The organism is Vitreimonas sp. (genome assembly GCF_036392335.1).
Classification (GTDB): domain Bacteria; phylum Pseudomonadota; class Alphaproteobacteria; order Caulobacterales; family Aquidulcibacteraceae; genus Vitreimonas.
Genome location: NZ_DASVYD010000021.1, coordinates 1 through 55,070, shown reverse-complemented (window position 1 = coordinate 55,070; position 55,070 = coordinate 1). Strand labels below are relative to the sequence as shown.

At 63.5% G+C, this 55,070-nt stretch carries 58 protein-coding genes and 1 pseudogene (1 of these 59 running past the window's edge); 26 read left to right on the top strand and 33 right to left on the bottom strand.

Going from position 1 to position 55,070, the window contains the following annotated elements; translation table 11 throughout:
• Positions 1-55, top strand: partial view of a VOC family protein gene (locus VF769_RS04635; protein ID WP_331007201.1) — the final stretch only. 575 nt of this gene lie to the left of the window's left edge; only the last 55 of its 630 coding nucleotides appear in the window; its start codon lies off the left edge, out of view; it ends in the stop codon at positions 53-55.
• A gap of 4 nt (positions 56-59) precedes the next feature.
• Here the strand turns inward: VF769_RS04635 and VF769_RS04630 are convergent, their stop codons facing one another.
• Together VF769_RS04630 and VF769_RS04625 are read right to left on the bottom strand one after the other, a co-directional pair.
• Positions 60-551, bottom strand: coding sequence for a hypothetical protein (locus tag VF769_RS04630; protein WP_331007200.1), 492 nt, complete (start codon positions 549-551; stop codon positions 60-62).
• 57 nt (positions 552-608) lie between these two features.
• Positions 609-1,784, bottom strand: a complete 1,176-nt coding sequence (locus tag VF769_RS04625) for a hypothetical protein (RefSeq protein WP_331007199.1) — start codon at positions 1,782-1,784, stop codon at positions 609-611.
• A gap of 109 nt (positions 1,785-1,893) precedes the next feature.
• Here VF769_RS04625 and VF769_RS04620 point away from each other — a divergent pair, with 109 nt between their 5' ends.
• The 3 genes from VF769_RS04620 to panD all read left to right on the top strand — a co-directional run bounded on the left by VF769_RS04620 (position 1,894) and on the right by panD (position 4,595).
• Complete coding sequence (locus tag VF769_RS04620) at positions 1,894-2,508, top strand: carbonic anhydrase (RefSeq protein WP_331007198.1); 615 nt, start codon at positions 1,894-1,896, stop codon at positions 2,506-2,508.
• Positions 2,509-2,600: 92 nt separating this feature from the next.
• Positions 2,601-4,244: a hypothetical protein gene (locus tag VF769_RS04615; protein WP_331007197.1), complete on the top strand. Its 1,644-nt coding sequence runs from the start codon at positions 2,601-2,603 to the stop codon at positions 4,242-4,244.
• Complete coding sequence (gene panD / locus VF769_RS04610; RefSeq protein WP_331007196.1) at positions 4,245-4,595, top strand: aspartate 1-decarboxylase; 351 nt, start codon at positions 4,245-4,247, stop codon at positions 4,593-4,595.
• Between the two features lie 11 nt (positions 4,596-4,606).
• Here the strand turns inward: panD and VF769_RS04605 are convergent, their stop codons facing one another.
• Positions 4,607-6,391: a VWA domain-containing protein gene (locus tag VF769_RS04605; protein WP_331007195.1), complete on the bottom strand. Its 1,785-nt coding sequence runs from the start codon at positions 6,389-6,391 to the stop codon at positions 4,607-4,609.
• 157 nt (positions 6,392-6,548) lie between these two features.
• On the opposite strand from VF769_RS04605, the gene VF769_RS04600 reads away from it, so the two are divergent.
• From VF769_RS04600 to VF769_RS04575, 6 genes are all read left to right on the top strand, one after another.
• On the top strand, positions 6,549-7,439 hold the full coding sequence (locus VF769_RS04600; protein ID WP_331007194.1) for an SPFH domain-containing protein: 891 nt from the start codon (positions 6,549-6,551) through the stop codon (positions 7,437-7,439).
• 157 nt (positions 7,440-7,596) lie between these two features.
• Positions 7,597-7,782, top strand: a complete 186-nt coding sequence (locus VF769_RS04595) for an Arc family DNA-binding protein (protein WP_331007193.1) — start codon at positions 7,597-7,599, stop codon at positions 7,780-7,782.
• Between the two features lie 3 nt (positions 7,783-7,785).
• Entirely contained in the window at positions 7,786-8,670 is an 885-nt protein-coding gene (locus tag VF769_RS04590; RefSeq protein WP_331007192.1) for a CPBP family intramembrane glutamic endopeptidase, read from the top strand.
• 56 nt (positions 8,671-8,726) lie between these two features.
• Complete coding sequence (gene carB, locus VF769_RS04585) at positions 8,727-12,020, top strand: carbamoyl-phosphate synthase large subunit (protein ID WP_331007191.1); 3,294 nt, start codon at positions 8,727-8,729, stop codon at positions 12,018-12,020.
• Positions 12,021-12,077: 57 nt separating this feature from the next.
• The gene (gene greA / locus VF769_RS04580) at positions 12,078-12,551 is read left to right on the top strand and encodes a transcription elongation factor GreA (RefSeq protein WP_331007190.1); all 474 of its coding nucleotides are present in this window, start codon (positions 12,078-12,080) and stop codon (positions 12,549-12,551) included.
• Between the two features lie 25 nt (positions 12,552-12,576).
• On the top strand, positions 12,577-13,584 hold the full coding sequence (locus VF769_RS04575; RefSeq protein WP_331007189.1) for a mitochondrial fission ELM1 family protein: 1,008 nt from the start codon (positions 12,577-12,579) through the stop codon (positions 13,582-13,584).
• Here VF769_RS04575 and arsB read toward each other — a convergent pair.
• The 5 genes from arsB to VF769_RS04550 form a co-directional block, all read right to left on the bottom strand.
• Positions 13,547-14,614, bottom strand: coding sequence for an ACR3 family arsenite efflux transporter (gene arsB, locus VF769_RS04570; protein ID WP_331007188.1), 1,068 nt, complete (start codon positions 14,612-14,614; stop codon positions 13,547-13,549). The genes VF769_RS04575 and arsB overlap by 38 nt on opposite strands.
• A 4-nt stretch (positions 14,615-14,618) precedes the next feature.
• Entirely contained in the window at positions 14,619-15,146 is a 528-nt protein-coding gene (locus VF769_RS04565; RefSeq protein WP_331007187.1) for an arsenate reductase ArsC, read from the bottom strand.
• Positions 15,143-15,604: an ArsI/CadI family heavy metal resistance metalloenzyme gene (locus VF769_RS04560; protein WP_331007186.1), complete on the bottom strand. Its 462-nt coding sequence runs from the start codon at positions 15,602-15,604 to the stop codon at positions 15,143-15,145. The genes VF769_RS04565 and VF769_RS04560 overlap by 4 nt, the downstream gene beginning before the upstream one ends.
• Positions 15,601-15,936, bottom strand: a complete 336-nt coding sequence (locus tag VF769_RS04555) for a metalloregulator ArsR/SmtB family transcription factor (protein ID WP_331007185.1) — start codon at positions 15,934-15,936, stop codon at positions 15,601-15,603. Before VF769_RS04555 ends, VF769_RS04560 begins: the two co-directional genes overlap by 4 nt.
• 78 nt (positions 15,937-16,014) lie before the next feature.
• A complete protein-coding gene (locus VF769_RS04550; protein WP_331007184.1) occupies positions 16,015-16,365 on the bottom strand; it encodes a response regulator in 351 nt (116 codons plus the stop codon).
• Positions 16,366-16,528: 163 nt separating this feature from the next.
• On the opposite strand from VF769_RS04550, the gene trxB reads away from it, so the two are divergent.
• The 4 genes from trxB to VF769_RS04530 all read left to right on the top strand — a co-directional run bounded on the left by trxB (position 16,529) and on the right by VF769_RS04530 (position 20,781).
• Positions 16,529-17,515, top strand: coding sequence for a thioredoxin-disulfide reductase (trxB, locus tag VF769_RS04545; protein WP_331007183.1), 987 nt, complete (start codon positions 16,529-16,531; stop codon positions 17,513-17,515).
• Between the two features lie 150 nt (positions 17,516-17,665).
• Positions 17,666-18,097, top strand: coding sequence for a DUF2141 domain-containing protein (locus VF769_RS04540; RefSeq protein ID WP_331007182.1), 432 nt, complete (start codon positions 17,666-17,668; stop codon positions 18,095-18,097).
• 3 nt (positions 18,098-18,100) lie between these two features.
• Complete coding sequence (locus VF769_RS04535) at positions 18,101-19,537, top strand: carotenoid oxygenase family protein (protein WP_331007181.1); 1,437 nt, start codon at positions 18,101-18,103, stop codon at positions 19,535-19,537.
• Between the two features lie 176 nt (positions 19,538-19,713).
• Positions 19,714-20,781 (top strand): methyl-accepting chemotaxis protein, encoded by a 1,068-nt coding sequence (locus VF769_RS04530; RefSeq protein WP_331007180.1) that lies wholly within the window; start codon positions 19,714-19,716, stop codon positions 20,779-20,781.
• On the opposite strand, the gene VF769_RS04525 is transcribed toward VF769_RS04530, so the two are convergent.
• Entirely contained in the window at positions 20,768-21,790 is a 1,023-nt protein-coding gene (locus VF769_RS04525; protein WP_331007179.1) for a mechanosensitive ion channel family protein, read from the bottom strand. The genes VF769_RS04530 and VF769_RS04525 overlap by 14 nt on opposite strands.
• Before the next feature lie 113 nt (positions 21,791-21,903).
• Between VF769_RS04525 and VF769_RS04520 the strand changes: the two genes are divergently transcribed.
• Positions 21,904-22,794, top strand: coding sequence for a LysR family transcriptional regulator (locus VF769_RS04520; protein ID WP_331007178.1), 891 nt, complete (start codon positions 21,904-21,906; stop codon positions 22,792-22,794).
• A gap of 48 nt (positions 22,795-22,842) precedes the next feature.
• On the opposite strand, the gene VF769_RS04515 is transcribed toward VF769_RS04520, so the two are convergent.
• The 8 genes from VF769_RS04515 to VF769_RS04480 form a co-directional block, all read right to left on the bottom strand.
• Complete coding sequence (locus tag VF769_RS04515) at positions 22,843-23,229, bottom strand: four helix bundle protein (RefSeq protein WP_331007177.1); 387 nt, start codon at positions 23,227-23,229, stop codon at positions 22,843-22,845.
• A 32-nt stretch (positions 23,230-23,261) separates the two neighbouring features.
• A complete protein-coding gene (gene ypfJ / locus VF769_RS04510; RefSeq protein ID WP_331007176.1) occupies positions 23,262-24,173 on the bottom strand; it encodes a KPN_02809 family neutral zinc metallopeptidase in 912 nt (303 codons plus the stop codon).
• A 64-nt stretch (positions 24,174-24,237) separates the two neighbouring features.
• Entirely contained in the window at positions 24,238-25,308 is a 1,071-nt protein-coding gene (locus VF769_RS04505) for a PA0069 family radical SAM protein (RefSeq protein ID WP_331007175.1), read from the bottom strand.
• Positions 25,309-25,365: 57 nt separating this feature from the next.
• Complete coding sequence (locus VF769_RS04500; RefSeq protein ID WP_331007174.1) at positions 25,366-25,497, bottom strand: hypothetical protein; 132 nt, start codon at positions 25,495-25,497, stop codon at positions 25,366-25,368.
• A gap of 680 nt (positions 25,498-26,177) precedes the next feature.
• Entirely contained in the window at positions 26,178-26,510 is a 333-nt protein-coding gene (locus VF769_RS04495; RefSeq protein ID WP_331007173.1) for an SMR family transporter, read from the bottom strand.
• On the bottom strand, positions 26,507-27,256 hold the full coding sequence (locus tag VF769_RS04490) for an SDR family oxidoreductase (protein ID WP_331007172.1): 750 nt from the start codon (positions 27,254-27,256) through the stop codon (positions 26,507-26,509). The genes VF769_RS04495 and VF769_RS04490 overlap by 4 nt, the downstream gene beginning before the upstream one ends.
• The gene (locus tag VF769_RS04485; RefSeq protein ID WP_331007171.1) at positions 27,253-27,618 is read right to left on the bottom strand and encodes a dihydroneopterin aldolase; all 366 of its coding nucleotides are present in this window, start codon (positions 27,616-27,618) and stop codon (positions 27,253-27,255) included. Before VF769_RS04485 ends, VF769_RS04490 begins: the two co-directional genes overlap by 4 nt.
• Before the next feature lie 13 nt (positions 27,619-27,631).
• Entirely contained in the window at positions 27,632-28,468 is an 837-nt protein-coding gene (locus VF769_RS04480; protein WP_331007170.1) for a DMT family transporter, read from the bottom strand.
• A gap of 85 nt (positions 28,469-28,553) precedes the next feature.
• On the opposite strand from VF769_RS04480, the gene VF769_RS04475 reads away from it, so the two are divergent.
• On the top strand, positions 28,554-29,771 hold the full coding sequence (locus VF769_RS04475; protein ID WP_331007169.1) for a saccharopine dehydrogenase family protein: 1,218 nt from the start codon (positions 28,554-28,556) through the stop codon (positions 29,769-29,771).
• A gap of 37 nt (positions 29,772-29,808) precedes the next feature.
• Here VF769_RS04475 and VF769_RS04470 read toward each other — a convergent pair whose 3' ends face one another.
• A complete protein-coding gene (locus VF769_RS04470) occupies positions 29,809-31,014 on the bottom strand; it encodes a pyridoxal phosphate-dependent aminotransferase (RefSeq protein ID WP_331007168.1) in 1,206 nt (401 codons plus the stop codon).
• 128 nt (positions 31,015-31,142) lie between these two features.
• On the opposite strand from VF769_RS04470, the gene VF769_RS04465 reads away from it, so the two are divergent.
• Positions 31,143-31,523, top strand: coding sequence for a zf-TFIIB domain-containing protein (locus tag VF769_RS04465; RefSeq protein ID WP_331007167.1), 381 nt, complete (start codon positions 31,143-31,145; stop codon positions 31,521-31,523).
• Between the two features lie 87 nt (positions 31,524-31,610).
• On the opposite strand, the gene rpoC is transcribed toward VF769_RS04465, so the two are convergent.
• The 7 genes from rpoC to VF769_RS04430 form a co-directional block, all read right to left on the bottom strand.
• Positions 31,611-35,789, bottom strand: coding sequence for a DNA-directed RNA polymerase subunit beta' (rpoC, locus tag VF769_RS04460; RefSeq protein WP_331007166.1), 4,179 nt, complete (start codon positions 35,787-35,789; stop codon positions 31,611-31,613).
• Positions 35,790-35,894: 105 nt separating this feature from the next.
• Positions 35,895-39,992, bottom strand: a complete 4,098-nt coding sequence (gene rpoB, locus VF769_RS04455; protein WP_331007165.1) for a DNA-directed RNA polymerase subunit beta — start codon at positions 39,990-39,992, stop codon at positions 35,895-35,897.
• Positions 39,993-40,224: 232 nt separating this feature from the next.
• Positions 40,225-40,602, bottom strand: a complete 378-nt coding sequence (gene rplL / locus VF769_RS04450; RefSeq protein WP_331007164.1) for a 50S ribosomal protein L7/L12 — start codon at positions 40,600-40,602, stop codon at positions 40,225-40,227.
• Between the two features lie 54 nt (positions 40,603-40,656).
• The gene (rplJ, locus tag VF769_RS04445) at positions 40,657-41,172 is read right to left on the bottom strand and encodes a 50S ribosomal protein L10 (RefSeq protein ID WP_331007163.1); all 516 of its coding nucleotides are present in this window, start codon (positions 41,170-41,172) and stop codon (positions 40,657-40,659) included.
• A gap of 429 nt (positions 41,173-41,601) precedes the next feature.
• The gene (locus VF769_RS04440) at positions 41,602-41,904 is read right to left on the bottom strand and encodes a transcriptional regulator (RefSeq protein ID WP_331007162.1); all 303 of its coding nucleotides are present in this window, start codon (positions 41,902-41,904) and stop codon (positions 41,602-41,604) included.
• A gap of 3 nt (positions 41,905-41,907) precedes the next feature.
• Positions 41,908-42,534 carry a hypothetical protein gene (locus VF769_RS04435; RefSeq protein ID WP_331007161.1) on the bottom strand — a complete coding sequence of 209 codons (627 nt, stop codon included), beginning with the start codon at positions 42,532-42,534 and terminating at the stop codon, positions 41,908-41,910.
• 59 nt (positions 42,535-42,593) lie between these two features.
• Positions 42,594-43,592, bottom strand: coding sequence for an NAD(P)H-binding protein (locus tag VF769_RS04430; RefSeq protein ID WP_331007160.1), 999 nt, complete (start codon positions 43,590-43,592; stop codon positions 42,594-42,596).
• An 86-nt stretch (positions 43,593-43,678) separates the two neighbouring features.
• Here VF769_RS04430 and VF769_RS04425 point away from each other — a divergent pair, with 86 nt between their 5' ends.
• The gene (locus VF769_RS04425) at positions 43,679-44,578 is read left to right on the top strand and encodes a LysR family transcriptional regulator (protein WP_331007159.1); all 900 of its coding nucleotides are present in this window, start codon (positions 43,679-43,681) and stop codon (positions 44,576-44,578) included.
• Here VF769_RS04425 and map read toward each other — a convergent pair.
• Entirely contained in the window at positions 44,575-45,321 is a 747-nt protein-coding gene (map, locus tag VF769_RS04420) for a type I methionyl aminopeptidase (protein WP_331007158.1), read from the bottom strand. The genes VF769_RS04425 and map overlap by 4 nt on opposite strands.
• Positions 45,322-45,366: 45 nt before the next feature.
• Here map and VF769_RS04415 point away from each other — a divergent pair, with 45 nt between their 5' ends.
• Positions 45,367-45,915: a glutathione peroxidase gene (locus VF769_RS04415; protein ID WP_331007157.1), complete on the top strand. Its 549-nt coding sequence runs from the start codon at positions 45,367-45,369 to the stop codon at positions 45,913-45,915.
• Positions 45,916-46,069: 154 nt separating this feature from the next.
• Positions 46,070-46,474, top strand: coding sequence for a helix-turn-helix transcriptional regulator (locus VF769_RS04410; RefSeq protein ID WP_331007156.1), 405 nt, complete (start codon positions 46,070-46,072; stop codon positions 46,472-46,474).
• Here VF769_RS04410 and VF769_RS04405 read toward each other — a convergent pair.
• The 4 genes from VF769_RS04405 to VF769_RS04390 are packed head-to-tail and all read right to left on the bottom strand — an operon-like array spanning position 46,471 to position 48,405.
• The gene (locus VF769_RS04405) at positions 46,471-46,713 is read right to left on the bottom strand and encodes a hypothetical protein (protein ID WP_331007155.1); all 243 of its coding nucleotides are present in this window, start codon (positions 46,711-46,713) and stop codon (positions 46,471-46,473) included. The two genes, VF769_RS04410 and VF769_RS04405, sit on opposite strands and share 4 nt — an antisense overlap.
• Complete coding sequence (locus VF769_RS04400) at positions 46,689-47,225, bottom strand: isochorismatase family protein (protein WP_331007154.1); 537 nt, start codon at positions 47,223-47,225, stop codon at positions 46,689-46,691. Before VF769_RS04400 ends, VF769_RS04405 begins: the two co-directional genes overlap by 25 nt.
• Complete coding sequence (locus VF769_RS04395) at positions 47,222-47,782, bottom strand: GNAT family N-acetyltransferase (RefSeq protein WP_331007153.1); 561 nt, start codon at positions 47,780-47,782, stop codon at positions 47,222-47,224. The genes VF769_RS04400 and VF769_RS04395 overlap by 4 nt, the downstream gene beginning before the upstream one ends.
• On the bottom strand, positions 47,782-48,405 hold the full coding sequence (locus VF769_RS04390) for a hypothetical protein (RefSeq protein ID WP_331007152.1): 624 nt from the start codon (positions 48,403-48,405) through the stop codon (positions 47,782-47,784). The genes VF769_RS04395 and VF769_RS04390 overlap by 1 nt, the downstream gene beginning before the upstream one ends.
• A 90-nt stretch (positions 48,406-48,495) precedes the next feature.
• On the opposite strand from VF769_RS04390, the gene VF769_RS04385 reads away from it, so the two are divergent.
• The 6 genes from VF769_RS04385 to VF769_RS04360 all read left to right on the top strand — a co-directional run bounded on the left by VF769_RS04385 (position 48,496) and on the right by VF769_RS04360 (position 53,853).
• On the top strand, positions 48,496-49,515 hold the full coding sequence (locus VF769_RS04385; RefSeq protein WP_331007151.1) for a LysR family transcriptional regulator: 1,020 nt from the start codon (positions 48,496-48,498) through the stop codon (positions 49,513-49,515).
• A 119-nt stretch (positions 49,516-49,634) separates the two neighbouring features.
• Positions 49,635-50,612, top strand: a complete 978-nt coding sequence (locus VF769_RS04380; RefSeq protein WP_331007150.1) for a nitronate monooxygenase family protein — start codon at positions 49,635-49,637, stop codon at positions 50,610-50,612.
• 3 nt (positions 50,613-50,615) lie between these two features.
• Entirely contained in the window at positions 50,616-51,470 is an 855-nt protein-coding gene (locus tag VF769_RS04375; RefSeq protein ID WP_331007149.1) for an enoyl-CoA hydratase-related protein, read from the top strand.
• Between the two features lie 47 nt (positions 51,471-51,517).
• Complete coding sequence (locus tag VF769_RS04370; RefSeq protein ID WP_331007148.1) at positions 51,518-52,255, top strand: SDR family oxidoreductase; 738 nt, start codon at positions 51,518-51,520, stop codon at positions 52,253-52,255.
• Between the two features lie 16 nt (positions 52,256-52,271).
• Positions 52,272-53,309 carry an alcohol dehydrogenase family protein gene (locus VF769_RS04365; RefSeq protein ID WP_331007147.1) on the top strand — a complete coding sequence of 346 codons (1,038 nt, stop codon included), beginning with the start codon at positions 52,272-52,274 and terminating at the stop codon, positions 53,307-53,309.
• A 118-nt stretch (positions 53,310-53,427) separates the two neighbouring features.
• Positions 53,428-53,853, top strand: a complete 426-nt coding sequence (locus VF769_RS04360) for a YciI family protein (protein WP_331007146.1) — start codon at positions 53,428-53,430, stop codon at positions 53,851-53,853.
• A gap of 26 nt (positions 53,854-53,879) precedes the next feature.
• Here VF769_RS04360 and VF769_RS04355 read toward each other — a convergent pair whose 3' ends face one another.
• The 3 genes and pseudogenes from VF769_RS04355 to VF769_RS04345 all read right to left on the bottom strand — a co-directional run.
• Positions 53,880-54,296: a hypothetical protein gene (locus VF769_RS04355; RefSeq protein WP_331007145.1), complete on the bottom strand. Its 417-nt coding sequence runs from the start codon at positions 54,294-54,296 to the stop codon at positions 53,880-53,882.
• Between the two features lie 85 nt (positions 54,297-54,381).
• A complete protein-coding gene (locus tag VF769_RS04350; RefSeq protein WP_331007144.1) occupies positions 54,382-54,846 on the bottom strand; it encodes a hypothetical protein in 465 nt (154 codons plus the stop codon).
• A gap of 92 nt (positions 54,847-54,938) precedes the next feature.
• Positions 54,939-55,070, bottom strand: a pseudogene (locus tag VF769_RS04345) (IS30 family transposase); the annotation flags it as partial.

The following is a 55,070-nucleotide window of genomic DNA, read 5'->3' as shown; positions in this document are numbered from 1 at the left end:
CGAAGACGCCATCCGCGCTTTCGCAGAGAGCGACCAAACCGAATTGGCCGTATAGCCGCTCACCAATCGTGCGGTCCGAGCCCTTCGAAGATCGCAGCAAAGCCAATCGTACCGATCAGCGCCATCACCGCCAGCATGGCGAGAATGCCAATCGACAACAGCACCACAGCTCCAATCCAAGCGATGCGCGACAACAGCAAGGCCGTGTCGTCGCGCTCGGCCTGCGCCTGCGAGGCGCCAATGCAGCCGAGCACGAACGCAGCGATCGTCGGCAACAGCGGGATCACGAAGCCCAGCACCAAACAGCCGACGCCGATCGCGCCCAGCACGAATGAACCCGAATAGGACCGCGCCGGGGTGGCCCCGCCCGCATAGGCGCCGGGCACGGCGAACACGGCGCGCGCTTCGCCATTCTCCTCGATGAAATCGACGATCTGGCCCGCCACCGGCGGCGTGGCGGAGCGCCATTCGCTCATCGGGAATTCAAGCCGCCGCTCATCGACCATCAGAACGCCGCGTCCGCCATGGACGCCGAGAATCGCGCCGCGCATCGCATCCCCTCTGTCAAACTTCGCCACATGATCCCACGCGTCGCCGCGGCGCTCAACCTAATCCGCGATCAGACGGCTTGGCGCACGGATGGAGTCTGGGGATTGATTGAGCGCCAAGATCTCGGCGATCAGCGACAACACGGAAGACGAGCGATCGCCCTCCTCGGCGCTGTCGCGGCAGACCCCCTCGCCCGTCTCCTCGCCACATGAGCGGCCAATCGCCGGCCCGGCCACATAGCGCGCCCCGCCATACGCGACTTCGGCCGCATAGATCGCATTGTCCGCTGCGCCGCGCGGCAAAATACGGAACAACGGCACGCCACGACCGCCGCCGCGCAGGCCGGCGGCGCGCACATTGACCTGCGCCGCGATCGCTTCTCCGGGGCGTGCATCCATCGCGCCCGCGCGCATCAACTCGCCGACATAATACACCATGTCATCGAGCGAACGCAGACGCAGCCGCACTAAGCTGGAACCCACCGGAAACACCGGGTCGCAATCGACGCCAGGGCTGGGGCCGACCGCACGCACGGGCGTAGCTGGATCATACGCCTCGATCAGTCCGCAGAGCGGCCGTCCGTTCGGCGCGAGGCGAGTAACCGGCGGGCCTTGCTCGGTCGCCCGCATGAAGGCGCGCACTTCGCGCACGAAATCGCAGCCGATCGAATCAATACCCGGCGCGCAATCGTCAAAGATCGTGTTGGCTTCGTTGGTGTACACGCGCGCGCGGCCTTCGCCGTCCGTCACTTCGAGCGCCTCCACCATCACCAGCATCAACAGATCGCGCGGCCAGCCGCTCTTCCAATAATGCGCAAAAATGTGCGGCGCAGTGGGCTCGAACGCGGTGCGCGTGAGCGTTTCGGCGCTGAAGGGTTGCACGGCGTAGCTGGGCCGCGTTTGCGTTTCGCGCGAGGCGCCGACATTGCCGATGCCCCAGGGCGCGGCGCCATCGCCAAGCGGAATGGAACCAATCCCGGCGCTGTGGCTGAAACTCCAGGACGGGCTGTCGGAAATGCCCGTCATGGCGAGATAATAGCGCGGCAGCCGATCGCGCGAGCGCAAGATGTTGAGCAGGATTTGCCCGGACACCGCTTGGCCATAAGCCTCGTTGAAGGCCACCGCATCGTCCGCGATCTGACGCGCCAGACGCTCGCGGCGCGAAGCGATCTCGGGCGCCGTCGCACAGGACGCCGCCACCACGCATGCCGCCAATGCAGCCCACCAACGCTTCATGATGTTCCCCTCCGAGGCGTAAGCCTCGCTGATGCGCTTGCAGGCGCCAAGCCTGTTCCCCCACCTGCAGACTTGCCATTGCCGGCTGGACTCGCTTCAAAGCGCCCCTATGAAATACCTAATCGAAGGCTATCGGGTTTATCGCGAGAAGCGCTGGCCCGAACTCCGCTCCCTGCATCGCGAGTTGGCCGAGCACGGACAATCGCCCAAAACGCTGGTCATTGCCTGCGCCGACAGCCGCGTCGATCCCGCGACGATCTTCAATGCGCGCCCGGGCGAACTCTTCGTCGTGCGCAACGTCGCCAATTTGGCCCCGCCGTTCGAACATGCGCCCGGCTCCTTTCACGGCGTCAGCGCCGCGATCGAGTTCGCTGTGCTGCAATTGAAGGTCGAAACCATCCTTGTGCTCGGCCACGCCCAATGCGGCGGCGTGATCGCCGCGCTCGATAAGCGCCCGCGCAATCCGCACTCCTTCCTCGACGGCTGGATCAGCCTACTCGACACCGCCAAGGCCCGCGTTGAAGAAGCCCATCACGAACACCCGGCCACGGCGCTGGAATACGAGTCCATCCGCGTCACGTTGGAGAACCTTGCCACCTTCCCGTTCGTGGCCGACGCCATCCGCGAGCGCGGGCTCAAATTGGCGGGCGCCCGCTATGGCGTCGCCGACGGGGGGCTAGAGCTCCTCGACCCGGCAACCGGCGCGTTCAATCCCGTTGTTTGACGCGATTTCACCGTAATCGCCGGCCATCTCCTGTATTGCATCGGGATGTTCCGTGCTAAGGGCGTCCCATGAGGGGGCGCGCGGGAGACGTCATGGCGGACGTACTCATTGTTTGTGTCCGGGAAGATGAGCCGCAAGCCAAGGCGCTTGCGGAAATGTTCGAGGCTGCCGGTTTCACCATTGGCGGCGCCCCGAACAATGACGGCGCGCTGCGCTCAAGCGGCGCCGGCGTCATCGTTTGGTCCCAAGCCTCAATCCGGTCGCGCCCTTTTCTCGACGCAGCCCAACGCGTCATCAATGCCGATAAGGCAATCGTCGCCAGCCTGATCGAACCGCCCCCGCCCTCAAGCATCGGCTCCTCGCCGGCGTTTGATCTTTCGCGCTGGAACGGCGACCCCAACGACCCCTCGCTCGACCCGCTCTTCTTTGCCGTCGACCGCATGGTCAACGCCGCCCGCGCTTCGGTCGGAGCCGGCGCGCCCGCGCAGCAAACTTTCGAGGAGCCGCCGCGTCTGGCTCCTGCGCCGCCGCCGCGTCCAGTGCCTGCGCCCCGCCCAGCGCAGGCGGCCGATCCGCTCGATTCAGAGGCCGAACATTGGCGCATGATCCGCGACAGCCGCGATCCAGCGGCGTTCATGGATTATCTGTCGCGCTACGGCCCGAACGGCACGTTCGCCGAAGTGGCCGAGTTGCGCTTGAAGCAACTCACGGCCGCCAAGGCCGCCCCGACGCCGCCGCGGCCGGCCCCCCGACCCAGCAGCGTGCGCCTTGATCCGCCGCCGCGTCGGGCCGAGGCGCTCCCGCCGACGCCGCCACGCCGACTCGATCCCCCGCCTGCACCGCCGCGGCGCGCCGAAGCGCCGCCGCCACGCCGCGCGGCGCCGCCGCCAGAGCGGCACTACGACCGCGACGATCTGCGTGAACCGCCGCGCAACCAAGGCGGCGCGCTGCGCGCATTCATTCTGGTCGCGCTTCTCGGCGGCGCGGCGCTGGCGGGCGGGCTCTATTTCGGCGGCGGCCTGAACAACCAAGCCGGTCCCCCGCCCATCGTCGAAGACGCACAGACGACGACCGACGTCGGCGCGCCGCCGGACGCCGAGAGCGCCTACGACACCGCCGACAATACCGCCTCCTTCTCCGAAGCACAGGACAATCGTCCTGCGCCGCCGCAGCAGCGCGCGACGCCAGAGCGCGAACAACCGCGTCAACGTGAGCGTGAAGCCGCGCGTCCGCCGGCTGAAGAGCCCGCGCCAGCGCCAACCAGCAATTTCGCCGCAAGCAGCGGCGGCCCGGTGTCGCTCTCGGCGAGCGCCTCGAACACCCAGCCGACCACCACCAACAGCGGGCCCGTGCCGCTCTCGTCGCCAACGCAGAGCGCGCCTCCACAGACCTTCGCGTCCAACACGCCGCCGCCCCAGGCCACGCCGCCGCAGCGCGCCGCGCCGGCCGGCACGGTGGTGTTCACGCAGCGGCCGAGCGCCAATCGGATCGCCCAACTCTATCCGCAAAGTGCGGCGCGCCAGGGCGTCGGCGGGCGCGTGCAGCTGAATTGCCAAGTGCAAGGCGATCTGTCGCTCATCTGCTCGATCGCGTCGGAGACACCAACTGGCCTCGGCTTCGGCCGCGCTGCGCTCTCAACCGTCAATTCCTATCGCTCACGCGCGACCCTTTCCGACGGCACAAGCGCCGTGGGCGCGACAACGCGCATAGCCATCAACTTCCAGGCGCCCCAATAAATGATCCTGACATTGCTGAAGGCAAAGCTGCATCGCGCACGCGTGACGCAGTGCGATCTGCACTATGAGGGCTCGATTTCGATCGACGCGGATCTGCTCGACCGCGCCGGCATTCTGCCGAACGAGCAAGTCGATGTGCTGAACATCAATAACGGCGCGCGCTTCACGACCTACGCGATCGAAGCGCCGCGCGGCTCGCGCATGTTCGGCATCAACGGCGCGGCCGCACGTCTGGCGCAATTGGGCGACCCGATCATTGTGATCGCCTATTGCCAAATGCCGGCCGCGGAAGCGCGCAACTACAAGCCCTCCGTCGTGCTCTTGAACGAGCACAACGAGGTGATCGGCTAGATCTCGGCGCTCTAGCGCGTGATCCGCAGATCACCAATGCCCGAGCCGATGGCGTCGAATGCGCTCTGCAATTCCTGGGCATTGGCGGCCTGATAGAAGTGATCGGGGCTGGTCGCGCAATTCATCAAACGCTCTTCGTTGTCCGCGCTCGAGTCGCGGAACTGGATCGTGTAGATGACGATACCGGTCGCCTTGATGGCCTCGCAGAGCGCCTCTTCACGATCATTGATGTGGGCGACCATGGAACTCGACCCGGTGATGCCCGTGCGGCGCCACACTGCGGGGATGCCCGGTTGGCCGGCGCTGGGCGTCGTGTCGTCCTGGTAGTCGGTCCAAACACGGCGGAATCCGTAGGACGAATAGTCGGACTGGAACGCGTCATTGTTGTTGTTGAGCGACGTATTCTCGCCGTCCGTCATCATCACGATGACTTTCCGAACAGGATCGTTGGGATCGTTATACGGGCGCCCTTCGGTAAAGGGCGCGGTCGGGGACAGCACGCGCCAGCCCCAAGCCAGACCCTCGGCCTGGTTGGTGCCGCCGCCGTTCCAGTGACGCATCGCGCGGATCGCATTGACCACCGTATCGCGATCGGTGGTCAGCGGCACGATGGGCGTTGGACAGCCGCGCTGGGGTCCGCGTTGGTTCGGCGACGAACTCGCGAGGCTCACGGTCGCATTCGACGTGTACTTGAACAACGCTGTCGTGCGCGCCGTGCTTTGCCATTCGATCGTACCCGAAGAGGTGTTGCCAAGCGCAAGCACACCCGACGTGTTGGACGCCTCTGTGAGCCAATTGTTGCTGTCAGTGTCGTTGCCGCCTTCATCGGCCGCGAAATACGGGACGAACAAGGTGGCGGGCGTCGCGGAATCCGGCGGTGTGTCGAGAATGTCGTGTGGCGGCGGCCGTGCTTCCACGCACCCCATCCAACCGCCCACCGAGGCGGGCAAGTTCCGATAGATATCGAACACGTTGATCTGCGAGGGATTGTACGCGTAGCACCAGCTGCCGCTTTGCACCCATCGGATCTGATAAGCGGAGCCGTCTGATTGTGTGGGCGCGTTGGCGACAGTGGTCGGAAAACGAGACGCGTTCGTGCACGCGCCATTGTAGGTGCTGCGACGCACAAGGTAGCGATCTTCCATGAATTCGCCATGGTGCGGATTGAGTCCGTCCGTATCCATCCAGCCGAGTTGTGTCGCGCCGTTGCCGATATTCACTTGGGCCACGAACGGCACGAGCGACACACTGACGGTGTCGCCGTCGATGCGCAGGAGGAAGTCCGCGAGATCCTCCGCCGCATCGCGTAACGTCTGCATGTCGGCCGACATCGAGCCCGTATTGTCGAGCACGAGCGCGACTTCGATCGGCGGACTGGCGCTCGCTTGCGCTTCGGAGGCGACGCGAATGTACCAATCCTCGTTTCGAATGAGCGCGGCCAGCGAGACTGGCATGGGCAGGCGCGCGTTGACGCGGTGACCGCCGTCGGCCAATTCCACCACGCCGAATTCGAGTTCGGAGGTCACCGGCCCGTCCATCTCGGCCAGAAAGAAGGCTAACGCGGCCTCCTCGCGCTGCGGCAGCGTGAGATTTGAACTGCGTTCCGCCACGAGTGCCGCGCCATCGGCAGCGTTCTGCATCTGCACCCGCAGCGCCTGCGCCCGCGTGAAATCGACCGTCAAGCCGACCAGCCCCACGAGCACGGCGCCCATGATGGCCCACAGCATCGCGACATTGCCTCGCCGGTCGCCCGAAAACGCGCGCAAACCCGAGGTGCTCACCAACCGCCCGAACATTTTTCTGGCCTCAAAACGGACCTTTAAGGACTGCCGAGCGTAGCGACGTGGCGTTAACACCCGCTTTGGGAACTTGGTGAACGCGTCGATTTGAGTTGCGCTCAAGGAACTTTTGCTATTATGATGATATCATATTGATGGCATGAGAGGGTATGTCATGGCCGCTACGGCGCTGTCCCACACGCAAGAACGCAAAGCCAACACGTCTAACGGCGGTATGATGTTACTCGCCACGTTGATCGTTCTGGTCGCGCTGATCTGGATGACCATCGAGCTGATCCGCTACGAAGACGGCGTCACCTTGCTGGGCGTCGTCGTCCTGACGACGATCTTCCTGCTGCAAATCTGCGGCTTCTATACGCTCCAGCCCAACGAGGGCGCGGCGATCACCCTGTTCGGCAATTACAAGGGCACCGACCGCACGCCGGGCCTGCGCTGGATGCTGCCCTGGTACACGCGCAAGAAGATCAGCCTGCGCGTGCGCAACGTCACCGGCGAAAAGCTCAAGGTAAACGACAAGCGCGGCAACCCGATCGAGATCGCGGCTGTTGTCGTCTGGCGCGTCACCGATACGGCGCAGGCACTGTTCGACGTCGATGATTACCAGACCTTCGTCGATATCCAGATCGAGACAGCGGTGCGCGAGATCGCGTCGCATTTCTCGTACGATCACGCCGAACATGACGAGCCCACCCTGCGCGGCGACGCCGATCAGGTCTCGACGCTGCTGCGTGAGAAGCTGCAAGAACGCGTCGCCGTGGCCGGCGTCGTCATCGACGAAACCAAACTCAGCCACCTCGCCTACGCGCCGGAAATCGCTAGCGCCATGTTGCGGCGTCAGCAGGCCGAAGCCGTACTCGCGGCCCGCCGCTTCATCGTGCAAGGCGCGGTCGAAATGGTGCAGCACGCTTTGGAGCAATTGAGCGAACGCGACATCGTCCGACTCGACGACGAGCGCCGCGCAACCATGGTGTCGAACCTTCTGGTCGTGCTCTGCGGCGACCGCGATGCGCAGCCGGTAGTCAATGCCGGCTCGCTCTACCAATAATGAGCCGCGCCCAGACTCCTCCCCCGTTTTCTGCGGGGGAGCTGTCGGCGACGCCGGCTGAGGGGGCGGCCGCACTCTGTGCCTTGGCGACCTTTCCGCCTCCGCCTCGCGTCGCCCAGCCTTTCACCCGCACGAGGGGGAGGAGTTAGGAGCGTCGATGGCAAGCGAAAGAAAAGCCTTCGCCTTGCGGCTCGATCCCGCACTCCACGACGCTATCGCGCGCCTGGCCGGCGCCGAACTGCGCAGCGTTAACGCCGAAATCGAGTTTCTGCTGCGCGAAGCATTGCGCGCACGCGGCGTTAAACTGGAACTGAAATCACAATCCGAGGACGACGCGGGGTAATTGATGTCCAATTCAATGAAGTCGATCGTCTATTTCGCCATCGCCTACGCCATCACTTGGACGATTGTCATCGCCGCGTGGAGCGTGCGCGTGCACGAGCAAAGTCCGCAAGCCGCGGTGACGGTTCTCGGTGTCTCCATGGTCGGCCCAGCGATTGCGGCGCTCATTTGCGCGGCGCTGTTTGAGAAAGGCCATCGCGTCGACGCGCTAGGGCTACGCGGCCGGTGGAGTTGGTGGTGGCTGGGGGCGTGGCTGGCGCCCATCGCAATCGCGGCGGCGTCGGTTGCGTTCACGCTCATCCTGTCCGACCGCGACTATGTCGATATCGGCGCAGCTTCCGTCGCCGCCGCCGCGGCGCAGGGACAAGATATCTCTCAAGTCCCCGCGTTTCTCACCAGCACCGCCTTCATCGTCGGCGTATCAATTGTTGTCGGCGCGCTCGTCAATTGGCTCATCCTGACCTTCACCGAAGAACTCGGCTGGCGCGGCTATTTGCATCATCTGTGGCGCCCCGCTGGCTTCTGGCGCGCGTCGCTGGGGACCGGCGTCGTGTGGGGCCTTTGGCACGCACCGATGATCTATCTGCTCGGGCACAATTATCCGGACGACCGCGCATTGGGTGTCGGCCTATTTGTGATCTTCTGCATCCTGCTCTCGCCGCTCATGACCTTGATCCGTGACCGCACCAACTCGGTATGGGCCGCTGGCCTCTTCCACGGCACGTTCAACGCCGTCGGCGGCCTCACACTCGGCATGATCTCCAACCCGAGCTTCCCTTGGAGCGGCATTGTCGGCATCGGCGGCTTCATGGCCCTGGCGCTTGGACTCGCTGCGACAGCCTTGCTCGCGGGCAGGCCAGCCCTTGCCTCTCCGGCCAGCGGGGCTTAAGAGCGCGCGATCCCCTCCTGGATCGATTCTGACGCCGCAAAAGCGGGCGGAGACGCATGCCAAAACGTACCGACATCTCCTCGATCCTGATCATCGGCGCGGGGCCGATCATCATCGGCCAGGCCTGTGAGTTCGATTATTCCGGCGTGCAGGCGGTGAAGGTGCTCAAGGCCGAGGGCTATCGCGTCATCCTCGTCAATTCGAACCCGGCCACGATCATGACCGATCCGGGCTTGGCGCACGCCACCTACATCGAGCCGATCACGCCGGAGATGGTCGAAAAGATCATCGAGAAGGAAAAGCCGGACGCGATCCTGCCGACGATGGGCGGGCAAACCGCGCTCAATTGCGCGCTGACGCTGGAACGCACTGGCGTCTTGAAGAAGCACGGCGTCGAGATGATCGGCGCCAATGCCGACGTGATCGAAAAGGCCGAGCACCGCCAGAAATTCCGCGACGCGATGGACAAGATCGGGCTCGAAAGCCCCCGCTCGCGCCTGTGCAACACGATGGAAGAAGCGCTGACCGCGCTTGAGTACGTCCAGCTCCCCTCCATCATCCGCCCGTCGCTGACGCTCGGCGGCTTGGGCGGCGGCGTTGCTTACAATCTCGAGGAGTTCAAAGAGATCATTGAGCGCGGCCTCGCCGCGTCGCCGATCAGCGAAGTGCTCGTCGAAGAAAGCATCATCGGCTGGAAAGAATACGAGATGGAAGTCGTCCGCGACAAGGCGGACAATTGCATCATCGTCTGCTCGATCGAAAACATCGATCCGATGGGCGTACACACCGGCGATTCCATCACCGTGGCGCCGGCGCTGACGCTGACCGACCGCGAATACCAACGCATGCGCAACGCTTCGATCGCGGTGCTGCGCGAGATCGGCGTCGAAACCGGCGGCTCCAACGTCCAGTTCGCGGTGAACCCGCGCGACGGCCGCATGGTCGTCATCGAGATGAACCCGCGCGTGTCGCGCTCGTCCGCGCTCGCCTCAAAGGCAACGGGCTTCCCGATCGCCAAGGTCGCGGCCAAATGCGCCATTGGCTACACGCTCGACGAAATCGCCAACGACATCACCGGCGGCGCCATGCCTGCCTCGTTCGAACCGACAATCGATTACGTCGTCACCAAAATCCCGCGCTTCGCGTTCGAACGCTTCGCGGGCGCCGACACCACGCTGACAACGAGCATGAAGAGCGTCGGCGAAGCGATGGCTGTGGGCCGCACGTTCCAGGAGAGCTTGCAGAAGGCGCTGCGTTCGCTCGACACGGGCTTGGTGGGGCTCGACGAAATCCAAATCGAAGGCGCAAGCGACGAAGACAATGGCCGCGCCGCCGTGCGCGCCCGTCTCGTCACGCCGAAAGCCGATCGTCTGCTCGTCTGCGCCGAAGCGCTACGCCGCGGGCTTTCGGTTGAAGAAATTTGCGCCGCATCGCACTTTGATCCGTGGTTCGTGCGCCAGATCGCCGAAATCATCGCGAAAGAAGCGGAAATCCGCGCCAATGGCTTGCCGAAGGACGCGGTGAGTTTCCGCGCGCTCAAAGCACAAGGCTTCTCCGATGCGCGCCTCGCCAGGCTCACCGGCCAGCGCGAACGCGACGTGCGCGCCGCGCGCCGCAAGCTCGGCGTCCGTCCGCAATTCAAGCGCATCGACAGCTGCGCCGCCGAATTCCGCGCCACCACGCCTTACATGTATTCCACCTACGAGATTGGCGCGTTCAATCTCAAAGCCGAACAAGCCGCGCCGGATTGCGAAGCTGATCCAAGCGACCGCAAGAAGATCATCATTCTCGGCGGCGGTCCGAACCGCATCGGCCAAGGCATCGAGTTCGATTATTGCTGCTGCCACGCCGCGTTCGCGTGCGCCGAGATCGGCGTTGAGTCGATCATGGTCAATTGCAACCCAGAAACGGTGAGCACGGACTACGACACCTCCGATCGCCTCTATTTCGAACCGCTCACCACCGAAGACGTGCTCGAAATCGTCGAAACGGAAAAGGCGCGCGGCACGGTCGAAGGTTTGATCGTGCAATTTGGCGGACAGACGCCGCTGAAACTTGCACAACCGCTCGCCGACGAAGGCGCGCCGATCCTCGGCACCAGCGTCGACGCCATCGACCTCGCCGAGGACCGCGATCGCTTCCAAGCGCTGTTGCGGAAAATCGGCCTGAAGCAGCCAGAAAACACCATCGCCGGTTCGCTCGACGCCGCGCGCGCCGCCGCCAGCAAGATCGGCTACCCGGTCATGCTGCGCCCAAGCTACGTGCTCGGCGGTCTCGCCATGCGCATCGTGCACACGGAAGAGGAACTGACCGAATACGTCGCGCAGATCTCGCGCGCGCTCGGCGGCCCGAGCGAACTTGTTGTCAGCGAGAAGCGCCCGCTCTTGGTGGATCGCTATCTGCGCGACGCGATCGAAGTCGATGTCGACGCCATCTGTGACGGCGAAGAAGTGTTCGTCGCCGGCGTCATGGAGCACATCGAAGAAGCCGGCGTGCACTCGGGCGATAGCGCCTGCGCGCTGCCGCCCTATTCGCTCGACAAAAAGATCGTCGACCAGATCGAGGAAGAGACCAAGAAACTCGCCCTCGCGCTCGACGTGCGCGGCCTGATCAATATTCAGTTTGCGGTGAAGGACGGCGAGATCTTCATTCTCGAAGCCAACCCGCGCGCCTCGCGCACGGCGCCGTTCGTCGCCAAGGCGATCAACCGCCCGATCGCCGCCGCCGCCGCGAAGGTCATGGCCGGCGTGAAGCTCTCCGAACTCAATCTCGACCGCCCGTCCAAGGGCCACGTCGCGGTGAAGGAGGCCGTCTTTCCGTTTGCGCGCTTCCCGGGCGTCGATCCGGTGCTCGGCCCGGAAATGCGCTCGACCGGCGAAGTGATGGGGCTGGACGCCAATTTCGCCGCCGCCTTCGCCAAGAGCCAGATCGCTTCCGGCACGGTGCTGCCGACCGAAGGCGCGGTGTTCATCTCGGTGAAGGACAGCGACAAGCCCGCCATCGTGCCGGTCGCGCGCGACCTGATCGCGCTCGGCTTCCGCGTGCTCGCCACCGGCGGCACGGCAGATCGCTTGAAGGCGGAAGGGCTCGACATCGAACGCGTGAACAAGGTGGCCGAGGGCCGGCCGCACATCGTCGACGTCATGAAGAATGGCGGCGTCCAGCTTGTCTTCAACACAACCGAAGGCGCCCAATCCTACCGGGACAGCTATTCGATCCGTCGTACTGCGCTCACACAGAACATTCCCTATTATACGACCGTATCGGGCGCCCGCGCCTCCATTCAGGCCATCCGGCTGCTGAAGACGGGCGCACCCCTAGGCGTTCGGGCGCTCCAGGCCTATGCTTGACGTGGGGCTGGAGCGGATACAAATTTCCCTTTCCTAGACGGACTTTTACACGCACCCATGGAAAAAATTCCAATGACCGCCGAGGGTTATGCAGCCCTCGACGCAGAACTGAAGCGTCTCAAGACGGAAGAGCGCCCCTCCGTGATCCAGGCGATCGCGGAAGCGCGCGCGCACGGCGATCTCTCCGAGAACGCCGAATATCACGCCGCCAAGGAGCGCCAGGCGTTCATTGAGACGCGGGTGGCCGAAATTGAGGACAAGATCGCCCGTTCGCAGGTGATCGATGTCTCCAAACTGTCCGGAAAGCAGATCAAATTCGGCGCGACCGTGAATCTGATCGACGAAGATTCCGGTGAAAAATCAAAGTATAAGATCGTCGGCGAGGACGAATCCGACGTGAAGGCCGGCAAAATCTCCATCACCTCCCCGATCGCGCGCGCGCTGATCGGCAAGGAGGAAGGCGACGTCGTCGAGGTCATGGCTCCGGGCGGGGCCAAGTCGTACGAAATCGTCAAGGTGAAGTACCTCTGAGCCTGGATCGGGCGGAGCTGGACCGATGAGAAGCGTCGGCTTCCAGCCCGCCGAGCCCCTCAAGATTTGGGTGGTCAGCGACGGCCGCGCTGGGATTGAGAACCAGGCGCTCGGCCTTGGCGAAGCCATAGGCCGCCGCGCGCCGGTGCAACTCGTGACCAAGCGCGTTGGCCTGCGCACGCCCTGGTCCTGGTTCCCCGCCGGCTTCGTGCCAGCGCCGCGCCATGCGCTTTCAGTGGGCTCCGACCCTATTGATCCGCCGTGGCCGGACATCTTCATCGGCTGTGGGCGCGCCTCGATCCCGTTCGCGCTCGGCGTGAAGCAATGGTCGAACGGCAAGACCTTCGTTGTGCAGTTGCAAGACCCGCGCGTGAACCCGCGCGAATTCGACGTGGTCGCGCCGCCGATACACGATCAGCTCGAAGGGCCCAATGTGCTGTCGATCGTCGGCGCGTGTCATCGCGTGACGCCCGATCGGCTGGACCAAGCCGTGCTCGATTACCCGCAACCGCTGGACGAGCTCCCAGGCCCGCGTTTCGCGGTGCTGATCGGCGGCAAATCAAAACGCCAAGACATTTCCGCTAAGCGCGCGCGCGCGATCTCGGACGCGCTGGCGCAAGTGCAGCGCGACACCGGCGGGTCGCTGATGGTGACGTTGTCGCGCCGCACCGGCAAAGCCGCGCGCATGCAGTTTCGCACCTATCTCGCGCCGCACTGCGCCGTGTTTTACGAAACGGAGGGCGTAAACCCGTACTTCGCCATGCTTGGCGCGGCCGACCATATCTTCGTCACCGCCGACAGCGTGAATATGGCGACCGAAGCGGCCGCCACCGCCAAACCTATCCATGTGCTTGATGTCGATGGCGGCGGCGGCAAACTCGACGGCTTCCACCGCAGCCTCGCGCGCCGCGGCTGCGCACGCCGCTTCACCGGCGTGCTCGAAACCTGGTCCTATCCACCGCTCTTGGAAACCGACCGTGTCGCCGCCGCCGTGCTCACAGCCTGGGCCGCGCGTCAGGGCGCGGCACGCTAGGCATGCGTGCACGGCGTTCGTACCAGCCCTTACTGCTATTCACGAGATAGACCACCGACAGCATCACCGGCACCTCAACCAGTACGCCGACAACGGTCGCCAGCGCTGCGCCGGAGTTGAGGCCAAATAGGCTGATCGCGGTAGCAACCGCCAGCTCAAAGAAATTGCTCGCGCCAATCAGCGCCGATGGGCCCGCGACGCAATGCGCTTCGCCGCTCCACCGATTGAGTAGGTAAGCGAGACCGGAATTGAAATAGACTTGAATGAGGATCGGCACAGCCAGGAGCGCAATCACCAGGGGCTGCGCGATGATCTGTTCTCCCTGAAATCCAAACAACAGAACCAAGGTCGCAAGCAGCGCAATCAGCGATAGCGGCTGGAGTCCCGTCAATATGTGGGCCAAAGCCGCCTCGCCGCCGGATCGCAGCGCGAGGCGGCGTATCACCTGGCCGATGACCACCGGCGCAACGATATAAATCGCAACCGAGAGCGCCAATGTCTCCCAGGGAACCGTGATCGCCGACAGACCAAGCAGCAATGCGACAATGGGCGCGAACGCAACGATCATGATGGCATCGTTGAGCGCCACTTGGCTCAGCGTGAAATGTGGCTCGCCTTTGGTGAGGTTGGACCAGACAAACACCATCGCCGTACATGGCGCGGCCGCCAGGATGATTAGCCCAGCGATATAAGAATTGATCTGATCGCCAGGCAGATACGGGCGGAAGATGAAGCCAATGAACAACCAGCCCAACAGCGCCATCGAAAACGGCTTCACGGCCCAATTGACGAACAGCGTAACGCCGATGCCGCGCCAGTGTTTTCCAACTTCACGCAAGGCCGCGAAATCAATCTTCGCCAGCATCGGCACGATCATCAGCCAGACAAGACCGGCGACCGGTATGTTTACACGCGCAACCTCAAGCGCAGCCAATTGCGCGAAGGGCTGCGGAAAAAATTGGCCGATCGCAATGCCCGCCAACATGCAGCAGGCGACCCAGAGCGTGAGGTAACGCTCAAAAATCGACATGACTTCATGCACCCTTTGCGTTGTCGTTGGTTTGGCCGATCTCGATGAGACGCTTCTTAAGGGTCAAGCGATCCAGACTGCCGATCGGCAAATTCACGAACGACTCGATGCGATTAGCCAGTCTGCCGTAAGCATCGAGAAACGCTGCGGCGACTTCCGCGTCCGAACCCTCCACCGCCGGTGGATCAGGCACGCCCCAATGCGCGCTCACCGGTTGCCCAGGCCAAATCGGACACACCTCCCCCGCCGCGTTGTCACAGACAGTGAACACGAAGTCGAGCGGCGGCGCGCCAGGCTTTGCAAACTCGTCCCACGACTTCGAGCGGAAATGGTCGATGTTGTAGTTGAAGCGCTCCAGTAGATTCAGCGCGTGTGGGTTCACCGCGCCTTTTGGCTGCGAACCTGCAGAAAACGCGTTGAACTTGCCTGACCCCATGCGCTGCAAGATGGCTTCAGCCATGATCGAACGCGCCGAATTACCCGTGCAAAGGAAAAGCACATTGTAGGGCTGGCGCGCGGTCTCCGCGTTCATGCCGCGCTTTCCTGGCGTGGCGCGCAGCACGGAGCGGACGGCTTCGTCGCCGCATGCGATTCAGGGGCGGCGCTCTCGACTCCGCCGCCATAGGTCGTGGACTCGCCGGTCGTCAGAAATGTTTCCCAGGCGACGCCTTGCGGATCATTGATCCAGGTCTTTTCAGACTTGGCGTAGCAGCACGTGGTCGCGCCCTCTTCAAGCGTCGGTCCATCGGCTTGCTTTAGGCGCGCATAGACCTCCTGCAGCTCGTCAGCGTTCTCGACCTGAATGCCCAGATGGCGCACCCCGGCGCCCTCTTGGCGCGTGGAGATCGCGAAGTTCACGCGCGGATCGTCCAGCATCCATTTGGCGTAATCGGGCTTTGTCACTGTCGGTTCGGCGGCGAACAGATGCGAATAGAAGCGGATGGATTGATCGAGATCGTTCACCCCAACATGCACGTGCAGGCGTTTCATGACGCTTTCCTTTTCTTCTGCGCGGATTGTGTTGCGGGTGCGCATGAGGCGCCGCCGCAGCAATTCTCGGTGAGAAAGCCGACAAGGCCGTTCATCGCGACGAAGTCAGCCGAATAGATCAGCGAACGACTTTCGCGCCGCTGCACGATCAGCCCCGCGCGCGTGAGGTGCGCGAGGTGAAATGAGAGCGAGGACGCGGGCATGTCGAGCATCTCGGCAATCGCGCCAGCGGCCCTTCCCTCCGGCCCCGCCTGCACCAGCAAACGAAACACCACGAGACGATGCTCGTTGGCGAGCGCCGCGAGAGCGGAAATGGCGTCATCTGCTTTCATTTCGATATTTCCAGTATCATCGAAATATAGAGTGCGCAAGAGATTTTTGCTGAGGCGGGGCGGCTTGGACGGAAACGACTAGCCCAACAGCTGGCGCAGGCCGGCCTGCAATTCTGCGTCGCTGATTGGCTTGGTCAGCACCGGTGCATTGGCGAGAGCGGGCGGACTATTTTTGATCTCGTCGTAGCCGGTGCAAAACGCCACCGGCACGCCTAGTTCCGCCAGTTTCACCCCTAACGCCACACTGGATTGGCCGCCCACATTGGCGTCCAGCAGCGCACAATCGGGGCGCGCGCCGGCGAGCAACGCCTCGGCCTCAGCAATCGTATGGGCGGGTCCGAGCACGGCATGGCCGAGTTCGGCCAACCGCTCCTCTAATTCCATCGCTATGAGGCGGTCGTCCTCAACGACCAAAATCTTCCGCTGCACGCTTCCAGCCCGCCAAATTCGTTCGCGCGATCAAACATATACGGAACCTTTCCGGGCGCAATCGGAGCGCGCATCAGCACGACGCTGTGATCACGAGCCGCGCTTTTGCTTCGCGCGCAGCATCGCCATATTGGCCGGGCGCGAATCCCTGCAAGGCCCTGCCATGACCGAACCTGTCGCCCGCCACGCCCCGATCATCATTATTGGCTCCGGCCCTGCCGGCTATACGGCCGCCATCTACGCCGCGCGCGCCATGCGCAAACCGATGCTCATCGCCGGTCTGCAGCCGGGCGGCCAGCTCACCATCACGACGGACGTGGAGAATTACCCAGGCTTCGCCGACACGATCCAAGGCCCCTGGCTGATGGAGCAGATGAAGGCGCAAGCGCAACACGTCGGCACGGAATTCGTGGAAGACGTCATCGTCAAAGCCGAACTGAACGTCCGTCCGTTCCGCCTCACCGGCGACAGCGGCCAGATCTATCTGGCAGACTCGCTCGTCATCGCCACCGGCGCGCAAGCGAAATGGTTGGGCCTGCCGAGCGAGCAGAAATTCCAGGGCTTCGGCGTCTCCGCCTGCGCGACCTGCGACGGCTTCTTCTATCGCGGCAAGGAAGTCGCTGTGATCGGCGGCGGCAATAGCGCCGTCGAAGAAGCGCTCTACCTTTCGCACCTCGCCTCGAAGGTCACGCTCATTCACCGCCGCGATAGCCTGCGCGCCGAGAAGGTGCTGCAGGAGCGCCTGTTCAATCACCCGCGCATCGAGGTGATTTGGGACACCGAACTGGAAGACATCGTCGGCGAGCAGAACCCGCCCGGCGTGACCGGCATCGTCCTCAAGAATCTGAAGACTGGCGCACGCGAGGAACGGAAAGTGGACGGTGTGTTCGTCGCCATCGGCCACGCGCCGGCGACCGAGCTCTTCAAGGGCCAAGTCGAGATGAAGGACAGCGGCTACATCATCGTGAAGCCCGGCACGACGCAGACCTCGGTCCCCGGCGTATTCGCGGCCGGCGACGTCACTGACGACACCTATCGTCAAGCCGTTACCGCCGCCGGCATGGGCTGCATGGCCGCGCTTGAGGCCGAGAAATACCTCGCTGCGCTGGAACTGGACCACGGCAAACCGCGTATCGCCGCCAGCGCATAGCGTTTTCAAGGCGCAATTGGCGATACGCGAGTTGCGACGCCCCGCAATTGGCGCAGGAAGCCAGCGCCTTCACGTAGATCGAATGGGAAGCGGGCGGCGGCCCGGTCAGGGTCTGGTCAACGGCAATCACGCCGCACCGGAGACCAGACCATGCTTCGCAGCATCATCCTCGCCCTCGCCCTCGTCGGCGCCGCCCACGCCAATGCCCAAGCCGAAGACGCCGGCCAGCTGACCATCCAACTCCAGGGCCTCGCGCCGCAGGGCTCGGTCATGCTTCAGTTGTTCAACAGCGAGGCCGGCTATGATGGCGGCCAGGGGATCGGCGCGCGCCGGGTGGAGATCAGCGGACCAACCGCGGAGGTCAGTTTCGACAACCTCCCGCCCGGCCAATACGCCTTCCGCCTCTACCACGACGTCAATGGCGACGGTCGCATGAACACCAACCCGTTCGGCATGCCGACCGAACCCTTCGCCTTCTCGAACAACGCCCGCGGCCAGTTCGGCCCGGCTGGTTGGGATGCGGCCGCCTTCACGCTGAACGCCGGCGCCAATGTGCAGCAGATCCATGTTGGGGCGCGCTGAGCCATGAATGTCTCACGCCGCACTCTGCTCGCTTCGTTCGCCGCCGCCGGCGCAATGGCGGCAGCGCCCGCCGCCTTCGCCGCCGACACGCCCTGGAGCCTCGGCCTGGAGAACGCCCCAGCCGAAGGCTTCCCGGAAGCCGCCATGCGCCTCGTGCATGGCCGCGCCCCGGCGGGCCTGGAAGGCGCGCTCTATCGCAACGGCCCGGGCTGGTTTCGCTATGGCGCCTCCGCCACCGGCCATTGGTTCGATGGCGACGGCTTCATCCAGCGCTTCGCCATCGCCGACGGCCGCGCCCGCCACAGCGCCCGCTTCGCCGACACACCGAAGCGCCGCATCGAGCAGCAGCGCCAAGCCATCATCATGCCCGGCTTCGGCACGCGCGGCGCACCCGACGCACCGGCGGATTCCGCGGACGCTATGAACGCCGCCAACACTTCGGTGATGATGGCGGGCGACGAACTCTGGGCGCTTTGGGAAGGCGGTTCGCCGACGCGGCTCGATCCCAACACGCTGGAGACGCACGGCGTGCGTCCGTTCCGCGAAGACCTCGCCGGTATGCCCTTCCTGGCGCACCCGAAAGTCGAACCGAATGGCCGCATCTGGAATTTGGGCGTGAACGGATCGCGCGTGGTGATCTGGCGCTTATCCGCCAATGGCGTGTTGGAAGACGCACAGGTGATCGACACCGGCGCGCGCTCCTACATCCATGATTGGGCCGTGACCGAGCGCCACCTCATCATCCCGCTGCAGCCCTGGACGATCGATCGCTTCGTCGCGCCGATCGTCGACAGTTACACTTGGCGCGGCGATCAGCCGTTCCGCGTGCTGGTGCTCGACAAGAACGATTATTCCAGCCGCCGCATGTACGAATTGCCGGCCATGTTCTTCTTCCACACCGGCGACGCCTGGGAAGAGAATGATGGCACGATCCGGTTCGATCTCTGCGTTACGCCGGACGCGCATTTTGTCACCGAAGAAGCACGCAACATGATCAATCGCCATGTCGAGGATGGCGCCTCGGCGGAACTGGTCATGGCCGTGCTGCACGCGGACGGCCGCGCTGAGCTGCAGCGCACGAGGCGCCTCGGCGAATTCCCACAAACCGACCGCCGCCGCCAGGGCCTTGCCCGCGATCTCACCGCCATCGTCGACGATCGCGGCGACAACATCCTCGGCCTGATGAACTGGCGCACGGGCGCCTATGAAAGCTTCGCCTTCGGGCCGCACCAAATGGTGCAGGAGCATCTGTTCGCGGCAAAGCCCGGCCGCACTGGCGAGCGCGATGCATGGCTCATCGGCGTGACGCTCAATGCGCGCGCACGCGCCACCGAGCTGCATGTTTTCGATGTCGCGCGCGTCAGCGACGGACCGGTGGCGACGTGGCGTAGCCGCTACATGGCGCCGCTCGGCTTCCATGGAACCTGGGCTGGCGCTTAGTGGAGATGGCGGCGGTGTTGCTGCGAGCACCGCCGCTATTTTCACCAACGGCGCCGCTCGAGGCGGCGCCGCACCTCGGAAACAAGCGCGTTTCAGTCGGAACGTGATCGCCATAACGTTGCATTAACCTGCGCCCTCGCAGGTCGTGCCGAACAGGTTTGGCAGCAGGAGCTATGATGTCGGCCGCCATCGCACTTAAGCGCGAGGACGCTGAAAAGCGCGCCTCCAGCGCCGATCTGGCCGAGCAGACCGCGCAGCGCGTCACGCGCACGCTGCAAGACAAGATTGAACTCATCCAAGAAGTCACGCGTCGCACCAAGATTTTGGCCATTAACGCCTCGATTGAAAGCGCGCGCGCCGGCCAAGCCGGACGTAGCTTCGCCATCGTCGCCGAAGAAGTGCGGGCGATTTCGCACGAAATCGATGCGTTGGCGCAATCATTACGCAGCGAGCTGGTATCGCAAGTCGGCGACATGCGCACGCGCGCCCGGGAGATGGCTGAAAGCGCCGCGCACAAGCGCCTGATTGACCTCTCGCTCAACGCCGTCGAACTGATCGACCGCAACCTCTATGAGCGCTCCTGCGATGTGCGCTGGTGGGCGACAGACGCAGCCGTCGTCGCCGGCGCCGCAAGCGCCTCGGCGGACGATTGCGCCTTCGCCTCCGAACGCATGGGCGTCATTCTCAACGCCTACACCGTCTATCTCGACCTCTGGCTCTGCGATCGCGCCGGCAATGTCATCGCCAATGGCCGCCCCGATCGCTATCGCACCGCCGGCGCCAATGTCGCGCACGAACGCTGGTTCAAGCAAGCAATGCAAACATCGTCGGGCGACGATTACGTCTGCGCCGACATCGCGCAAAACAAGCATCTGAACGATGCCGCCGTCGCCACTTACGCTGCCGCCGTGCGCGAAAACGGCGATCCACGCGGCCGCGTGATAGGCGTGCTGGGCGTGCATTTCGATTGGACGCCACAAGCACAGACCATCGTCACCAGCTTGCGCCTCACGCCGGAAGAATGGGCGCACACGCGCGCGATGCTGCTCGATCATGACGGTCGCGTGATCGCCGCCTCCGACAATCACGGGCTGCTCACCGAGACATTCCCGCTCGAACACCAAGGCCGCACGCAAGGCGCTTATGTGACGCCGAACGGCGACACCATCGGCTTCGCGCTCACGCCGGGCTACGAAACCTACAGGGGCATGGGCTGGTACGGCTGCGTCGTCACGCGCGGTTAGGGCGCGCGTCTTCGCGCTCGATGTCCGGCTCAGGCTCTGGTTCGGGCCGCAGCGTATCCTGCACCGCATCGTTGACACTGGGCGTCGGCGTGATCGGCGCGGCGTGCGGCTTGGTTTGCAGATGGAGCGCTTCCAGCGCGTCCTCTCCCTCTTCGCCAAAGAACGTGCGCAGTCGGATATCGCGCTGCGGATAGGGAATTTCGATGCCCGCGCCGCGCAACGCATCATCGATCGCCCATGTATAGGCTGCGTTCATGGCTTTCGGCCGTTTGACCGCTTCCAGCGTCGGCCACACGATCAGCTCAAACTTCAGCGCGCTATCACCATAGCCGACGAGCCAGACTTGCGTACGGCGCTCGTCCGTATCCGGCAGTGTGAACGGCACGTCGCGCGCGGCCGCGATCACGCACTCGCGCACTTTCTCTTTGTCGGCCCCGATCGCGACTTGAAACGGCACATGGATGCGGCGCGTCTCGCCGCGCCGCGTCCAATTGATCATCGTGTTTTCGATCAGCTTGGAATTCGGGATCAGCAAATAGACGTTGTCGTTGTTGCGCACGCGCGTAGCGCGCGGGCCGATCTCTTGCACCACGCCGCGCGTGCCATCGTGCATCTCAACGTAGTCGCCAATCTGAATGGCGCGATCGAAGATCAGCGTAAGGCCAGATACGAATTCCTTGATGATGCCCTGCAGGCCCAGGCCGATGCCGACGCCCAGGCCGCCCGCGAACACCGCGACGGATGAGAGATCGATGCCAAGCGACGAGAGCCCCGCGACCAGGCCGAACACGACCAAGCCGTAGGTCAGCACCTTCTCGGTGATGTAGAGCGCCGCGGCCCCCTGCCCGAGCCGCTGGCGGCCGCGGATACGCTTGAGCGCCGTGCCGATGATCCAGGACGCCGCCATGAACAGCACGACCAGCATCAGCGCGCCGAACACGCCGCCCACGGTCACGACCGAGGAGCCGAGCCGGAACAATTGGATGTGGGAAATGTCCTGAAGCAGCATCCGGGAATCCTGGCGGGCGGGCCCTCTTCTATCGACCGCGCGGCTGAGCTATGCAATATTGCAGAGAACGAGGCCGCCAAACGGGCGCCCAGAGGCGGGGGAAATCGGCCTTGATGGATTGGGACAAGCTCAAAACCTTCCATTTCGCGGCGGAGACCGGCTCGCTGACAGCCGCGGCCGAGAAATTGGGGGTCAGCCAATCCTCGGTCAGCCGCCAGATCGCGGCCCTGGAAAGCGAAATGGGCGTCCCCCTGTTCCAGCGTCACGCCCGCGGACTTCTGCTCACTGGCCCCGGCATGGCGCTGCGCGAATTCACCCGCGAAATGGCGGGTGCGGCCGTCATCGCCGAAAGCACGCTGAAGGACGCGCGCGAGAAGGTCATTGGCGATCTGAAGATCACCGCGCCGGTGGCGTTCGGCTCGACCTGGCTTGCGCCGCGTCTTGTCCACTTCGCCGACAAATATCCTGAGACGCGCGTGCAATGTCTGCTCGACGACCGCGAGTTCGATTTGCTCAAACTCGAAGCGGAGTGCGCCATCCGTTTGTGGGCGGCGACGCACGCCGATCTCATTCAGCGCAAGTTGCTTGAGGTGCGCGTCAGCCTGTACGCCTCCGCCGATTACCTGAAGCGGCACGGCACGCCAAAGAATGTCGAGGATCTCGATAACCACCGCATCATCGCCTATCAGGCCAATATCCCAACGCCGATGCGCGAACTGGATTGGGCGCAACGCGCCGGCCGCGAAGACGCCAAGCCACGCCCGCCGCTCTTAGAGATCAATAACGTCTATGGCATGTTGCGCGCGGTCGAGAGCGGCTTCGGCATCGCCTCCGTGCCGGACTACATGGCGCGCGAAAATCCGAACCTCGTGAAAGTGCTGCCCAATCTGCCGGGCCCGAGTTTCGAAGTGTATTTCATCTATCCAAGCGACCTGAAGCGCTCCAAGCGCATCGCCGCCTTCCGCCAATTCCTAATCGATCAATCAGAAGACTGGGAACCGTAACAGGTGTCAGGCATCAGGCATCAGGTATCAGGTGTCGGGTATCAGGTGTCAGGGCGAGTTGAGTTTCGCGACGAGACCATTGAGCATTCTGGCAATCTCCGCAAATTGTCCGTGATACCGCTCGAATTGTTCATCGCTTAGATAACCCAGGTCTTTGGCGAATTTGCACCACAGCGCGGACTCGTCGGCGCTGCCGAGTGCAATCAGCACAAATCTCCGGAACTCGGCCGTCGAGCCTTGTTGGCGCGCTCGGCCCTCAGCAAGATTGGCGCAAATCGATTTGCTCGACCGACGCAACTGACTCGCCAGCTCGTATTGCTCATGCTTCGGGAAAGTCTGAGCTATGCGATGCACTTCAAGCGCGACGTCGTACGCCTTTCGAAACACCAACATATCCCAGACCGACGGCGCACCACTCCCTCGTCGCTCGCCCATCCGACACCTGACACCTGATACCTGACACCTTTTCAAAGCTGCCCGTAATTCGACACCGCGAACGTATCGCACTGGCGCGCGTCACCGCTGTCGAAGCCGCGGCGGAACCATCGCATACGCTGCGCTGACGAGCCGTGCGTGAATTGGCGCTCATCGGAATGGCCCAACGCATCGTCGCCAATCGCGTGCGCAGCGTTCAAAGCTTCGCGCAAATCGGCTTCATCGATCGCCAGATCAGCGCGCGCCGTATGGCCCCAAACACCGGCGAAGCAATCGGCCTGCAACTCGACGCGCACCGAGGTTTGGTTCTGGTTCTCGCCCGGCAGCTGACGCTGCGTGGCGCCGATCAAATTCTGCACGTGGTGGCCGACTTCGTGCGCGATCACATAGGCTTGCGCGAAATCGCCCGGCGCGCGCAGGCGATCCTGCATCACCTGATAGAAGCTCGGGTCGATGTAGAGATTGGTGTCCGCGGGGCAATAGAACGGGCCAACGTCAGAACTGGCGTTGCCGCAACCCGTCGCCACCGCGCCCGAGAATACGACCAGCGTCGGATCGCGATACGCGCCCGGGTTCACGCCGTAATTCGGCAAACGCCCTTGTTGGAATTGCGCGCGCCAAACGTCTTCGGTGGACCCCAGAATCGCGCGCGAGAAATCGCAAGCTTGCGCTTCAGTATCGCACACTGAGCCCTCACCGGTCGCGCTTTGCGTCTGCCCCGGCACGCCGCCGAGCAGCGCGCCGAAAATCATCTGTTTGATGCTAGGCGGCGCGAAGAAATACACGCCCGCGAGCACGACGCCGACGATCAGCACGCCGCGAATGCCGATGCGGCGCAGAATCGAGAACAACGCCGCCGCCGGCAAACCGCCGCCGCCACCGCCGCCTGAGCCCCGGCCACGATCCTCGAAATTGTCCGAACGGCGCTGATTGTCGGTGCGCATGGATTGTCGTCCTCCTGCCTCGCCCGCCCGTCTTAGAGCATCGGCTCCCGGCAGGGGAGGAAATTTACGACGCCGCGAAAAGGTCCCCCTGGTCGCCGTAATCGGGCGGCCTGCGGAACTGTGTGTGATCCAGCGCCAAGCGCGGCTTATCGAGCCCCAAGCGTCTGCACGCAGTTGCGAAACGGTCGGCGATCAGCTTCGCGTACGGCCCCTCGCCCTTCTGGCGTTTGCTCCATTCGGGATCGTAATCGCGCCCGCCGCGCATCTGGCGCACGATCGTCATCACCCGCGTTTGCCGATCCGGAAAATGCTGCGCCAGCCATTCGCGGAACAGATCCTTGATCTCCAACGGCAGCCGCAACACCACGTACCCCGCCGCACTCGCGCCCGCCTTCGCACATTCTTCGAGGATGGCTTCGATCTCGCGATCGTTGATCGCCGGCACCACAGGCGCGACCATCACCGTTGCCGGCACGCCCGCCTCTGTCAGCGCGCGGATCGCTTCGATGCGTCTGTGCGGTGCGGCCGCGCGCGGCTCCATCACGCGCGAAATGCGCCGATCCAAGCTCGTCACCGAGATCGCGGCTTTGGCCAAACCGCGCTCGGCCAAGCGCGCGAGAATGTCGATGTCGCGCATCACCAACTGCGATTTGGTGATCAGCGCCACTGGATGGCGCCAGCGCTCCATCACCTCCAACAGCGCGCGCGTCACGCCATAGCCGCGCTCGATCGGCTGATAAATGTCGGTGACGCCGCCCAGCATGATCGTGCGCGGGCGATAGCTCGGCTTGGCGAATTCGCGCTCCAGCAATTCCGCTGCGTTCGCTTTCACGAACAGCTTGGTCTCGAAATCAAGCCCCGGCGACAGGCCCACATAGGCGTGGTTCGGCCGCGCGTAGCAATAGATGCAGCCATGCTCGCAGCCGCGATACGGATTGATCGATTGGTCGAAGGAAATGTCGGGGCTTTGATTGGTGGAGATGATGGTCTTGGCCAGTTCCGGCGTGACGATCGTCTCCAGCTTTTCGACCGGCTCATTGGCCCAGCCGTCATCGAACTCTTCGCGAGCAAAGCGCTCGTATCGGCCGCTCGCATTCGTGCGCGCGCCGCGTCCATGCAATGGGTCGCGAGTCATGATCTAGGATTATAGTCACACAATAGAACATAACAAGAACATTTTACATGTTAGCGTTTAGTTTGGATCGCCTTTGACCGAGCGAGTGTGAGGCTTGGAACGGCGACGCTCTGCGACATTCAAAAGGGTCGCAACCAGTCCGGCCACGGCGGCGATAAGCGTGCAAGCTGCTGAAAATGCTTCGATCATTGGGTGCCTCTCCTTTGTTGAATAAAGAGAAGACCTCGTGCCGTGATTAAAGTGTTAACGACGATTAACCGCCTTACAAATGAAGAAGGGCGCCGGTTCGACCGACGCCCTTCAAATATCCAGCATTCTCATCATCTCGCCTTTGGATCTTGCGCCCTTCAGGGCCTGGGATTTTGGGGCGGAGGACTTACGCAACGATCTGCGAGGCTTGCCAAACGGTGGCGTAGGCGGCCGGCGCGAACACGGCGAGGGCGGCGACGAGGGCGTAAAACTTGGTCATTTGCTGAGCTCCAACTCTGTGCTTCGGAGCACCGCGCCCCGATGAGTTGAAGGTAGTAGAGCCTTAGCCATAACGATGTGACCACGGACACAGGGCGATCAGAAGTCGGATGCCGTTGCTTGATGCAATTCGCGACGCAACCCATGCTTGCACAAAGCATGGAGGCACCCATGACTACTCGTCATGATGTATCGGTGATCTGTGAATGCGGACACCAAGGCACTGTAGTGTGGCGCGAAAACGACGCGCCCTTCAGTACACAATACGAGGACTACTCGATCGACGGTTTCGAAGGAAAAGACTACTTCATCTACGGATTTACGACAGTCTCAGAGGCGCTGCAGCACATGCAGCCAAAGTGTCCAAGCTGCGGCCAAGTCGGAAAAGTAAAAACGCGCTCTTAATGCGCCGCCGTCTTCGAAAATAAATTCATCACCACGACGCCGGCGACGACCAGCGCCATGCCGATGATCGCGGCGTCGTCGAGCTTTTGGCCTTGCAGCAGCCACGCGGCGAGCGCGATCAGCACCACGCCCACGCCTGACCAAATCGCGTACGCCACGCCCGTCGGGATCGTCTTCAAAGTCAGCGACAGCAAATAGAACGCGATCCCGTAACCGATCACGACGATCACGGATGGCCAGAATTTCGTGAACCCGTCGGACGCCTTCAGCGCCGTCGTGCCAATCACTTCCGCGACGATCGCGCCGGCCAGATAGAGATACGCGTTCACATAAAGCCCATGTCGCGCTCATACGTGCGAAAGCGCCGGCCGCTATCGACGTAGATGGTCTGCCCCGTCACCGCGTCGTTCTCGATCAGGAAGCGCGCGGCGTGGGCGATGTTTTCCGGCGTAGGCCCGCTCTTCAGCGGCGTGTCGTCGTGCAAGCGCTGGTAATCGGCTTCCGCCTGCCCCGGCGCCGGCAACACATAGCCCGGCGCGATCGCATTCACGCGCACACGCGGCGCAAGCGCCCGCGCCAACAGCTCCGTCGCACCCGCGAGCGCGTATTTCGAGAGCGTGTAGGAGAAATGATCCGGGTACGGGCTCGCCAATTTGAAATCGAGGAAGTTCACGACCACGCCGCGCTGGCCGTCCGGCAGCGCCTCCGCGAATTCGCGCGCAAGCAGCGAAGGCGTGAACGTGTTGACCGCGATATGGCGCTGCAACAATTCCTCACTCAACGTGTCGATCGTGTCGTGCTCGAACATCGCCGCCGTGTTCACGAGCGCCGTCAACGCCCCGCCCGCCGCTTCCACCGCGCGCGACACCAGCGCATGGCGCTCCGCCGCGTCACCGAGATCAGCACCGAGGATCACCGCCGCGCCGCCGCTCTTGCGCGCCTCCGCCGCGACAGCTTCAGCCTCCTCCGCCGAATGGCGATAATGGATCACCACGCCCCAGCCATGCGCCGCCAGCTCCAGCGCCACCGCGCGGCCAAGCCGTTGCCCCGCGCCCGTCACGAGAGCCCAATTCATCGCTGCTCTCTCCTGATCGTCACCGACACCAGCCCGTCGCCCGACAGCACGGACGGCTTCTTCACCGTGACCTCAACCCAGCGGGCGCGCTCCGAGAGCGAAAGGCAATGCCCCGCGACGCGATCAGCCAAGGTCTCGATCAGATGCGCAGGCTCGCCCAGATCGTCGCGAATGAAAAAGATGATGCGGTCGTAGTCGACGGTCGCGCCGATGCGGTCGGCGTTGGGATAATCCGGCGGATCGGCCAAAGCCATGACGACGGAAATGCGCACCTCTTGCGGGGTTGCGCGCTCAGGGTCGGGGACGCCGACGCGAACCAGCGCCTTGGCGTCGTCGATACGGATGATGTGAAGGTCTGCCACGCGGGCAATCTAATCAGCCGAAGGCGATCAGGCCAGCGCCTGCGGCAACAACGATCGCGCCAATCCAGCGCCGCAAGCCCAGCCGCTCGCGCAGGATGAAAAACGCGATCAAGGCGCCAAACACGACCGACGTCTCACGCAGCGCCGTTACCTGCGCGATGGGCGCGAAGGTCTGCGCCCAGAGCACCAGGCCGTAGCCCAGAAACGAGATGATGCCGATGGCGATGCCGCGCCACGGCGCTACGGCCGCGTCGCGCAACATCTGCCGTACGCCCCGCTTCCAGAACGCGAACGCAATCATCGGCACGCCCATCACGCCGGACGTCCACGCCACATACACAAGCGCATCGCCGCCGACGCGCGCGCCGAGCGCATCCACCAGCGAATACGACGAAATGCAAAGTCCAATCAGCAACGCCCACAGCGTCGCCTTCAACGGCGCGTTCGGGCTCGCGCCCACAGCCAACACGCCGAGCGAAACCAGCACGATGCCGACCATTTTCAGCGGCGCCGGCACTTCGTGCGCCGTGATCGCCGCCCCCACCGCCACCAGCAAAGGCGCCGAGCCGCGCGACAGCGTGTAGATGTGGCTGAGATCGCCCATGTCGTAGCCGCGAAACAGCGCCACCCAATAGACGAGATGGATCAGCACCGAGGCGGCGAGGTACGGCCAGGCCTCCGCCTTCGGCGCGCCCCAGAAGAGCGCGACCACGCCCCACATCAAGATGCCGCCGATAGCGATCAAAAACGCGTCCGCGACGCGATCGCCGCGGCCGCCTTTGAGGGCGGCGTTCCAGCTTGCATGAATGAGGGCCGAGCAAAGCGCTGCGGCAATGGCGAGCGGCGGCATGTTGTACGCGCACTAGAGCACGCTTCACGGGGTCGTGCACGGACGTTTGCCGCATGCTAGTCATGCGCAAAAGGGAGGGCGTGCAATGAGCGCACAGGAATTCGACGTCGTCGTTTATGGCGCGACAGGCTTCACCGGCCGCTTGGTCGCCGAGCATCTGTTGAAGACTTACGGTGCGGAAGGCCAAGTGCGCTGGGCTATGGCCGGGCGCGATCTAGCGAAGCTCCGCGCCGTCGCCGCCGAGATCGGCGCGCCGGCCAGCGTGCCGCTGATCGAAGCCAATGCGCGCGATTCCGCGTCGCTCGAAGCGCTGGCCAAGCGCGCCCGCACCATCATCACCACGGTCGGCCCCTATCAGCTTTACGGCGAGCCGCTGCTCGCCGCCTGCGCCAAGGTCGGCACGGATTATGTCGATCTCTGCGGCGAGCCGAATTGGATGCAGGCGATGATCGCCAAATACGACGCAGCCGCCAAGCAAAGCGGCGCGCGCATCGTGTTCTCCTGCGGCTTCGACTCGATCCCGTTCGATTGCGGCGTCTGGTTCTTGCAACAACAAGCGCGCCAGCGTTTCGGCGCGCCAGCGCAGCGCGTGCGCGGTCGCGTGCGCAAGATGAAGGGCACCTTCTCCGGCGGCACGATGGCCTCGATGCTGGCCACGCTCGACGCCGCCAAGCGTGATCCGAGCATTGGCGCGGCCATGCTCGATCCCTTCGCGCTTTCGCCGGCGCGCGGCGCCGATCAGCCGAAGGGCGATTCCGTGATCGAGGACGCCGACATCGGCTCTTGGGCCGCGCCCTTCGTGATGGCGGCGATCAACACCAAGAACGTGCACCGCACCAACGCGCTCGCCGGTTATCCGTACGGCCGCGAGTTCACCTACGACGAAATGATGATGACGGGCGGCGGCGCCGCTGGCGAAAAGCGCGCACGCGGCATGCTCAGCCAATCGCGCACGCAAAACGCGCTGCTGAATTTCGCGCCCACGCGCGCGCTGTTGCGCCAATTCGCGCTGCCGAAGCCCGGCCAGGGCCCGAACAAAGAGCAACGCGAAACCGGCATGTTCGACGTGCTCTATGTCGGCAATCTCGCCGACGGCCGCGCGCTGCGCGTCGGCGTCAGCGGCGACAAGGATCCGGGCTACGGCTCCACCTCAAAGATGATCGCCGAAGCCGCGCTCTGCCTGAACGACACGCCGCGCGAAACCACGCCCGGCGGCATCTGGACGCCCGCCGCCGCCATGGGCGATGCGCTGATCGCGCGGCTGGAGCAGCGCGCCGGATTGAAATTCAAGCTGGAGAACTAAGAGCGCCCCTCCTCCCCGCACGCGGGGAGGATAGCGCTTAACTCAGGCTTGCGCAGAAGCGCTGAATGCGCGCGCACGATTCTTCCAGCTCGGCGTTCGACGTCGCGTAGGAGATGCGGAAGTTCGGCGCGAGGCCAAAGGCGCTGCCATGCACGACAGCGACACCTTCCGCTTCGAGCAATTCGAGCGCGAACGTCTCGTCGGTATCAATCACTTTGCCGGTTGGCGTCTTCTTACCGATCAAGCCGGCGCACGATGGATAGACGTAGAATGCGCCTTCCGGCGTCGGGCATTTCAAACCCTGCGCCTGGTTCAGCATCGAGACGACAATATCACGCCGCTCCTGGAAGATGAGCTTGTTCTTTGGAATGAAATCCTGCGTGCCGTTCAGGGCCTCGACCGCCGCCCATTGCGAAACCGAAGACGGGTTTGACGTCGTTTGGGTCATCACCGACGCCATACCCTTGATCAGCCATTCGGGACCGGCGGCGTACCCGATGCGCCAGCCCGTCATCGCGTACGCCTTCGAGACGCCGTTCATCGTCAGCGTGCGGTCGTAGAGACGCGGCTCGACTTGCGCGATCGTGGTGAATTCGAAATCGCCATAGACGAGGTGCTCGTACATGTCGTCCGTGAGGATGAGCACGTTCGGGAAATCGATCAGGACGGCTGCGATGGCCGCCAGCTCGGCGCGCGTGTAAGCCGCGCCCGAGGGATTCGACGGCGAATTGAGCAACACCCATTTCGTGTGCGGCGTCAGCGCCTTCGCCAAATCCTTCGGATCGAGCTTGAAGCCGTTCTCCATGCGGGTTTCGACGAACACCGGCGTGCCGCCGCACATCAGCGCCATGTCCGGATAGCTCACCCAATAGGGGGCCGGGATCACCACCTCGTCGCCAGGGTTAAGTGTGGCCAGGAAGGCGTTGAAAATAACCGGCTTGCCGCCCGGCGAGACGTTCACTTGGCTGCGCTTGTAGTCCAGGCCGTTCTCGCGCTTGAACTTGGCGCAGATCGCATCCTTCAGCTCAGGAATGCCGTCGACGTCGGTGTATTTGGTCTTGCCCTCGCGAATGGCGCGGATCGCCGCTTCCTTGATGTTTTCCGGGGTGTCGAAATCGGGCTCGCCCGCCGAAAGGGCGATCACGTCGCGCCCGGTCGCCTTCAGCGCCCGCGCCTTGGCGCTCATGCCGATGGTGGCGGACGGCTTTACGCGCTTCAGCGCATCGGAAACTGAATTGGTCATCACCCTGCCCGTTGGATTCGGCGTCGCACCCTAATGCAAACGCCCCTGCGGCGCAGCGCCCCTGGTCTATCCCTGGCCGCGCCGGATCGCCGCTCCTATATCGCGTTTCAGGTGAAAGGGAGAAAAGAATGCCGCTGTTGATGTGCCCGAACTGCAATGCCTCCATGACCGAGGTGAAGCGCGACGACGTGGCGTTCGACATGTGCCCGACCTGCCGGGGCGTATGGCTCGACCGGGGCGAACTTGAGAAGATCATCGCCGGCGCTCGCGAAGAGCGCACCGCGTTCGACCAGGACCGTCGTGAATTCTACCAGGACCCGGACGCCTACCGCCGTTCGCATCCTCAGCCTCCGCCGCAAGCCCAACAACAGGCCCCGCGCCAGCCTCAGGGCTATGGCTACGGCGAACGCGGTGAGTACGGTGAGCGCGGTGAATATGGCGAGCGCGGCGAGTACGGCCATGGCCGCCGCAAGCGCCGCGGCTTCGACCTGTTCGACATCTTCGACTGATCGTTCAATTTGACCGCCAAACAAAACGGCCCGGAGCAATCCGGGGCCGTTCTTTTTGTCGTTGGCGTTCCCTCGACCTGAGGCGGCTTATTCAGCCGCTTCAGTACGACGGGCCAAGCGCGCATCTTCCGCCGCTTCGAGCGCCAATTGCGCATCGCGTTCGGCTGCGAGCTTCTGATAGCGGCGCAGCTGACCGCCCGTACCAGCCGGGATCAGACGGCCGACGATGACGTTTTCCTTCAAGCCCTCGAGCGTGTCCGACTTGCCGTAAGAGGCCGCCTCGGTGAGCACGCGCGTGGTTTCCTGGAACGACGCCGCCGAGATGAACGAACGCGTTTGCAGCGAGGCCTTGGTGATGCCGAGCAGCATGGGCTGGGCCGTCGCCGGCTTCAGACCCAACTCGACAACACGCTTGTTCTCGTCCTCGAGATCGAGCGCTTCCACCGCTTCCCCTTTGAGGAACTCGGTGTCGCCGGCGTCCATGATTTCGACCTTCTGCAGCATCTGGCGAACGATCACCTCGATGTGCTTGTCGTTAATCGGCACGCCTTGCAGGCGGTACACCTTCTGAATTTCCTCAACGAGGTAATTCGCCAGCGCTTCGACGCCCAGGATCGAGAGGATGTCCTGCGGCGCGGGGTTGCCGTCCAACAGGTAATCGCCCTTCTTCACGAAGTCGCCTTCTTGCACCGGAATGTGCTTGCCCTTCGGGATCATGTACTCGATCGGCTCGAGGCTCTCGTCTTCCGGCACGACGCGCAGGCGGCGCTTGTTTTTGTAGTCCTTGCCGAATTCCACGCGGCCATCGCCTTCGGCAATGATCGCGTGATCCTTCGGACGGCGGGCTTCGAACAATTCCGCGACGCGCGGCAGACCACCAGTGATGTCGCGGGTCTTGGCGCCGCCCGTCGGCATACGCGCGAGGTCTTGGCCAGGCGTGACGTCGTCGCCGTCGGCGATCGAAAGGATCGCGCCGACCGGCAGCGTGTAACGCGCGTCCGAGCCGTTCGAGAGCTTCGCCGGCTTGCCCTTACCGTCGAGGATGACGATGCTGGGACGCAGATCGGAGCCCTTGGACGTCGCGCGCCAATCGATGATGACTTTCGACGAGATGCCGGTGGCTTCGTCGAATTCTTCACGCACCGAAACGCCTTCAACGATGTCCTCGAACTTCGCCTTGCCGGCGACTTCCGTGAGGATCGGCGTGGCGTAGGGATCCCATTCCGAGATGCGGTCGCCGCGCTTGATCTTCGAGTTCTCGTCAACACGCAGGCGCGCGCCGAACGAGAGCTTGAAGCTCTGACGCTCCTTGCCTTCCTGATCGACGACGATGGCCTGCATGTTGCGGCTCATGACGATCAGTTCGCCCTGGGCGTTCTTCACCGTGTTGCGGTTCACGAAGCGGATCGAGCCGTCGTGCGCCGATTCCATCACCGATTGCTCGGCCACCTGGGCCGCGCCGCCGATGTGGAACGTGCGCATGGTGAGCTGCGTGCCCGGTTCGCCAATCGATTGCGCCGCGATGACGCCCACGGCTTCGCCGATGTTCACCGGCGTGCCGCGCGCGAGGTCGCGGCCATAGCAGGCGCCGCAAACGCCGGTGCGGGTTTCGCAGGTGAGCACCGAACGCACCTTCACGCTCTGAACGCCCGCCTTCTCGATCACGACCACGAGGTCTTCGTCGAGGAAGGCGCCGGCCGGCGCGATCACCTTACCGGTGCCCGGCTCGACTACGTCGATCGCGGCCGTACGGCCGAGGATGCGCGTGCCCAACGAGACGACGATGTCGGCGCCGTCGATCACCGCCGTCATGGCGATGCCATCCTGAGTGCCGCAATCCTCCTCGGTGATGATGCAATCCTGCGCCACGTCGACGAGACGACGCGTCAGATAGCCGGAGTTCGCGGTCTTCAGCGCGGTGTCCGCGAGGCCCTTACGGGCGCCGTGGGTCGAGTTGAAGTATTCGAGAACCGAAAGGCCTTCCTTGAAGTTCGAGATGATCGGCGTCTCGATGATTTCGCCCGACGGCTTGGCCATCAGGCCGCGCATGCCGGCGAGCTGCTTCATCTGGTTCTTCGAACCACGCGCACCGGAGTGCGCCATCATGAAGACAGAATTGAGTTCGCCCAGGCGACCGTCCTTCAGACGAGCCGGCTTGGAGGCCTCTTCCATCATCGCGTCAGCGACTTTGTCGGTGCACTTCGACCAAGCGTCGACAACCTTGTTGTACTTTTCGCCCTTGGTGATGAGGCCGTCGGCGTATTGCTTCTCGTATTCCGAGACGCGCTTGCGCGTATCTTCGACGAGGGCTTCCTTCGCCTTCGGGACGACCATGTCGGCCATGCCGAACGAGATGCCGGCCTTGGCCGCTTCCTTGAAGCCGAGTTGCATGATGCGATCGGCAAAGATCACCGTCGCCTTCTGGCCGCAGAACCGATAGACGTTGTCGATCAGGTTGCCGACTTCCTTCTTGGTCAGCGTCTGGTCGAGCAGCTTGTAGCTGATCTTCGGGTGGCGCGGCAGCAGCTCGGCCAGCTTCATCCGGCCCGGCGTGGTGTCGATCGTCATCCGCACCGGCTTGTTGTCGGCGTCCACCGTCTCAAAGCGGGCTTTGATCTTGGTGTGCAGCGTGACGACGCCCGCTTCCAGCGCGGCCTCGATTTCCGCGATGTTCGCGAACAGCTTGCCTTCGCCCGGCTCACCTTCCTTCATCAGCGAGAGATAGTAGAGGCCAAGCACGATATCCTGCGACGGCACGATGATCGCCTTGCCGTTCGCCGGCGAGAGGATGTTGTTGGTCGACATCATCAGCACGCGCGCTTCCAGCTGCGCTTCGAGCGACAGCGGAACGTGCACGGCCATTTGGTCGCCGTCGAAGTCGGCGTTGAACGCGGCGCAGACCAGCGGATGCAGCTGGATCGCCTTGCCTTCGATGAGCTTCGGCTCGAACGCCTGAATGCCCAAACGGTGCAGGGTCGGCGCGCGGTTCAACAGAATCGGGTGCTCGCGAATGACTTCTTCGAGCACGTCCCAGACTTCCGGGCGCTCCTTTTCCACCATGCGGCGCGATTGCTTCACGGTGCCGGAGAGGCCCTTCACGTCCAGGCGCGCGTAGATGAACGGCTTGAACAGCTCGAGCGCCATCTTCTTCGGCAAGCCGCACTGGTGCAGCTTCAGGTCGGGACCGACGACGATGACCGAACGGCCCGAATAGTCGACGCGCTTGCCGAGCAGGTTCTGACGGAAGCGGCCTTGCTTACCCTTCAGCATGTCGGCGAGCGACTTCAGCGGACGCTTGTTGGCGCCGGTGATGACGCGGCCGCGACGGCCGTTGTCGAACAGCGCGTCGACGGCTTCCTGCAGCATGCGCTTTTCGTTGCGGATGATGATGTCCGGCGCGCGGAGCTCCATCAGACGCTTCAAGCGGTTGTTGCGGTTGATGACGCGGCGATAGAGGTCGTTCAAATCCGACGTCGCGAAACGGCCGCCATCGAGCGGAACGAGCGGACGCAGTTCCGGCGGGATCACCGGCACGATCGTCAAGATCATCCATTCCGGCTTGTTGCCCGAGCGGATGAAGGCCTCGACCAGCTTCAGACGCTTGGCCAACTTCTTCGGCTTCAGCTCGGAGGTCGATTCCGCGATCTCCTTGCGCAGCTGTTCCGCTTCCTTTTCGAGGTTGAGCTGGATCAGCAATTCGCGGATCGCCTCGGCCCCGATCGAGGCGGTGAAGCTGTCTTCGCCGAACTCGTCCTGTGCGCGGAGATATTCTTCTTCCGTCAACAGCTGCTTGGCTTCGAGCGACGTGAGACCCGGCTCGAGCACGATGTACTGTTCAAAGTACAGCACCTTCTCGATGTCCTTCAGCGCCATGTCGAGCATCAGCGCGATGCGGGACGGCAAGCTCTTCAGGAACCAGATGTGCGCGACGGGTGCGGCCAGTTCGATATGGCCCATGCGCTCACGGCGCACGCGCTGCAGCGTGACTTGGACACCGCACTTTTCGCAGATGATGTCCTTGTACTTCATGCGCTTGTACTTGCCGCACAAGCACTCGTAATCCTTGATCGGGCCAAAGATACGCGCGCAGAACAGACCGTCGCGTTCCGGCTTGAACGTACGATAATTGATCGTTTCCGGCTTCTTGATCTCGCCGAAGCTCCACGACTTGATCTGCTCGGGGCTCGCGATCGAGATTTTGATCTGATCGAACACAGGCGCCGGCGGCTGGTTGCCGAAGGTGTTGTTGATCAGGTCTTGGTTCATTGCATTCATCGTTTTGACCTTCCGTCGCGCCGGTGTGCGGCCGGCGCCCCGTGGGTTCATTCTCGAATTATCCGGCGCGCCTCACCCGAGACGCGCCGGCCATTCCTATTCGGCCGCCTTCACGCGGGCGCCGTCGACCAGTTCGACGTTGAGGCCGAGCGAGCGCATTTCCTTCACGAGCACGTTGAACGACTCGGGGATGCCCGCATCGAACGTGTCGTGACCGCGCGTGATGGCCTCGTAGACCTTCGTACGGCCGGCGACGTCGTCCGACTTCACCGTCAGCATTTCCTGCAGCGTGTACGCCGCGCCATAGGCTTCAAGCGCCCACACTTCCATTTCGCCGAAGCGCTGGCCGCCGAATTGCGCCTTGCCGCCCAGCGGTTGCTGCGTGACCAGCGAGTACGGGCCGATGGAGCGCGCGTGGATTTTGTCATCCACGAGGTGGTGCAGCTTCAGCATGTAGATGTAGCCGACCGTGACTTGCCGCTTGAAAGGCTCGCCGGTCAGGCCGTCGTACAACTGAACCTGCCCCGTCTCGGCATAGCCGGCCATGCGCAGATGCTCGCGGATATCGCTATCCTTGGCGCCGTCGAACACTGGCGTTGCGATCGGCACGCCCTTGGAAATGTTACGCGCGAGTTCAGTGATGTCGCTCGTTTCCTTCGGCAGCTCGACGCCGTCGCCGTAAACGTCCTTCAGCTTCTTCTCGAGCGGTTTGCGATCGCCGTCGCGCTCATAGAGCTCCAGTGCTTCACGAACCTGCTTGCCGAGGCCCGCGCACGCCCAACCCAAGTGGGTTTCCAGAATCTGACCGACGTTCATGCGCGACGGCACGCCCAGCGGGTTCAGCACGATGTCGACATGCGTGCCGTCCTCAAGGAACGGCATGTCTTCGATCGGGGTGATCTTGGAGATGACGCCCTTGTTACCGTGACGGCCGGCCATCTTGTCGCCCGGCTGCAGCTTGCGCTTCACCGCGACGAACACCTTGACGACCTTCATCACGCCCGGGGGCAGTTCGTCGCCGCGCTGCAGCTTGTCGACCTTGTCATGGAAGCGCGCTTCGAGGCGCTTCTTGGCGTCGTCGTACTGCTTCTTCAGCGCTTCGATTTCAGTCATCGCGTTTTCGTCGTCGATGCCGAACTGCCACCACTGGCCCTTGCTGAACGGCTCCAGCGAGTCTTCGCTGATCACTTCGCCCTTCTTGAAGCCCTTCGGCCCCGTCGTCGCCGACTTGCCAATCAGGATTTCGCGCAGACGGCCAAAGATGTTGCGCTCCAGGATCGCGAGCTCGTCGTCGCGGTCCTTCGCCAAACGCTCAATCTCTTCGCGTTCGATTTGCAGCGCGCGCTGATCCTTATCGACGCCGTGACGGTTGAACACGCGGACTTCAACGACCGTGCCGTTGACGCCCGGCGGCAAACGCAAGGACGTGTCGCGCACGTCCGAAGCCTTTTCGCCGAAGATGGCCCGCAACAGCTTCTCTTCCGGCGTCATCGGGATTTCGCCCTTCGGCGTCACCTTACCGACGAGAATGTCGCCCGGCTCCAATTCGGCGCCGATCGCCACAATGCCGGCTTCGTCGAGGTTGCGCAGCGCTTCCTCGCCAACGTTCGGGATGTCGCGGGTGATTTCTTCCGGACCGAGCTTCGTGTCGCGGGCCGCGACTTCGAATTCTTCGATGTGGATCGAGGTGAACACGTCGTCCTTGACGATGCGTTCGCTGATCAGGATCGAGTCTTCGAAGTTGTAGCCATTCCACGGCATGAACGCGACCAGCACGTTGCGGCCGAGCGCGAGTTCGCCCAGCTCGGTCGACGGACCATCGGCGATGATGTCGTCGGCGTGGACCAGGTCGCCGACCTTCACGATCGGGCGCTGCGTGATGCAGGTGTTCTGGTTCGAGCGTTGGAACTTGAGCAGACGATAGATGTCGACACCCGGCTTGGCCGGGTCCTTCTCTTCCGTCGCGCGCACGACGATACGCTGTGAATCGACTTGCTCGACAATGCCCGTGCGGCGCGCGGTAATGGCCGCGCCCGAGTCACGCGCCACGGTGCCTTCCATGCCGGTGCCCACGATCGGGGCGTCGGCGCGGAGCAGCGGCACCGCTTGGCGTTGCATGTTCGAGCCCATGAGCGCGCGGTTGGCGTCGTCGTTCTCGAGGAACGGGATCAGCGCCGCGGCGACCGAAACAACCTGCTTCGGCGACACGTCCATGAGGTCGATTTCGTCGCGCACGATCTGTTGCGCTTCGCCGTTCTCGCGCGCCTGCACGAGGTCTTCGGCGAGATTGCCCTTCGCATCGAGCTCGGAATTGGCCTGCGCGATCTTGTGCTTGGCCTCTTCCATCGCCGACAAATACACGATTTCGTTGGTCGGCTTGCCGCTCACGACCTTGCGGTACGGGCTCTCGATGAAGCCGTACTTGTTCACGCGGGCGTGCGTGGCCAGCGAGTTGATCAGACCGATGTTCGGGCCTTCCGGCGTTTCGATCGGGCAGATGCGGCCATAGTGCGTCAAGTGCACGTCGCGGACTTCGAAGCCCGCGCGCTCGCGCGTCAGACCACCCGGGCCCAACGCCGAGAGACGACGCTTGTGCGTGATCTCGGAGAGCGGGTTGGTTTGGTCCATGAACTGCGAAAGCTGCGACGAACCGAAGAACTCGCGCACGGCGGCGGCCGCAGGCTTCGCGTTGATCAGGTCGTGCGGCATCACGGTTTCGATGTCGACGGACGACATCCGTTCCTTGATCGCGCGCTCCATGCGCAAGAGGCCGATGCGATACTGATTTTCCATCAGTTCGCCGACCGAACGCACACGGCGGTTGCCGAGGTTGTCGATGTCGTCGACTTCGCCGCGGCCATCACGCAGGTCGGTCAGCGTCTTCAACACTTCGAGGATGTCTTCCAGGCGCAGAATGCGGATCGAGTCATCCGTGTCCAAGCCCAGACGCATGTTCATCTTCACGCGGCCCACGGCCGAGAGGTCGTAGCGCTCTTGATCCGAGAACAGGCCGTTGAAGAGCACTTCAGCGGTGTCGATCGTCGGCGGCTCGCCCGGACGCATGACGCGATAGATGTCGAACAGCGCTTGTTCGCGGTTCTCGTTCTTATCGAGCTTCAGCGTGTTGCGGATGTAAGGGCCAACGGTCGCCGGATCGATGTCCAGGATCGGCAGCTCGTCGATGCCAGCTTCGATCAGCGTCGCCAGCACGGTTTCGCTGAGCGCGTCGCCGGCTTCGACGTAGATTTCACCCGTTTCCGGATTGACGATGTCTTCGGCGATGTAGCGGTCGAACAGGTCTTCCGACGGGACTTGGATGTCCACGACGCCGTCTTCGACCAGCTTGTTGGCGATGCGCGCCGAAATCTTCTTGCCGGCTTCGGCGACGACCTTACCGGTCTTCGCGTCGACCAGATCATAGGTCGGCTTCACACCGCGCCAACGCTCGGCGCGATACTTCGTCGTCCAGCCCGCGCGCGTGCGCTTGTAGATCGAGGATTGGTAGAACGTGCTGAGGATCTGCTCGCTCGACATGCCGAGCGCATAGAGCAGCGTCGTCGCCGGCAGCTTACGCTTCCGGTCGATACGCACGTACATGATGTCCTTCGCGTCGAACTCGAAATCGAGCCATGAGCCGCGATATGGGATCACGCGGGCGGCAAACAGCAACTTGCCCGAGGCGTGCGTCTTGCCCTTGTCGTGATCGAAGAACACGCCCGGCGAACGGTGCATCTGAGACACGATCACGCGCTCGGTGCCGTTCACGACGAACGTGCCCTTGTCCGTCATGAGCGGGATGTCGCCCAGATAGACGTCCTGTTCCTTGATGTCCTTCACGGACTTCGCGCCGGTCTCTTCGTCCGTTTCAAAAACGATGAGGCGCAACTTGACCTTCAGCGGCGCGGCATAGGTCATGTCGCGCTGCTGGCATTCCTCGACGTCGAATTTCGGCTCTTCGAACTCGTACGAGACGTATTCGAGCACGGCCCGGTCCGAGAAATCGCGGATCGGGAACACCGATTTAAAGACAGCCTGCAGGCCTTCATCGATACGCTCGTAAGGACGTTCGTCCTTCTGCAGGAATTGATCGTAGGAGCTCTTTTGCACCTCGATCAGGTTCGGCATCTTGCCCGCTTCGGGGATCTTGCCGAACGACTTGCGAATTTTTTTCTTACCGGTGTACGACAGAGCCATCTGCTCTCCCCATGTGCCCCGCGCTCGGAAGCGGACCCCGGCCAATAGGCCCGCCAAGCGCGGCGCATGAGCCGCCTTCCGCCCTGGTCCCAAGGGAAAATCCCAAGAGCCCGACCCGTTTTCGGAGAACCGCGGGCGGGCGGTTCGTCCGGCGCATCCCGTTGCCGAGACACGCAAAGGCGGAAGCCGGAGCCGCTTAGGACGGCTCCTGCTTCCGCTTGATGTTTGCGAGTTACTTCAGATCGACCTTCGCGCCGGCCTTTTCAAGCTGGGCCTTGAACTTTTCGGCATCCGCCTTGTTCACGCCTTCCTTGACGGCCTTCGGTGCGCCTTCGACCAGGTCCTTGGCTTCCTTCAGGCCGAGACCCGTGATCGCGCGCACTTCCTTGATGACTTCGATCTTCTTGTCGCCAGCCGAGGTCAGCTGAACGGTGAACTCGGTCTTCTCTTCGGCAGCGGCGGCCGGAGCAGCGCCACCGCCGACGGCGGCGACGGCGACCGGCGCGGCGGCCGAAACGCCCCACTTCTCTTCGAGCAGCTTCGAGAGTTCAGCGGCTTCGAGAACGGTGAGCGCCGAGAGATCTTCGACGATTTTGTTGAGGTCTGCCATGATTTGGTTCCTGACGTTTTCTGTCTGATTTCAATACGATATGCGGAATGACGGTTATGCGGCGTCCTTGGTCGCGTACGCGTTGAGCACGCGCGCCAGCTGGCCGCCGGGCGCTGCGAGCACGCCGGCGATCTTGGTCGCAGGCGCCTGTACGAGGCCAATGATCTTCCCACGCAACTCGTCCAGCGACGGCATCGTGGCGAGCGCCTGGATGCCTTGCGTGTCGAGCAATTGATCGCCGAAAAGGCCGCCGAGGATGGCGAACTTCTCTTTTTCCTTCGCGTACGCGACGGCCACCTTGGCGGCGGTGATCGGGTCAGCGGAGTAAGCGATGGCCGTGGGGCCGGTGAACAGGTCCGACGCCGACGCCTTGGGCGTGTCGGCGATGGCAAGTTTCACCAGGCGATTCTTCACCACTTTGAGCGCGCCGCCTTCGGTGCGAAGGCGATTACGCAGCACCGTCAAATCCGCAACAGTCAGACCGGAATAGTGGCCTACGACCACCACACCGGCCCCGGCGAATACGCCTTTCAGCGATTCCACCGTTTCGGCCTTCTGAGCACGATCCATTGCGGTCTCCTCAGTTGGGCCGCCGGCCAATCCGGCGCCCCTTCGAGCGCACACGGACCGAGCCGGCCGGCGGAATACCCCCGAGCGGCGCGCGGTCCACGCGCAGCCTGTCCCAGAGGCCGGGCCTACAGAGCGAACTTGACAGTCCGCCCCGAAAAACGTCAGCTCTGTCTATTGCGGGCCCCGAAAGCGTCGGACTAAATCCAAAGCTTTCAACGATTTAAGCCACGCACATAGCGCCCTATTGGGCGTGCCATGGTCGTGGCGCCTGCAGTCTCGGACAGGTACCGGCGAGTTAATTCCCGCCGGATCGGGGCATATGCACGGTTTATTGCGACGCATCAAGGGCGCAGGCACAGTTTTCTGCGCTTGGCAAGCCGCTCGCTCAGAAGGCGACTTGAAAGACACGCCATCGGGGAACTGAGCCCGCTACCTCCCGTCCCCCACCAGCTTGGCGATCGCCTCCAGATAGATGGCGAACGCTTTGCGGCCCTTGGCCGTCATCCGCACCCGCGTCAGCGGCTTTCGGTTCACGAAGCTCTTGTCGATCGAGACATAGCCCGCCTCCTCCAGCTTACGCAGATGGATCGAGAGATTGCCCTGTGTGGCCTCGAGCACATCCTTCAACTCGGTGAAGTCCGCGGCTTCCGCATCGGCGAGGTACGCCATGATCCCCAGGCGCAAGCGCCCGTGGATCACGTCGTCCAATTTGCCGATATCGAAGGGGGCCATGCTTCAGGCCGCCGTCTTCGCGCCGCGCCAGATCACCCATCCAGGCACAGCCATTAGCAGGATGAGCGTGGCGCTGAGGATCAGCAGGTAAGCGCCGATGTCGCCAAACACGACGCCAAGCCCGACCGTCGCCACAAACCAGCCCGCCGCGACAATGGCCAGCCAAGGCCGGCGCAGGATCGACCAGGCGACGAACCACGCCACCCCCTGAAACATGCACACCACGATGGGATGATAGAGCCAGAGTTCAAAATCCTCGGCGCGCTGCGCGCCATAGCCGAACACAAACGCCATCACCAGGTTCGCCAGACCAGCGCCCTGAAACACCGCGGCCAACGCGCGCGCCGCGGCGCCCGTGACCTTCGTCTTGCGATCCTTCCAGATGATCAGCGCCAACACGCCGCAAAACAACACCGTGGGCGCCCACACGATGGCCAGCGCCGGGACGCCGCCCGATGGTGCCAGTCCCTGCACCTGCAGCCAGTGCACGAAGCACTGTCCACCATAGAGCAGGCCCGCCCAAAAGAACGCCTCGCCGATCGTTGCCTGCATCGGTCCCGCGCCACTGACGAGACCACGCATGTACGCGAGATCGTCGCGCGCGCTTTGAAACTCCTCAGACGCCGTCATCATTCCCTCCAAAGCGACGGCGCTATGACTAGCCTATCTAGTTTGTTTTGTAAACTCGTTTATACAATCAATGCTAGTTCCTTTTCTGCGCCCAACTCTGACCTCTGCGCGCCAGGCAAGCATTGGAGCGCGATCAAGGTCTCGCGCAGCGCCGTGATGATGGGCGTGTGCGGCTCGGCCCCGAGAAAACGGACCAGTTTGAAATTGTCGAGCTTGAGATCGCGCCGCCACAGGTAGCGCATCTCCGCCATTTCGCGGAACAGCGGCACGACCGGCGCGAGCGCGAGCACCGCGAGCCAGGGAAAACCCCGGATCGGCAAGCGTGGAGCGCCAACCGCCTCGCGGACGCACTCGGCCATATCTACGCCGCGCTCGAAATAATGGCCGCCAAAGTGGAAGCGTTCAAAGCGCGCCAAGTCGGACTCGCGATCCAAGACGCGCGCGATCGTCTCGGCGAAGTCCGGCAGATACGCCCACGCATGTCCAACATCGCGCTTGCCTGGATAGACCACGCTCTTCAGCGGCGCGCCTGGCTTCACGACGCCCTGCGCGAACCACGAATTGCCCGCATGCGGCCCAAAGAAATCACCGGCACGCACGATCAGCACGCGCGCCTTGCTGTGCTCCAGCGCGCGCTCCATGGCGACACGGATTTTGCCCTTCTTCGTGCGCGGGTTCTGCGCATCGCCCTCGCGCACCACCGGCATCACATCCGGCCCATAATTATAGACCGTCCCTGGCAACACGATGCGCGCATGGTGCGCCTCCGCCGCCGCGATCGTATTCGCCAGCATCGCCGGTACGAGCTTTGGCCAATTCTTGTAGCCCGGCGGATTGACGGCGTGGACGATCACGGCGGCGCCCCGCGCCGCCGTCATCACGTCCTCGGCGCACATCGCATCGCCCTGCACCCAGACGGCGCCGTCCAGTCGCGGCGCCCGCGCGACATCCCGCACCATCGCCCGCACCCGCCAACCGTGCCGCAACAACGCCCGCGCGGTCTCAAAGCCAACACCGCCCGCTGCGCCAATCACCAAGGCCAGTTTTCCGTCGCTCATATTCGTCTCCTTTGCTGAGACGAAACTGGCGCATCAGCGGCTTAAACAAAATTGCGATAAACTCTGCCTTTGATATACGTAAATGCATGAACTCCGTTGAGCCGTCCTGGGACCTCTACCGCTCCTTCCTCGCCGTCCTCGACGAAGGCAGCCTTTCGAGCGCCGCGCGCACCCTGGCGCTGACCCAGCCCACGCTCGCGCGCCACATCGAAGAGCTCGAAGCCTCGCTCGGCGGCGGCCCGCTCTTTACCCGATCGCCGCGCGGGCTCTTGCCGACAGAGGCCGCTCACGCGCTGGCGCCGCACGCGCGCACGATGGCCTCCGCAGCCGCGGCCCTCATCCGCACCGCCTCGGGCGCCGGCGATGCGATCGAGGGCGCCGTGCGCCTCACGGCGAGCGATGTGGTCGGGGTTGAAGTGCTGCCGGCAATACTGCGCGATCTGCGCGCCAAGCATCCCAAGCTCTCGCTTGAAATTCTTACGTCGAACCAGCCCGCCGATCTGCTTCGTCGTGAAGCCGATATTGCCATTCGTATGGTGCAGCCAACGCAAAGCGCGCTCGTCGCCAAGCGCGTCGGCGATGTGATGCTCGGCATGCACGCGCATCGCGACTACATCAAACGCCACGGCGCGCCGAAGAGTCTGGACGACGTCGAAGGCCACGCACTGATTGGCTACGACCGCGAAACCATCGCCGTGCAAGCGCTACGCAAGTTCGGCCTCAAACTCACGCGTGAGCAATTCGCTTTTCGCACCGACAACGATCTCGCCCAGCTGAACCTCATTCGTAGCGGCGCCGGCATCGGCATCTGCCAAATCGGTCTCGCGAGACGCGACAAAAACCTGGTGCGCATCCTGCCGGACGATTTCAGCTTTCCGCTTGGCGCATGGATCACCATGCACGAAGACCTGCGCGGCAGCGCACGCATGCGCGCCGTGTTCGATCATCTGGTTGAAGCCATGAGCGCCTACGCGCGCGAGACTTAAGCCGCTGTCAGCACCACCGCGCCACGCTTGGTCGCCACCAGAGTATGCTCGAATTGCACCGTCGGGCGACCGGTGTCGGCACGCAGCGTCCAGTCGTCGTCGCCATCGACAGCCCATTCCGAGCCCAGTGACAAAAACGGCTCGATCGTGAACACCATGCCTTCGTGGATACGGCGGCGCTCGCTCGGATCATCCCAGGTCGCGATCGAGGTCGGCTCTTCGTGCAGGCCGCGGCCGACGCCGTGGCTGGCGAGATTGCGGATCAACGTGTAGCCGTTCTTGTCGGCGAAATGCTGCACAGCGCGGCCGATGTCGCCGAGCTTGGCGCCGGCGCGCACGCTGTTGACACCCGCCCACATCGCCCGCTTGCCGTCGCGCGCCAGCCGCTCGATGCGCGGCGTCCCTGGCGGCATGATGAAGCTTGAGCCCGTATCGGCGAAATAGCCCCCGAGTTCGGCGGACACATCGATGTTGACCAGATCGCCCGCCTTCAACACGCGCTCGCCCGGAATACCATGCGCGATGTCCGGGAACACGGAGATGCAGGTCGCGCCCGGAAAATTGTAGGTCAGCGCCGGCGCAGGCTGCGCGCCCTCTGCTTCCAGCAGCTTGCGGCCAATGTCGTCCAGTTCACGCGTGGTCATGCCGGGCTCGAGCGCCTTGCCCATGCTCTGCAGGGTCCGCGCGACGATGCCGCCGATCTTTTTCAGCGCTTCAAGGTCGTTGTCGTTATCGATCGTCATGGCTAGCTAGATAGCGCATCGCATCCAGCAATTCGAGGAGCCCCCATGAGCAATATCCAAGAGATTCCACTGAAGCGCATCGACGGCAGCGCCGACACGCTCGCCGCCCACAAGGGCAAAGTGCTGCTTGTGGTGAATGTCGCCTCCAAGTGCGGGCTCACGCCGCAATATGAGGGCCTCGAAAAGCTGTTCGAAGCCAAGCGCGCCCAAGGTCTCGAAGTTTTGGGCTTCCCAGCCAACAATTTCCTCGGGCAAGAGCCAGGCACCGATTCCGAGATCGCCGATTTCTGCTCAACGACCTACAATGTGCAATTCCCGATCTATTCGAAAATCTCCGTCGTCGGCGCCGACCAGCACCCCCTCTACGCCGCGCTCATCAAGGCGCAGCCGACGGCGATCGGCGAAGGTCCACATCGTGCACGCTTGGAAGGTTTCAAGATCGCCACCAATCCAGCGCCTGACGTGCTCTGGAATTTCGAGAAATTCGTGATCGGCCGCAACGGCGCCGTCGTCGCCCGCTTCGCGCCAGACGTGACCGCCGACGATCCGCGCCTCGTAAGCGTAATCGACGCGGAATTGGCGAAGAGCGCTTGAGCTTGCGGCCGCGCGGAACCGGGGCGCGCGCGGCCGCGCGCCTTGGCGACGCGGGCGAAAAGTTCCCCCGTCGCGGCCGGCCGTCTGCAACTTATTCGCCGCATGCATTGGAATGTACCCGCTCAGATGGTACGCTTATGCAAGGAATACGAATTTGGCCGCCAAGACTCGCTCATCCAAGATATCACCGCGTACCGCAGGAGAAATCGACCGCCACGTCGGTCTGCGCGTTCGCACCTTGCGCTTGGAGCGCGGCCTCAGTCAGGAGGACTTGGCCGAGGCCATCGGCGTCACCTTCCAGCAGATCCAGAAATACGAGAAAGGCGTCAATCGCGTCGCCGCCTCGACTCTCTTCGCCATCTGCAAGGTGCTCGATTCCGACGTGGCCAGCTTCCTGCCCAAGGTCGACGGCACCAACACATCTCCCAATGTGCTCGACGACCCTTCGCTGCTGAAGCTCGCACCGCTCATGGCCGAACTTGACGCCGATGGGCGCAAGCTCCTTGTCGATCTCGCCCGAACGCTGGTGCACCACCAGACTAGCGCGCGCAAACGCTAAACGAGACGACCGTCGCTTTCGTCCGCCAGCAAGCGCAGTGCATCCAATTCGACCAAATTGAGGTGGGTCACCATATCGGCGCGCGTCTGCTCATCCACGGCGTCCAGAAAACTGGTCGCATTCTGACACACCCGCAGCAAGCACAGCAGCGTCTCTAGGGCGTGCACATTCGCCGCCTGCGCCCGCGCCAACGCACCCTTGTTTTTCTTACCGCTCATTTGCGCCACACGTTCAGACATATGACTTCCCCCTTGCCAACGCCGAACTTCTCGTCGGCCGCTTCGCCGTAAGGCCGTGCGAGCGCGCGTACGCGATCGGGCTCCACAGGCTCAAAATGGGTCTCAACGCACGCCGCATCGGCGAGTTGGACATGCAGTCCGAGATTTTGCGCCGCGAGCGCAAGCGCCAGCCCCGCACGAGAGAACAGCCCGCCGGCGAGCACGATCGGCCGTCGTCCATTCAGGCGCGCCGCCTCCAAGATTTGCGGCTCATCGAAGGCCGAGACCGTGTCGATATCGAACACTGGTTCATGCACCAAGGGCTCGACACCGCCGAAAGCGCGCGCCCCAGATGCGGCGTCGCCTCGCGTGTAGACATGCAGAACGCGCCACCCCTCTTGTCGCGCGCGGCGCAGCAGCGCGGCGGCGCGCGCAAGCGCGGCCACGTTTTCCTGCGTCCCCGCACTGATATGATCGCGGCGGAGGTTCAGGCACAGCAGCATCGGGCGCGCGTCATCAAACATCGCGCTCATGACGCCTCAGCCAACAATGGCATGAAATGCGCGCCGCCAAGCTCCGCATCGCAGGCCAACACCAACTGCGGCGGCGCGTCGATCGAGATCGCCATCGGATGCTCGGGGAGCTCAGCCACCGCCTCGACGAACTCGCGTCCGCCAAGCACGTAGGTCGGGCGCCCCACGCGCGGCGCAAAACCGGCGGCGCGCGACCAGAACGGCAAAAGCGAGCCTTCGATGTGCCCCAGCACGCGGCGATATCCTTTGCGTCCGGCGAGCTCGGCGACCGCCCGCCAGAGCGCACGCGGCACGCGGCCAGATCTGTGCGCCGGCTTCACCGCGACGCGTTCAAGCTTTGCGAAATCCGCGTACCAGCGCACGCGGCAGGCGCCCACAGGCTCGCGTCCCATTCGCGCCACCAAATGCGTCGCACCGCTCAGATCGCCGCCGTCGAATTCGTCGGCGAAGGGCCAGTCTTGCTCGCCGACATAGATCATCGCGCGCACGGCGAACGCTTCGAGCCATTGATCGAGCGCGCGCACGATCTCGACGGAGAGCCGATCATTCTGCGCCATCACGCGGCCGCCTGCGACAAGCCAGGCAAGATCACGCCTTCGAACGGCGCGCCGCGCGCAGCGTAGTACGCAAGCGTCGGATCGTTCGGCACGGACGCAAACCCGAGGCTGCCGAAGATCAAGCGCGCACCGTCGTCGGTGGCTGCGCGCGTATAGCCCGAAAGCCCCCACAACAAGGTCTCACGAACCATCAGAGACGCTTTCACAACGCGACCCGCTGCGCGGTCGTTGCTCGCCACAAAGCCCCACGCATAACCGCCCGCCGGAATTTCGCGTGGGCGCCAGACGTAATCGAGATCAACGTTCACCGTGTCGAACCGGCCCGCGGCGAAGGCCTGCATGCCATCCGGCCTCAGCAGGAAAAACGCCGTCAGTCCGGTGACCTTTCCAGCTTCGCGGACAATGTGCACGCTGCAGCCGGTAATGTGCTGCACCGCCTGCAGCATCGCCGCCGAGACAATGGGGCCAGCGATCCGCTCCGCGGCGAGACGCTGCCCCTCTTCGATCTCGGAATCGCTGGCGAGAGTGACGCCGCAGAGCGCCGCCACCGCATTGATCATGCGCGGGTTCGCGCATTGGCCGGTGGGGTCGACGAATTTTGACAAGACGGCCATATCGATCATTGCGCGAGCCCCCTTCATCTCCGGTTTTCCACAGGCTAAGCTTTGCCCGGGTCTGATGGGTTTCGATGCGGCGAAGATTGGAACGGGGCGTTGCGTAAATCGAAGTACCGAGACGAGCGGCCAAGCGCGCGATTGGATTGGGACGCCATCCGCGTGTTTCTCGCCGTCGCGCTCACCGGCAGCGTCAACAAGGCGGCCGCTGAGCTGAAGCTGCAGCCGTCGAGCGTGAGCCGTCGCATCGACGAGCTTGAGCACCGGCTCGAGGCGAAGCTGTTCGACCGCCGGCGTACAGGCATGATCCTCACCGACGCCGGCGCGGACCTGTACGATCACGCCCAATCGATGCAGCGCCACGCCGACGACATCGAGCGCTCGGTGCGTGCGCGCGACCGCCGTGAGGAAGGCCTGGTCACGATCGCCGCGCCCGACGGCATCGGCTCGCTCTGGATCGCCCCCCGTGTCGGCGAATTCGTCGCGCGCAACCCACGCATACAATTATCGCTCGATTGCCGCATCGGCCCGACGCCGCCCGACGCCGATCGTCGCCCGGACGTGTCGATCGTTCTCGACAAGACCCACGCAGAGATCGGCGACGACGCCAGCGCGCTCGCGACTATGCATTACGTGTTCATGGCCTCGCCGCGTTATCTGGAGACTTACGGCACCCCGAAATCGATCGCCGCCGCCGCCGGCGATCACCGCGCACTCCGGCAAACGGGCCAAGTATCGCAGCGCGAGACCTGGGGCGCGCGCGCCAACGCGGTCGAAGCGCTCGCCTCCTTCGCCTTCGAAACCAATTCCAGCCAGGCGCTGGTGGCGAGTCTACAAGCCGGCGCCGGCATCGCCGTTGCGCCCACGTATTTGAAGACCATCGCGCCCGAACTGGTGGTCGTCGGCGCCGAACCCGCCGTGCCGATCAAACTCTGGCTCGTCATCCATCGCGAGTCGCGCCAAGCGGCGCGCGTCGCGCGCGTGGCGGAATGGCTGAAGGCGATGTTCGATCCGCGGCAAAATCCGTGGTTCCGCGACGAGTTCGTCGCCCCCGAGGAATTCGCCGCAGCGCTGGAAAAGCCAGAGAAAGCCATCCGCGCAAGGCGCTCGCGGCGCTGATCGCACGGCGCGCGGCTCTCGCTACGTAAGTCCGCCGTCACACGGCCTATCGCTGGTCGCAGTTGCGAGCGCGCCGGACCCCGGCCACACTCTCGGCAAGCAAACGGGAGGAAACGCCGATGGCGATTGAGACGCGCTTTACCAAGGCCTTCGGTGTGAAGCACCCGATCGTCCAGGGCGGCATGCAATGGGTCGGTTATGCCGAGATGGTGGCGCCCGTCGCCAATGCCGGCGCCTTGGGTTTCCTCACGGCGCTGACCCAGCCCACGCCAGAATTACTGGCCAAGGAAATCGCGCGCACGAAAGAGATGACCGACAAGCCTTTCGGCGTGAACCTCACCATCTTGCCGGCGATCAAGCCGCCCCCTTACGCGGAATATCGGCAAGCCATCATCGAAGGCGGCGTCAAGATCGTCGAGACCGCGGGCTACAAGCCGCAAGAACACGTCGATCATTTCAAGCAGCATGGCATCAAGGTGATCCATAAGTGCACGGCCGTGCGCCACGCGCTCTCGGCTGAACGCATGGGCGTCGACGCGATCTCGATCGACGGCTTCGAATGCGCCGGCCACCCCGGCGAGGACGACATCCCCGGCCTCATCCTCATTCCCGCCGCCGCCAACAAAGTGAAAATCCCGATGCTTGCGTCCGGCGGCTTCGCCGATGGGCGCGGCCTCGTCGCGGCGCTGGCCTTGGGCGCGGACGGCGTCAACATGGGCACCCGCTTTTGCGTGACACAAGAGGCGCCGATCCATGAAGCGTTCAAGCGCCGCATGGTCGAGAACGACGAGCGTCAAACACAACTCATCTTCCGCACGCTGCACAACACCGCCCGCGTGATGAAGAACGCCGTGAGCACTGAAGTTGCGGCGATCGAAGCGCGCGGCGGCGCGAAATTCGAGGATGTCCAACACCTCGTCGCGGGCGTGCGCGGACGCCAAGCCATGACCGAGGGCGATCCCGATGGCGGCATCTGGTCGGCCGGCCAAGTGCAAGGCCTGATCGACGACATCCCCACCGTGCAGGAGCTGGTCGACCGCATCATCGCCGACGCTGAATCGATCATAAAGACGCGGCTCGCCAACATGGTGGGTTGAGCCATGTTCGAGCAAATCCGCTACGAGCAGGCTGGCGCCGCCGCGATCGTCTCGCTGCATCGTCCCGAGGCGCATAACGCCTACACGGCCCAGATGGGTGCGGAGATCACGCGCGCGGTCGAACAGGCCAATGCCGACGACGCGGTGCGCGCCATCATTCTCACTGGCGCGGGCCGCCATTTCTGCGTCGGCGCCGATCTCTCCGCCGGCGCGCGCAGTTTCGACACCAGCGAAGGCGGCGCGGGCGCCAAGAATTTCGGCGACGGGCGTGGCGCGGGCGCAGGCTTCACCGGGGCTCTTTACAATTCCAACAAGCCGATCATCACCGCCTTCAACGGCGCCGCCGTCGGCGTCGGCCTCACCATGACGCTGCCAAGCGATTTCATGATCGCGGCGGACACCGCGAAGTTCGGCTTCGTCTTCACGCGTCGCGGACTCCCGCCCGAAGCCGGCAGCGCTTGGTTCTTGCCGCAACTGGTCGGCCTGCGGCGCGCGCTCGATTGGAGTCTCACAGGCCGCGTCTTTCCCGCGCGCGAAGCGCTTGAGGGCGGCCTCTTGAACGCCATTGTGCCGCCGCAAGATTTGATGGCCCGCGCCACCGCCCTGGTGGACGAAATCGCCGCCAATACCGCGCCCGTCTCCGTCGCGGTCGCACGCCGGCTGATGTGGCAGTTCGCGCCCCAAGCGCATCCGTTCGAGCTGCTGAAGCATGACGGGCGCCTCGCCATGGAACTCGGGTCCGGCGACGACGTCAAAGAAGGCGTCGCCGCTTTCCTTGAGAAGCGCGCGCCCAGCTTCCCGGGCCGCGTCAGCCACGACCTCCCCGCCTCATTGCCCCGCATATTCGAAGGCGCCTGAACACGCGCGGTCGGACTGGGCCGGCTCACACGTCAAAGGAGGGTCCCATGCACAACGACACCGATTTCACGAGGCGGAATGTCCTGATCGTTGGCGGTTCGAGCGGCATCGGCAACGGAATCGCGCACGGCTTTCGCGACCGCGGCGCCAATGTCCACGTCTGGGGTACGCGTGCGCAGGCGAGCGATTATCAGGCCGATGAAGGCTCCGACTTGGCAGGCCTCGGCTATTCCTGCGTCGACGTCAGCGATCCGGACGCGATCGAAGCGGCGCCGCATCCGTTCGAGACGCTGGACGTGCTCGTGCAGTGCCAAGGCACGGTGATCTATCGCCGCGGCGAATTCGAACGCGAAGGCTGGGAGAAGGTCGTCGCGGTAAACCTCAACAGTCTCATGCATTGCGCGCGTAAGTTTAAGTCGAACCTAGCGGCGGCGCGCGGCGCGATGATCATCGTCAGTTCGATCTCTGGCCTCAAAGCCAATATCGGCAACCCGGCCTACGCCGCCTCAAAGGCCGGCGCCATCAGCTTGACCAAGACACTGGGCCAAGCCTGGGCGGGAGACGGCATTCGCGTCAACGGCCTCGCGCCGGGCTTGGTCGACACCAAACTCACCAAGGTCACCACGCAGAACGCACAACGACGCCAAGACGCCATCGCGCGCATCCCCGCCGGTCGATTGGGTGTGCCCGCGGACATGGCCGGCGCAGCCATCTTCCTCGCATCCCCGCTCGCGGCTTACGTCAACGGCCATACGCTTGTGGTCGATGGCGGCTTGTCGCTCTGAACGAAAGGCGGCCAACATGAAAGCCCTTCGCTATTTCGGCGCCGGCGACATTCGCTGCGAAAGCATGGATGATCCCACGATCGCCGACGAGCGCGACGCCATCGTCAAAGTCAGTCTTTGCGCCATCTGCGGCAGCGATCTGCATATCTATCACGGCCACGGATTCAGCGACGACATCGGCTTCTGCGTCGGCCACGAAGCCGTGGGCGAGGTGATGGAGACCGGCCGCGGCGTGCGCGGCCTGAAGCCTGGCGATCGGGTGATGATCTCCGCGGCGGTGGGCTGCGGCGCCTGCCCGTCATGCCTAGCGGGCGACGTGATGTTGTGCGCGACGCAAAGCAGCTCTTGTTACGGCCTAAGTCACAAGCTGCAGGGCAGCCAGGCGCAAGCGGTGCGGGTGCCCGCGGCGGACATCAATGCGCGCCTGTTGCCGGAGGGTTTGAGCGAGGAGCAAGGCCTGCTGCTCACCGACGGCCTGCCCACGGCCTGGATGGCGCTGAAGAATGCCGACATTCGCCCAGGCGCCGTGGTCGCCGTGGTGGGGCTGGGCCCCATCGGCCTGATGGCGGTGGAAGGCGCTTTTCTGCTCGGCGCATCGAAAGTGTTCGCGATCGATTTGGTGGCGTCGCGTCGGCAGACGGCCGAAGCCCTCGGCGCTATCGCGCTCGACGCCGCCGACGCGACGGACCTAATCCGGGAGCAAACCCATGGCCGTATGTGCAACGCCGTGGTTGAGGCGGTCGGCGCCGATGCAAGCATCGAGCTGGCGATCCGCCTCGCGGGGTTGCGCGGCGTCGTTTCGTGCCTGGGCGTCAGCCAAACGCGACGCTTCCCCTTCCCGATGGCGCGCGCGTTCAATTACGGCCTCACCTTTCGAAGCTCCACCTGCTCGGTGCCCCTGTACTGGCCGGAACTGATCCCGCTTGTGCAAACGGGCCGGCTGCACCCCGAGCGCTTTATCAGCCATCGTCTCACGCTGGCCGAAGGCGCTGACGCGTACCGCCTGCTCGACAGCCGCGCCGATGGCGTCCTTAAAGTGGTGATGACCCCCTGACGCGCGCCGGTTCGCCGTCCAGTCCGCGCGGCGAAAAAAATCCGCAGGGCGATTGTAGAGGTGCAGCGCACGCGTTCGTCGTCCCGGTGAGGCGCTCAGCCCAAGCAGGAGATCAGCAATGCGCGTGATGGTGTTTTCAAAGGCGAACGAGGCGCAGCCCATGGCGCCGACGCCGGAGATGGTGGAAGCGTTCGCGGCGATGGATGGGTTCATTGAGGAGTTGACGAGGGCGGGCGTGTTCGTCGCGGCGGCGGGGTTGAAGCCGACGGCGCAGTCCAAGCGCGTGATGTTGGACGGGCGCGGCGGCGCGGCGATCATCGACGGACCGTTCACCGAGACCAAGGAAGTCGTCGTTGGCTTCTCGATCTGGGAGGTCAAGGACATGGACGAAGCGCTCGCCTGGGCCAAACGCATCCCCACCGCGATGGCCGGTGAGATCGAGATCCGTCCGTTCATGGAAGCGGCGGATTTGGAAGGCTTCGTCACGCCAGAAGACATGGCCGCGCCGCGTGATGGGGAGCGTGGGAAGCTTGGGGTGGCTTGAGGGCGTCAGCTATTCGCCGAAATGCGTCATTCAGTTAGTTCGATCCACTTGCGTCTGAAGATCGCTCTCGCGTCCTTTTCCAGCCGCGGCCAACTCTCCAGCAGCCAAGTTCGTCCCTCCTCCGTGAGAGGAACGTAGGGGCGGTCCTTTCGCGCCAAGGCAACGCCCTGCGCGATGACGTCTTCCTCGCGCTCAAGCCCCCCTTGAATCATCACATCGATTGGATCGCCGACCAGATCAAGCGCCAGATGAGGCCGCAGGGCGCACGTGGCCGAGATTATCGCGAACGACATCTCTACCCAGCTCCAACAATTCGTTCCCCAGTGGGCCGCGCGAGCCTGGGTAATGAGCTCTTCATCCGACACCGAAGTCCCATCCGCTCTCGCGCGCGCAAGCACTTCGCCGAATATCACCAATTGTCGGGGTTCGGTCCATATCGCCATCTTGCAGATTCTACCCACGAGTGGCGGACGTGCTCAATCCTAGACACTCGCAATGTTGTAAGCATGAAGGCCGACCTCGCCGAGATCAGACACCGATATTCGCTGGGGTCCGCGAGAGTCCACGGTGCGAACTAAGGAGAAACAAGCCCGCCAATAGGTCGAGCGAAAGTTGGGCGACGTACCAATTCGAGAGAAGTGCATATGAATGGTCAAACGAAAACTCAGGCGTTCTGTCGACTCCCGGTGCGCTAAGGGAGTCAAGTGCCGGATAAGCAATGACGAAGAAGCAGATAATCTCAAGAATAAGTGCGCTCAGCGCCATCGCAGCCCACCTTCTCGCGAAGAGGTTCTTTTCCCTTTGAACCAGCAAACGAATTCCGGCCAAAGCGGCGAACAGCAAGCCGGCACAAAGGTTTGGGATGGCTAGGGGGTCGGGAGGAATTGCATAGAAATTTGAATGCGGAGGCTTGAATATGTAATGAGACGCCAACAGCACATTGGCGAGGACAACTCCGGCGTCAAAGAGTGCGTTGAAGTTGCGCATGCTCATCGTCAGCCTCCTGCTCAGTACCTGCTCCCGGAGGGAGGCTCACATTAGGCCGTCAACGCGTGCAACGCGAACGTCCGTTTCGGGTGGCGGTCTCAACGGGTCGATGCAACACACTCGCTAAATCGCTCGGCTGGAGTTGCGAAGTCCAGCGTTTTTCGTGGCCGCTCGTTCAGGCGTCGCGCGATCCTGTTCAGCTCGGCTTGGGAGTGCGGCGCCAGATCAGT

Bases quoted from the DNA above. Each gene is read 5' to 3' on its own strand.
- VF769_RS04630 (WP_331007200.1), bottom strand. From the start codon at position 551: ATGCGCGGCGCGATTCTCGGCGTCCATGGCGGACGCGGCGTTCTGATG.
- VF769_RS04625 (WP_331007199.1), bottom strand. From the start codon at position 1,784: ATGAAGCGTTGGTGGGCTGCATTGGCGGCATGCGTGGTGGCGGCGTCC.
- VF769_RS04620 (WP_331007198.1), top strand. From the start codon at position 1,894: ATGAAATACCTAATCGAAGGCTATCGGGTTTATCGCGAGAAGCGCTGG.
- VF769_RS04615 (WP_331007197.1), top strand. From the start codon at position 2,601: ATGGCGGACGTACTCATTGTTTGTGTCCGGGAAGATGAGCCGCAAGCC.
- panD (WP_331007196.1), top strand. From the start codon at position 4,245: ATGATCCTGACATTGCTGAAGGCAAAGCTGCATCGCGCACGCGTGACG.
- VF769_RS04605 (WP_331007195.1), bottom strand. From the start codon at position 6,391: ATGTTCGGGCGGTTGGTGAGCACCTCGGGTTTGCGCGCGTTTTCGGGC.
- VF769_RS04600 (WP_331007194.1), top strand. From the start codon at position 6,549: ATGGCCGCTACGGCGCTGTCCCACACGCAAGAACGCAAAGCCAACACG.
- VF769_RS04595 (WP_331007193.1), top strand. From the start codon at position 7,597: ATGGCAAGCGAAAGAAAAGCCTTCGCCTTGCGGCTCGATCCCGCACTC.
- VF769_RS04590 (WP_331007192.1), top strand. From the start codon at position 7,786: ATGTCCAATTCAATGAAGTCGATCGTCTATTTCGCCATCGCCTACGCC.
- carB (WP_331007191.1), top strand. From the start codon at position 8,727: ATGCCAAAACGTACCGACATCTCCTCGATCCTGATCATCGGCGCGGGG.
- greA (WP_331007190.1), top strand. From the start codon at position 12,078: ATGGAAAAAATTCCAATGACCGCCGAGGGTTATGCAGCCCTCGACGCA.
- VF769_RS04575 (WP_331007189.1), top strand. From the start codon at position 12,577: ATGAGAAGCGTCGGCTTCCAGCCCGCCGAGCCCCTCAAGATTTGGGTG.
- arsB (WP_331007188.1), bottom strand. From the start codon at position 14,614: ATGTCGATTTTTGAGCGTTACCTCACGCTCTGGGTCGCCTGCTGCATG.
- VF769_RS04565 (WP_331007187.1), bottom strand. From the start codon at position 15,146: ATGAACGCGGAGACCGCGCGCCAGCCCTACAATGTGCTTTTCCTTTGC.
- VF769_RS04560 (WP_331007186.1), bottom strand. From the start codon at position 15,604: ATGAAACGCCTGCACGTGCATGTTGGGGTGAACGATCTCGATCAATCC.
- VF769_RS04555 (WP_331007185.1), bottom strand. From the start codon at position 15,936: ATGAAAGCAGATGACGCCATTTCCGCTCTCGCGGCGCTCGCCAACGAG.
- trxB (WP_331007183.1), top strand. From the start codon at position 16,529: ATGACCGAACCTGTCGCCCGCCACGCCCCGATCATCATTATTGGCTCC.
- VF769_RS04540 (WP_331007182.1), top strand. From the start codon at position 17,666: ATGCTTCGCAGCATCATCCTCGCCCTCGCCCTCGTCGGCGCCGCCCAC.
- VF769_RS04535 (WP_331007181.1), top strand. From the start codon at position 18,101: ATGAATGTCTCACGCCGCACTCTGCTCGCTTCGTTCGCCGCCGCCGGC.
- VF769_RS04530 (WP_331007180.1), top strand. From the start codon at position 19,714: ATGTCGGCCGCCATCGCACTTAAGCGCGAGGACGCTGAAAAGCGCGCC.
- VF769_RS04525 (WP_331007179.1), bottom strand. From the start codon at position 21,790: ATGCTGCTTCAGGACATTTCCCACATCCAATTGTTCCGGCTCGGCTCC.
- VF769_RS04520 (WP_331007178.1), top strand. From the start codon at position 21,904: ATGGATTGGGACAAGCTCAAAACCTTCCATTTCGCGGCGGAGACCGGC.
- VF769_RS04515 (WP_331007177.1), bottom strand. From the start codon at position 23,229: ATGGGCGAGCGACGAGGGAGTGGTGCGCCGTCGGTCTGGGATATGTTG.
- ypfJ (WP_331007176.1), bottom strand. From the start codon at position 24,173: ATGCGCACCGACAATCAGCGCCGTTCGGACAATTTCGAGGATCGTGGC.
- VF769_RS04505 (WP_331007175.1), bottom strand. From the start codon at position 25,308: ATGACTCGCGACCCATTGCATGGACGCGGCGCGCGCACGAATGCGAGC.
- VF769_RS04500 (WP_331007174.1), bottom strand. From the start codon at position 25,497: ATGATCGAAGCATTTTCAGCAGCTTGCACGCTTATCGCCGCCGTGGCC.
- VF769_RS04490 (WP_331007172.1), bottom strand. From the start codon at position 27,256: ATGAATTGGGCTCTCGTGACGGGCGCGGGGCAACGGCTTGGCCGCGCG.
- VF769_RS04480 (WP_331007170.1), bottom strand. From the start codon at position 28,468: ATGCCGCCGCTCGCCATTGCCGCAGCGCTTTGCTCGGCCCTCATTCAT.
- VF769_RS04475 (WP_331007169.1), top strand. From the start codon at position 28,554: ATGAGCGCACAGGAATTCGACGTCGTCGTTTATGGCGCGACAGGCTTC.
- VF769_RS04470 (WP_331007168.1), bottom strand. From the start codon at position 31,014: ATGACCAATTCAGTTTCCGATGCGCTGAAGCGCGTAAAGCCGTCCGCC.
- VF769_RS04465 (WP_331007167.1), top strand. From the start codon at position 31,143: ATGCCGCTGTTGATGTGCCCGAACTGCAATGCCTCCATGACCGAGGTG.
- rpoC (WP_331007166.1), bottom strand. From the start codon at position 35,789: ATGAACCAAGACCTGATCAACAACACCTTCGGCAACCAGCCGCCGGCG.
- rpoB (WP_331007165.1), bottom strand. From the start codon at position 39,992: ATGGCTCTGTCGTACACCGGTAAGAAAAAAATTCGCAAGTCGTTCGGC.
- rplL (WP_331007164.1), bottom strand. From the start codon at position 40,602: ATGGCAGACCTCAACAAAATCGTCGAAGATCTCTCGGCGCTCACCGTT.
- rplJ (WP_331007163.1), bottom strand. From the start codon at position 41,172: ATGGATCGTGCTCAGAAGGCCGAAACGGTGGAATCGCTGAAAGGCGTA.
- VF769_RS04440 (WP_331007162.1), bottom strand. From the start codon at position 41,904: ATGGCCCCCTTCGATATCGGCAAATTGGACGACGTGATCCACGGGCGC.
- VF769_RS04435 (WP_331007161.1), bottom strand. From the start codon at position 42,534: ATGACGGCGTCTGAGGAGTTTCAAAGCGCGCGCGACGATCTCGCGTAC.
- VF769_RS04430 (WP_331007160.1), bottom strand. From the start codon at position 43,592: ATGAGCGACGGAAAACTGGCCTTGGTGATTGGCGCAGCGGGCGGTGTT.
- VF769_RS04425 (WP_331007159.1), top strand. From the start codon at position 43,679: ATGAACTCCGTTGAGCCGTCCTGGGACCTCTACCGCTCCTTCCTCGCC.
- map (WP_331007158.1), bottom strand. From the start codon at position 45,321: ATGACGATCGATAACGACAACGACCTTGAAGCGCTGAAAAAGATCGGC.
- VF769_RS04415 (WP_331007157.1), top strand. From the start codon at position 45,367: ATGAGCAATATCCAAGAGATTCCACTGAAGCGCATCGACGGCAGCGCC.
- VF769_RS04405 (WP_331007155.1), bottom strand. From the start codon at position 46,713: ATGTCTGAACGTGTGGCGCAAATGAGCGGTAAGAAAAACAAGGGTGCG.
- VF769_RS04400 (WP_331007154.1), bottom strand. From the start codon at position 47,225: ATGAGCGCGATGTTTGATGACGCGCGCCCGATGCTGCTGTGCCTGAAC.
- VF769_RS04395 (WP_331007153.1), bottom strand. From the start codon at position 47,782: ATGGCGCAGAATGATCGGCTCTCCGTCGAGATCGTGCGCGCGCTCGAT.
- VF769_RS04390 (WP_331007152.1), bottom strand. From the start codon at position 48,405: ATGATCGATATGGCCGTCTTGTCAAAATTCGTCGACCCCACCGGCCAA.
- VF769_RS04380 (WP_331007150.1), top strand. From the start codon at position 49,635: ATGGCGATTGAGACGCGCTTTACCAAGGCCTTCGGTGTGAAGCACCCG.
- VF769_RS04375 (WP_331007149.1), top strand. From the start codon at position 50,616: ATGTTCGAGCAAATCCGCTACGAGCAGGCTGGCGCCGCCGCGATCGTC.
- VF769_RS04370 (WP_331007148.1), top strand. From the start codon at position 51,518: ATGCACAACGACACCGATTTCACGAGGCGGAATGTCCTGATCGTTGGC.
- VF769_RS04365 (WP_331007147.1), top strand. From the start codon at position 52,272: ATGAAAGCCCTTCGCTATTTCGGCGCCGGCGACATTCGCTGCGAAAGC.
- VF769_RS04360 (WP_331007146.1), top strand. From the start codon at position 53,428: ATGCGCGTGATGGTGTTTTCAAAGGCGAACGAGGCGCAGCCCATGGCG.
- VF769_RS04355 (WP_331007145.1), bottom strand. From the start codon at position 54,296: ATGGCGATATGGACCGAACCCCGACAATTGGTGATATTCGGCGAAGTG.
- VF769_RS04350 (WP_331007144.1), bottom strand. From the start codon at position 54,846: ATGAGCATGCGCAACTTCAACGCACTCTTTGACGCCGGAGTTGTCCTC.